Below are 55526 nucleotides of genomic sequence, written 5' to 3' on the forward strand. Positions count from 1 at the left end.
CTCGGCATGGACGAGATCGGCCGACGCACCCTCGCCCTCGGCGCCCGCCTGCGCGAGCAGTTGGACGCCGTGCCCGGCATCACCACCTACGACCTCGGCCGTCAGCGGTGCGCCATCGTGACCTGCAAGGTCGACACCATGGCGACGGCCGACACCGCGGCCGCCCTCGCCGCGCACGGCATCAACGTCAGCACCACCGACCCCGCGCAGACGCAGTTCGACACCGAGGCCCGGGGCGTCCACCCGCTGCTGCGGCTCTCGCCGCACTACTACAACACCGAGGCCGAGATCGACCGCGCCGTCGAGGTCCTCGCCGACCTCGCAGCCGCCCACCGGCCGCGCCCTCAAAACGGCGCGCCTGAAAGGGTGTAGCTGCCCGCACGCCCCCTCGGAAGGGACTTCTCGGCATGGCCGTCATCCACCACACCACCCTCAAGCCGACCAAGCTGGAACTGCTCACCCCCTGGCTGCCCTCCCGCCCCTGGTACCGCGGTGGCGCGGCCGAACCGGTGCTGGCCAAGGCCGGCGGTTTCCGGCTGGACGATCCGCAGGGCGAGGTCGGGATCGAGTTCATGGTGGTCACCGACACCTCCGCGTCCATGGACTGCTCCGGCTCCCACCCGGCCGCCTACCTGGTGCCGCTGACCTACCGCGGTGCCCCGCTCGACGGCGCGGAACACGCCCTCGTCGGCACCATGGAGCACGGCGTGCTGGGGCAGCGCTGGGCCTACGACGGCTGCCACGACCCCGTGCTGGCGGCCCAGTTGGCGGCGCTGTTCGAGGGGCGGACGCAGGCCCAGGACCAGAACACAAGCGATGCCCTCAACCGGGAGGTCATCGTCTCCTTCACCGGTGACGGCCCCGTCTTCTCCGGCGCGGACTCGGCCCTGTCCGGCACCGACGACCGGGAAGGCACCGAACTGACCACGTCTCACGGTCCGATCCTCCGCCTGCAGCGGGTCCTGCGGCCGGCGCCGGACGACCGGCCTCTCCCGCCGCAGGGAGCGATCGGCCATGTCACCGGTCCCTGGCAGCTGCCGGACGGCACGCGTGCCCGGGGATTGTTCGCCGTCCTGCAACCCGGGCCCCGCGCATAGCCTCGCCGCCTCCGGGGCGCGGCGGCCGACAGTGATGCCCTGCGCCGACGGCCTCCTCCAGGGCCGTCGGCACGGTCCCCGCAGCGCCTTGCGCACGGACCACACCACGGCCACCGGCCGTACGGCCATCACCGCGGGAGACCGTCCGCCGATCGCACCGGACGATCCATGGGCTGGTGTGCCGGACGGCCCATGGGCTGGTGTGCCGGACGGCCCATGGGCTGATTACCGCCCGACGACCCATCGGCTGGTCACGCGGTCGCGTCCAGCTCCAGGTCCTCCAGGACCGTCACCAGCCGGCGCCGGGCGTCGGCGGGCAGGCCGCGCAGGGGCAGCGGCAGGTTCGGTTCGGCGGCGAGGCCCAGCTGCGCGGCGGCCGCCGACACCACCCGCAGGCCCCCGTGCGCGCGGAAGAGCTCCCACAGGGGCTCCAGCCGCGTCGAGCGGGCCAGGGCCCCTTCGGCGTCCCCGCTCCGGGCGGCACGGGTGAGGGCGAGCGCCGTGCGGGGGAACAGGCCCCCGATGACCGAATACCACGTGTCGCAGCCGGCGTTCAGCCCGGGGGCCGCCGACCAGTCGCCGCTCACGCCGACGGCGACGGTCTCCGGGAGCAGCGCCCGCAACGCCGCGACGCGCTGCCGGGCAGCCGCCCGGTCGCCGGGCACCGGCGGGATCTTCACGGCGGCGACGTTCGGCAACCCGGCGATGCGGCCGTGCAGTTCGTCAGTGAAGTCGACGTGCGTGGTGCGGGGGTTGTCGTACACGCACAGCGGCACCGACAGCTCCCGGGTGACGTCCTCGTACAGGCCGAACACCTCGTCCTCGGTGAGCGGCTGGTACGTCATCGGGGCGAGCAGCACCGCGGACGCGCCGGCCTTCTGCGCCTCCTCGGCATGGGCCAGGACCTGCGCGGTCCGCAGCGCCCCGATGCCGGCCATGACCGGCACCCCGTCGGCGGCCTCCACCGCGAGCGCCGTCACGCCCGCTCGTCGATGCCGTCCTCGGTCGTGGGTGTGAGGCGGAAGGCGCTGAGACGGCGGAACATGCAAGGACTCCTCGGGACGACTGCGGTACGGGTCGGCAGGCAGGCTGTCACAGATCCGGGCTCCGCCTTGTCTTTCCGGTGAATCAGCAACCAGCGACGGGAGACAGTGATGAAGATCGTGGTCGTCGGCGGAACGGGGCTCATCGGCTCACAGGTGGTCGCGCGCCTGCGCGACCGTGGTCACACGGCCGTGGCCGCCGCCCCCTCCACGGGCGTCGACACACTCACCGGCGAGGGCCTGGACGCGGCCCTCAAGGGCGCGGAGGTGGTCGTGGACGTCTCGAACTCGCCGTCCTTCGACACCGAGCCGGCCCTGGACTTCTTCACCCGCTCGGCCCGCAACCTGTTCGCCGCGGAGAAGGAGGCCGGCGTCCACCACCACGTCGTGCTGTCCATCGTCGGCGTCGACCGGGTGCCCGGCTACGGCTACTACGAGGCGAAGGTCGCCCAGGAGGACGCCGCGCGCGGCAGCGGGATGCCGTACAGCATCGTCCGCGCCACCCAGTTCTTCGAGTTCATAGCGCCGGTGATGAACATGTCCACGGAGGGCACCGAGGTGCGGCTGCCGTCCACGCGGCTGCGTCCCATCGCCTCCGCCGACGTGGCCGCGGCCGTCGCCGAGGCGGCGCAGGGCGAGCCGTCGAACGGCATCCGCGACATCGCGGGGCCGGAGGTGTACGGGCTGGACCGGCTCGGCGAGATCACCCTGGCGGTCCAGCCGGACGGCCGCACCGTCGTCACCGACGAGACCGCCGGCCTGTTCGCGGGCATGCCCGACGTGCTCACCGGCGACGGGATCGCGCACCTCGCCGCCACCCGCTATGAGGAGTGGCTGAAGCAGAACTGACCCCCGGCTACGGACGGTCGGCGCCCCTGCGCGCCGACCGCTCGTACGCCCGCAGCTTGTCCGGCGCCAGCACCCAGTAGAGCCCGTCGATGCCGTCCGGCCCCGCCGTGGCGCTCACCAGGGCGACGGCGGCCCCGTCCCGGACGAGCAGCAGGCAGGGCTGCCCGTTGGCCTCGACGATGCCGTACTCGGCGCCGGGGAAGAACTTCTGCGCGAAGGCGGTGACCCTGGCCACGCGCTCGGCCCCCACGATCTCCAGCCGGGCCACGCCGCGCAGGCCGTTGCCGTCCGCGTAGGCGACCACGTCGGCCGACAGCACGCTCTCCAGCGCGGCGACGTCGCCGCGCCGAGCGGCGGCGACGAAGGCCTCCAGCAGGCGCCGGTGCTGTGCCGTGTCGACCGGTTCACGGCGCTCGGAGGCCAGGCGTTTGCGGGCCCGGGAGACGATCTGCCGTGTGTTGGCCTGGCTCAGCCGGAGCATGTCCGCGATCTCGTCGTAGGCGTAGTCGAAGGCCTCCCGCAGCACGTACGCCGCCCGCTCCACGGGGTTCAGCCGCTCCAGGACCAGCAGCACGGCCAGCTCCAGCGCCTCGCCGCGCTCCGCGCCGACCTGCGGATCGACGCCGGTGTCCACGGGCTCCGGCAGCCAGGGCCCCACGTAGGCCTCGCGGCGGACCCGCGCCGACCGGGCCACGTTGATCGCCAGCCGGGTGGTGGTCTTCGCCAGGAACGCCCCCGGGTCGAGGATCGCCTCCCGGTCGGCGCCCTGCCAGCGCACCCACACCTCCTGCACCACGTCCTCGGCCTCGGACACGCTGCCCAGGACGCGGTAGGCGATCCCGAACAGCCGCGGCCGCAGCCGCTCGAAGGTGTCCGCGGCCGCGTCCAGCGCGTCGTCGGTGAGGGGCTGGTGCTGGTCCATGCTGCCGATGCCTCCGCGGGTCGACCGTCCTGCCCCCCAGACAGTACGACCCCGCGGGCACCGGCGGCGCTCAGTCCGCGTAGCGGGGCGTCCACTGCGCCTGTGCGACCGCCTCGCGCAGCTCCTCCTCGGTGGCCTGCGGGGCCACGCCGTCCTCCACGGCGGCCAGGGCCGCCGCGAGGGCGATCTCGCGTGCGGACTCCCGCATGCCGGCCAGCGGCGGCAGCAGCGGAACGGGCCCGTCGTCGCCGTCCGCCGCCCGCACCGCGCACCGCGCGACGGCCCGGGCGGCGGCCACCAGCATGCGGTCGGTGACGCGCGTGGCGCGGCTCGCGGTCACCGCGAGGCCCATGGCCGGGAAGACGTACACGTTGTTGGACTGCGCCACCGGCACCTCGCGCCCGTCCACCGTCAGCGGAGGGAAGGGCGAACCGGTGGCGATCAGCGCCCGTCCGTCGGTCCAGCGGGTGAGGTCGGCGGGCTCCGCCTCGGAGTGGGAGGTGGGGTTGGAGAGCGGGAAGACGACGGGCCGTTCGCAGGTCGAGGCCATCTGCCGGACGATCTCCTCGGTGAACGCGCCATGAGCCGTCGACAGGCCGATGAGCGCCGTCGGCTCCACGCGACGCACCACCTCGGCCAGACCGGTCCCTTCCCAGCCGGACACCTCGCCGTCGTCGCGCGCGAACCTCCGCTGCTGCGGTGTCAGTTCGGAGCGCGAGGACACCAGCAGGCCGTCCACGTCGAGGATCCAGAACCGCCGCGTGGCCTCGTCCTCCGACAGTCCCTCGTCGATCATCGCCGTACGGATCATGTCGGCGACGCCGATGGCGGCCGACCCCGCGCCCAGGATCACCAGGCGCTGGTCGGGCAGCGGGGTGCCCGCCACGTCCGCCGCGGTCGACAGGGCGCCGAGCGTGACGGCCGCCGTGCCCTGGATGTCGTCGTTGAAGGTGAGCAGCCGGTCGCGGTAGCGGGCGAGGATCGGATGGGCGTGGGCGGTCGCGAAGTCCTCCCACTGCAGCAGTGTCCCGGGAAGCTCCGCCTCGACGGCCGAGACGAACGCCTCGATCATCTCGTCGTACTCGGCGCCGGTCAGCCTGCGGGCGCGGCGGCCCAGGTAGCGCGGGTTGTCGAGCAGGTCCTCGTTGTCCGTGCCGACGTCCAGCAGGATCGGCAGGGTGCGGGCGGGGTGGATGCCGCCGATCGCCGTGTAGAGGCTGAGCTTGCCGATGGGGATGCCCATGCCGCCGACGCCCTGGTCGCCCAGGCCGAGGATGCGCTGCCCGTCGGTGACGACGATGACGTCCACGTCCTGGTCCGGGTGCGGGCGGTTGCGCAGGATGTCCCGGAAGCGGTGCCGGTCCTCCCAGGTCAGGAACAGCCCCCGGGGCCGTCGGTAGATCTCGCTGAACCGCTGACATGCCTCACCCACCGTCGGGGTGTAGACGACGGGCAGCAGCTCCTCCAGGTGCTCGGTGACCAGACGATGGAAGAGCACCTCGTTGGTGTCCTGGAGCTGCCGCAAATAGATGTGCCGGTTCAGGGGCTTGTCGTAGCTGCGGAACGCCTCATAAGCCCGGGCGACCTGCTCGTCCAGGGTCTCGACGGCGGGTGGCAGGAGGCCGTCGAGACCGAGTGCCTCGCGTTCGCCGCGGCTGAAGGCGGTGCCCTTGTTGACCAGCGGGTCGGCCAGGGTCGTGACGGCGGGGCTCGTGGTGGGGCGGGGGAGGTTCATCGGCTGGTCCATGGGGTGACGTGTTCCCGAGACGCGCCGGAACGTGCGGGTGAGCTGTGCCATCCGGACGAACCGTGTCCCCTCGAGAACGTCCTCCGCCACCGATGAGTTCCACCGCGCCGCCCGGTCTACCCCTCCGTAAGGCATACCGAGCCCCAACATCCCGCAGGAGACAGTGACATGAGTGTGACGACGCCTCAGACCCGGGCCGCACGCGCCGAAGGCCTTCTCTCCGCCCGCCCCGTCTGGCTGGTCGGTGTCCTGGCGACCCTCGCCGGTGCCGTCGTGACGGAGGTGTTCGCGCTCGCCGCACGGGCGGCGGGCGTCCCCATGGAGGCGGCGAGCCCGGGGGCCACTCAGGCCGCGGAGATCCCGGTCGGCGGCTTCTTCGGCGGGGTGGTCTTCTGGTCGGTCGCCGGCGTCGTCCTCGCCGTGGCGCTCGCCCGCTGGGCCCGGCGGCCCGCCCGCACCTTCACGGTGACCACCGTCGCCCTCACCGCGCTGTCCCTCGCCGGGCCGGCCGTCGCCCCACACACCGCCACCTCCACGCAGGTCGTCCTGGCCGTGTCGCACGCAGTGGCCGCCGCGGTGATCATCCCCGTGCTGGCCCGCCGGCTCTCCCACGGGCAGCGGTGACGCCCCCGCCTCTCCGGACCCGGACACCGGCCCGTCGCGCCCCGCCGCCGACGGGCCGTCGTCCTGTGCCCCCCGCCGCGCCCTGACACCCGAAAGGCCCAGTCCCACTCCGCCGGAGGAGGCGACGGTGGGCGAGGACCTTGGCCGTGTCCATGCCGTGCGCCTCCGGAGGAGCGGCTGCCGCGGAACCGCCGGGCGGCTCCGGCTCGATCAGCGACAGCGTGCCCGGCGCGTGGCCCCGGACGGCCGCGTCGACCAGGACGGCCGTGTCGTAGCCGTCGAGCAGTTCGTACGCCAGGTCCATGCCGCGGATGCCGAAGTCCCGCACCCGCACCCCCGGCGGCAGCGGACGGTGGTCCAGGGCGCGGATCACCTCGGGGCCGAAGGCGTCGTCCGCGAGGAAGATGTTGCCGACCCCCGCCACCAGCAGCCGGGCGCTCACCTCGCGCCGTCCCGGGCCGGCGGACGGGCGGAGCCGTGCGGGAGCTTGCGGACGAACGCGGAACGCAGCGCGTGGTACGGAGCCTCGGGGTCGAAGAAGTCGGCGCGCATGCGGGCGAGTTCGGTCCGCCGGTACTCCGCGAGGGGCCGCTGGAGCTCGTCCGCGTGCCGTGCCGTGGCCTTGGTGGTGATCCGACGGGCGAGGTCCGGGTCGCCGGCCACGTCGGCGGCCAGGCGCTCGACCTCCGCGGCGAACTCCGCGCCCGGAACCGGCACCAGACGGTCCACCAGCCCGATCCGCTCGGCGGTCGCCGCGCTCACCGGCAGCGCCTCGCTCGTCAGCCGCTCCGCCGCCTCCGCGCCCACGCGGCGCGGCAGCGAGTACGTCCAGTACTCCGAGCCGTACAGGCCCATGGTCCGGTAGTGCGGGTTGAGGACGCTGCCCGTGCGGCACCACACCTCGTCGGCGGCCAGGGCGAGCATCACGCCGCCGGCCGCCGCGTTGCCCCCGAGGGCCGCCACCACCACCCTGTCGGTGGTGCGCAGCACGGCCTCGACCAGGTCGTTCATGGCGACGAGGTTGGACCAGGACTCGCCCGCCGGGTCGCTCGACGCCTCGATGACGTTGAGGTGGATGCCGTTGGAGAAGAAGTCGCGGGCACCGCCGAGCACCAGCACCGAGGTGCGGCGGGTGAGCGCGTACCGGTAGGCGGCGAGCAGCCTGCGGCAGTGGACGGTGCTCATCGCCCCGCCCGGGAACGAGAAGGAGAGGAAGCCGACGTCCCCCCGCTGCCGGTAGCGGATGTCGGTCCAGGTGGTGCGCTCCGGGGGTAGTTCCAGCGGGACGGCGATCTCGGGCAGCCAGTACGGACGGTCGTACGCACCCGGCATGCCCGGGCCGCTGCCGGGCGGCGCCGGGAAGCCGGCGAGCACCGAGGCGGCCGGGCGGCGGAACGGCGCGGGGTCGCCGGAGCTCTTGCGGGGGCGCAGCTCCGGAATCCACACCGCCCCGTCCCGGGTGGCCCGGCAGACCGCGCCCGCCCGGGTCGCGAGCAGCTCCCCGGGCCGCCCGCGCAGCCGGTCCTCGGGGTGCCCGCCGTGCAGGAACACCTCCCGGCCGCACAGCTCGTCCAGGACGCCCGGCTGCGAATCGGCCCCGCGCAGCTTGCGCAGCACCGTCGCGGTGTCGTCCTGCTCCCAGTCGATCCGCCGCTGCTCCTGGCGGAAGTAGTCCCGCCACACCACGCGGACCTCGGGGTCGCTCTGCGGGCGCGGCTTGAAGGACCCGTCCGCGAACCGCCGCACGGCGAGCAGGACGGCGGCCGTGGCGGCGTCGGACACCTCATTGCGGTACAGGTCGCTCTTGCCGGCCGGCGGCACCGGGAACGTCCCGTCCGCCCAGATGTCGCCCGCGTCCATCGCCGCCTCGGCCTGGAGCACCGTCACGCCCCACTCGGACGCCTCCTCGGCGATCGCCCAGTCCAGGGCGGACGGGCCGCGGTCGCCGGGCGGCCCCGGGTGCACGATCAGGCAGGTGTGCTCCTGCCACACGTCCTCCGGCAGGGCCGACTTCAGCATCGGGGCGACGACCAGCTCCGGGCGCACCTCGCGCACGGCGGCCCGGACCGCGTCGGCGCCGTGCGAGGCGAGGACGACGTCCACCCGGTGCCCCTGGTCCGACAGTTCCGCGTACACGCGCTGGGACAGGCTGTTGAACGCGCTGGCGACGAGCAAGATGTCCATGACATGGCATGGTCGCCCGTGACAGGAGGGCCGCGAAGGACCACCGCGGCGTTTCGCGGCCCTCGTCCGCTTCCGGCGTACTCTCCCGACGGCGCGGTCAGCGGGACGCCCGTGGCCACCGGAGTGCGATGATGGCGCCCAGGCGCGGCCTCAAGGGCGGCGAGCGGTTCCTCGGCGGCACCGTCAGCCTGGCCGGTGACCAGCTGACCGGAGCCCAGTACGCGGGCCCGTGACCCGAACCGGCTGCGGGAGATCAACGTGACGGCCCGGGCGGTTGATGTGACAACCAGCTCTGGGCCGTCGGCGGGCCGTCGGGGAAGTCACCGACATCGCTCACCGGTCCCCCTTGCCCGCGCCGTGCGCCTGCCGCACGCTGGTCGTATGGGTGCGCGAGACGGCCCTACGCTCATCACCTCCGTCCAGCGGGCCATGCGGCTGCTGGAGGCGGTGAGCGCGCACGAGAACGGCGCGCCGGCGAAACAGCTGGCGCGGGAGACGGGCCTGCCCCTGGCCACCGCCTACCACCTGCTGCGGACCCTGACCCACGACGGGTACGTGCGGAAGCTGGACGACGGCGGGTTCATCCTCGGCGACAAGCTGCAGACGCTGCAGACCACGGGCCGCGCGCAGGCACTGCTCAGCCGCGTCCGGCCCACGCTCGCCGCCCTGCGGGACGAACTCGCGACGGCCGCCTACCTCACCTTCTACGAGGACGGCGAGATCCGGGTCGCCGAGATCGTCGACGGCCCCGGAACGCCCCGCGTCGACCTCTGGGTCGGTTTCGAGGACGCGGGGCACGCCACCGCACTGGGCAAGTCCGTGCTGCGCGAGCTGGACGAGGAGGCCCGCAAGGACTACCTCTCCCGCCATCACCTCGCCGACCTCACCCCGCGGACGATCACCAGCCTGCCCGAACTGCTCCGACGGCTGGAGACCCCGCCCCTCGCCCCGGCCGTCACCGACCTGGAGGAGTACACCCTGGGCACGGTCTGCGTCGCCGTCCCGGTCTACAGCGGTGACACGCTCGGCTCCCTCGGTGTCTCCCTCCCGGCGAACCGGCTCTCCCGGCTGCCGGAGATCCGGGAGCGGCTGCTCCCGACCGCGAGCCGCGTGACCCGGAGCCTCTCGCTCACTATCTGAAAAACCTCTCCTTGCCCGTGTCCGACCTCACCCCGTTTTCTGGATGAAACAGGCATTTCAGTAATGTGCCCGGCGCACAGGTGAGGACTGCGGAAGCGAACATGAGCCAAGCCCGAGACCGTGGTGGCGACCCCCGGCCTGGAGGGCCGTTCGGCAATCGAGTGTCCGGTACGAGGGCTTCGGCCCGCAGGCGGGCCGCCGCGCAGCTGGCGGTGGGCGCACCCGGCCTGCCCGTCCTGGTCGTCTCCGTCGTGGTGCTCGCCGATCTCGCGGACGGAGCGGGGATGATCTGGCTGCCCCTGCTCGCGGCCGGTCCCGCCCTGGCGGCCACGACCAACGGGCCGCGCGGAGTCCTCTGGATCGGCTGTCTCGCCGTGGCGCTCGGCGCGACCCTCGGCGTCCGCGACGGTGTGCCGGGCCGTGAACTGGCCGCCCTGCTGTCGGCGTTCGTGGCCGTCACCCTCGCCAGCGGGCTGGCCGGCGTCCTGCGCGGGCGCCGCGAACGGGTGCTCGCCGCCGTCCGCTCGGTCGCCGAGACCGCCCAGCACGCACTGCTCAGGCCCGTGCCGTCGACCGTCGGACCGTTCCAGGCGGCCGTCCGCTACAGCGCCGCGGCGGCCGAGGCCCGGATCGGCGGCGACCTCTACGCCCTGATACCCACCCCGCACGGAGTGCGGCTGATCGTCGGCGACGTGCGCGGCAAGGGGCTGCCCGCCGTGGGGACCGCCGCGCTGGTGCTGGGCGTCTTCCGCGAGGCGGCCCACGACGAGCCGGATCTGCTGGCCGTGGTCGACCGGATCGAGCGGAGCCTGGCCCGGAACCTCGGCCACGACGACTTCGTCACCGCCGTCGTCGCCGGATACCCGGGGGCGGGACAGCTGGAGGTGGTGAACTGCGGGCACACGCCCCCGCTGCTCGTGGACGCCTCCGGGCGCGTGACGGCGGTGGAGCCCGCGCACCCCGGCCCGCCCCTCGGACTGCGCGCCCTCACCGGGCACACACCGCGCCTCCAGGCGCTGCCCTTCGCCGACGGCGACCAGCTGCTGCTCTACACCGACGGGGTCACCGAGGCCCGCGACGGCGGCCGGGCCTTCTACCCGCTCGCCGAAGGGCTGGAGCGGCACGTCTCCCACGAGCCGGGCCGCACCCTCGACGCCCTGCACGACGAACTGCTGGCCCACGTCGGCGGCCGGCTGCACGACGACGCGGCCCTGCTCCTGATCCGCAAGCCGGCCGCCGACGAAGCGGACCGTCCCCGAGCGGCCGCTCCCGGCCCCCTCGCCGCCGCGTCGGAGGCGAGGTGCTGCTCGTGAGAGCCGGGTGGCGTGCACCGGCTACGACGAGAAGCGCCCGGCGCGTTCACCGCGGCCGTGCGCGAGCGGTCACTCGCGCAGGTCCTTGACCCGGCGGAGCTTGCCCAGTGAGCGCTCCAGGGTCTCCGGTTCGACGATCGATACGTCGGCGGTGATGCCGATGCCGTCCTTGACGGCCTGGGCGATCGCCGCGGCAGCGGCCGCGCGCCGGCCGGGGTCCGTGCCGGGGCGGGTCTCGACGCGGACCGTCATGTGGTCCAGACGGCCGCGCCGGGACAGCTCGATCTGGAAGTGCGGGGCGACGTCCGGGGCGCGCAGCACGATCTCCTCGATCTGGCTCGGGAAGACGTTCACCCCGCGCAGAATGATCATGTCGTCGCAGCGGCCGGTGATCTTCTGGATGCGACGGAACGCGGGCCGGGCCGTGCCGGGCAGCAGCCGGGTCAGGTCGCGGGTGCGGTAGCGGACGACCGGCAGGGCCTCCTTGGTCAGGGACGTGAAGACCAGCTCGCCCTCCTCGCCCTCGGGCAGCACCTCACCCGTGACCGGGTCGACGACCTCGGGGTAGAAGTGGTCCTCCCACACGTGCAGCCCGTCCTTGGTCTCCACGCACTCCTGCGCGACGCCCGGGCCGATCACCTCGGACAGTCCGTATATGTCGACGGCGTGGAGGTCCATCCGCTCCTCGATCTCGCGGCGCATCTCCTCCGTCCACGGCTCGGCCCCGAAGATGCCCACCCGCAGGCTGCTCGTCCGCGGGTCGACGCCCTGGCGCTCGAACTCGTCGAGCAGGGTGAGCATGTAGGTCGGGGTGACCATGATGATCTCGGGCCGGAAGTCCTGGATGATCTGCACCTGCCGGGCCGTCATGCCGCCCGAGGCGGGGATCACGGTGCACCCGGCCCGCTCGGCGCCGTAGTGCGCGCCGAGGCCGCCGGTGAACAGCCCGTACCCGTAGGAGATGTGCACCTTGTGCCCCGGGCGGCCGCCGGCGGCCCGGATCGAGCGGGCGACCAGGTCGGCCCACATCGACAGGTCGTTCTCCGTGTAGCCGACGACCGTGGGCCGACCGGTGGTTCCGCTGGAGGCGTGGACCCGGCGCACCTGGTCCATGGGGACGGCGAACATGCCGAAGGGGTAGGTGTCCCTGAGGTCGGCCTTCGTCGTGAAGGGGAAGCGGGCCAGGTCCTCCAGCGAGCGGCAGTCCTCGGGCGTCACCCCGGCCTCGTCGAACTTCTTCCGGTACGCCTCCACGTTCCGGTACGCGTGGCGCAGGCTCGCGCGGAGGCGGTCGAGCTGGAGCTCGCGCAGCCGCTCGCGCGTCAGGCGCTCGCCGTCGTCCAGCAGCTCCTGCGGGAGGGGCTCGCCCCGCCGCCCGGTCGCGCCCGTGGCCCCGGGGGCCGTCGTCTCGCTCGTCATCCCGACTCCTCCGACCTCGTGCTCCTGATGCTGCGGCTGCGGCTCCGGACCTCCCCGACGGTCACCGGGCCGTGGCTGTCGCAGGCACACGCGAAGGCGCTGTCGGCGAGCAGGAAGACGTAGCCGCCGTGGGCGATCCCGAGCCCGCGGGAGGCCTGGCCCGCGGCGAACATCGCCCGGGCGGCCGTCGCGCCGGCGGCATGGCTCACTTCTCGCACCACCTTGTAACCCGACCGAACATTCGGTTAGCTTCGGCGTCGCCAAGTAACCAAGTCGCCAGGCTGCCTGTCAAGGGCCGGGGACTTACCAAGGCGCGCCGGGTTGTCATACCATGGACCGAACGAATGGTCGGTTGGGAAGTGGGACGGATGGACACGACACACTCCAGCCCCCCGGGGGCGGACGGCACCGAGCCGGTTCTCCAGCAGCACTTCGACGCGACGATCGCGCGGGACCAGCGGATAGAGCCGCGCGACTGGATGCCGGAGGGCTACCGGAAGACACTGATCCGTCAGATCGCGCAGCACGCGCACTCGGAGATCATCGGCATGCAGCCGGAAGGCGAGTGGATCACCCGCGCGCCGTCGCTGCGCCGCAAGGCCATTCTGTTCGCGAAGGTCCAGGACGAGGCGGGGCACGGGCTGTACCTGTACTCGGCGGCGGAGACGCTCGGCGCCGACCGCGCCGACCTCACCGAGCGGCTGATCGAGGGCCGCCAGAAATACTCCTCGATCTTCAACTACCCGACGCTGAGCTTCGCCGACGTCGGGGTGATCGGCTGGTTCGTCGACGGGGCCGCGATCTGCAACCAGGTGCCGCTGTGCCGGTCCTCCTACGGGCCGTACGCGCGCGCCATGGTGCGGATCTGCAAGGAGGAGTCGTTCCACCAGCGGCAGGGCTACGAGCTGCTGATGACGATGATGCGCGGCACCCCGGCGCAGCGCGAGATGGTCCAGGACGCCGTGAACCGCTGGTGGTGGCCCTCGCTGATGATGTTCGGCCCGCCCGACGACTCCTCGCCCAACTCCGCGCAGTCCATGGCCTGGAAGATCAAGCGGCACAGCAACGACGAACTGCGGCAGCGTTTCGTCGACATGACCGTCCCGCAGGCCGAGAAGCTCGGCGTGACGCTTCCCGACCCGGAGCTGCGCTGGAACGAGGAGCGGGGCCACCACGACTTCGGCACGCCCGACTGGGACGAGCTGATGCGGGTCATCAAGGGCGACGGCCCGTGCAACGCCCAGCGGATGGAGCGGCGCCGCAGCGCCCACGAGGAGGGCGCCTGGGTGCGCGAGGCGGCCACCGCCCACGCCGCCAAGCAGGCGGCCCGCGAGCGGAAGGGAGCGGTGGCATGACCGCCGACCAGCAGAACTGGCCGCTGTACGAGGTGTTCGTACGCGGCAAGCGCGGCCTGAACCACGTCCACGTGGGCTCGCTGCACGCCGCCGACGACCGCATGGCGCTCACCCACGCCCGCGACCTGTACACGCGACGCAATGAGGGCGTGAGCATCTGGGTGGTCCGCTCCGAGCACATCGCCGCCTCCACCCGCGACGAGAAGGACCCCTTCTTCGCGCCCAGCGCCGACAAGGTCTACCGCCACCCGACCTTCTACGACATCCCCGACGACGTCCCGCACATCTGAAGGAGAGGGCATGAGCGACGACCACGTCTACCTGACCCTCGCCGAGGGGCACGAGGACGACACCCGCTGGGCCTACGGCACCGGCTTCGAGGACCCCCTGCACGGCGTCGACACCACCGTGCCGGACGGGGTCGACGCCTGTGAACTGGCCGACCTCTGCGTCTCGTTGGCCGACGACGCCCTCGTCTCGGCCCAGCGGCTCGCCGAGTGGACCACCCGTGCCCCCGAGCTGGAGGAGGAGGTGGCGCTGGCCAACATCGGACTCGACCTGCTCGGCCAGGCCCGCCTGCTGTACTCCCGTGCGGGCCAGGTCGACGGCACCGGCCGCGGCGAGGACGCCTTCGCCTACTTCCGCGACGCGGGCGACTTTCGCAACGTACGCCTGGCCGAACTGCCCAACGGGGACTTCGCGTTCTCGATCGTCCGGCTGCTGGTGCTCTCCACCTGGCGCCTCGCGCACTTCGAGCGGCTCACCGTGCACCGCGATCCGGTCCTCGCGGCGATCGCCGCCAAGGGCGTGAAGGAGCTGGCCTACCACCGCCAGTACGCGGCCGAGTGGGCCGTGCGCCTGGGCGACGGCACCGACGAGTCCCACCGCCGGATGCGCAGGGCGCAGGAGCAGGTGGCGCCCTACCTGGGCGAGCTGTTCACGGCGTACGACGTACGGGACGAGGTCGTCGCCGTCCTGCGGCAGGTCACCGAGGCCGCCGGACTGCCCATGCCCGTCTTCCGCCCGCTGCCCGGCTCGGGCCGCACCGGGGAGCACACCGAGCATCTCGCCCCGCTGCTGGCCGAGTTGCAGGGCGTGGCCCGCGCCCACCCGGAGGCGGCATGGTGACGACACTCCTGGACGCGCGGCGGGCCCGGCGGATCGCCGAGCAGGTACCGGACCCCGAGCTGCCCATGCTCACGCTGGCCGACCTGGGCGTCCTGCGGGACGTCGAGACGCGCGAGGACGGCACGGTCGTCGCGAGCCTGACACCGACCTACTCGGGCTGCCCGGCCATGGCGGAGATGCGTGCCGGCGTGGCCGCCCGGCTGCGCGAGGCCGGGTACGCGCGCGTGGAGATCCGCACCGTCCTCGACCCGCCCTGGACCAGCGACTGGATCACCGCGGAGGGCCGCCGCAAGCTCGCCGAGCACGGCATCGCCCCGCCCGGTGCCGCGCCCGCGCGCGCCGCCGGACCGGTGCCGCTCGTGCTGTCGCCGACCCGCCGCTCGGTGCCCTGCCCCCGCTGCGGCAGCGCGGACACCGAGGAGACCTCCCGCTTCGCCGCCACCTCCTGCAAGGCCCTGTGGCGCTGCCTCGCCTGCCGCGAGCCCTTCGAGTACGTCAAGGAGATCTGATGGAGGACCTGATGGAGCCGGCCCCCGCCCCGGCGGCACGCGCGCGTGCCCGCCGCCGTCCGGTCTTCCACCCCCTGCGGGTCGCCGCCGTGCAGCCGCTGTGCGAGGACGCGGCCGCCGTCAGCTTCGACATCCCCACCGAACTCGCCGAGGAGTTCGCCTTCGCGCCCGGCCAGTCGCTCACCCTGCGGCGCGAGGTCGACGGCCGCGACGAGCGCCGTTCCTACTCGATCTGCTCGCCCGTCGGCACGGCACCGCGCATCGGCGTGCGCGTGGTGCCCGGTGGCCTCTTCTCCTCCTGGCTGGTGCACGACGTACGCCCCGGCGACACCGTCGAGGTGATGGCCCCCACCGGCGCCTTCACCCCCGACCTCACCACCCCCGGCCGCCACGTCCTCATCGCGGCCGGCTCCGGCATCACGCCCATGGTCTCCATCGCCGAGTCGGTCCTCGCCGCCGACCCCCGCTCGACGGTCACCCTCCTCTACGGCAACCGCCGCACCGGCACGGTGATGTTCGCCGACGAGCTCGCCGACCTGAAGGACCTGTACCCGACGCGCTTCCAGCTCGCCCACGTCCTCTCCCGCGAGCCCCGCGAGGCCGAGGTGCTCTCCGGCCGCCTCGACGCCGAGCGGCTGTCCGCACTCGTCGACGCGCTGGTCGACGTGGAGTCCGCCGACCACTGGTGGCTGTGCGGCCCGCACGGCATGGTCCGCGCCGCCCAGCAGGTTCTGGCCGGCCTCGGCGTTCCCGCCGACCGCGTCCACCAGGAGCTGTTCTACGCGGACGACGAGCCCGTCCGTGAGCTCCGGCACGCCGAGACCGGCCCCACCGGCCCGGTCAGCCAGGTCACCGTCACCCTCGACGGCCGCTCCACCACCTCCGCCCTGCCCCGGGAGCGGACCATCCTCGAAGGCGCCCAGCAGACCCGCCCGGACCTGCCGTTCGCCTGCAAGGGCGGGGTCTGCGGCACCTGCCGCGCCCTGGTCACCGACGGCAAGGCCGACATGCGCCGCAACTTCGCCCTCGAACCGGCCGAGGTCGACGCGGGCTACGTCCTCACCTGCCAGTCGTTCCCGGTGTCGGAGGCGCTGACGGTGGACTTCGACACCTGAGTTCCGCGGGGCAGGAGCCGCCTGTCAGTCGGCCCGCAGGACGCGCAACGCCGTCAGAGCCACGTGGAGTTCGGTGCGGCGCTCGCCGGATTCCAGGTCGGTGTCGAGGAGGCGCTCGATGGCGCGCAGGCGCTGGTACATGGTCTCCCTGGACAGGCCGCCGCGGCGGGCGGCGGTGGTCTTGTTGCCGGCGGCGTCGAGGTAGTGGCCCAGGGTCGTCAGCAGGTCGGTGCCGTGCCGGGTGTCGTGGTCGATGAGTCGGCCCAGCCGGCGCTCGGTGTAGTCCTGGACACGGGTGTCCTCGCGCAGGGCGTACAGCAGGCGGCGCAGGTCGATGTCCGGCGGCTCGTGGAAGGAGCGGTCCGCGGGGAGAGGCTGGCCGGGCGGCGTGGCCTCCAGGACCCGCGCCGCCTCGCGGAAGGAGCGGGCGGTGTCGGCGAGGTCGGCCACCTCGGAGCCGGCGCCGACGGTCGCCGCCGGGACCAGGCCCAGCACGGTGCGGCCGAGGCGCTCGGCCACGGGACGCCAGGGCCGGTCGGGCCGCAGGGCCAGCAGGACGCCGAGGCGGCCGGGGGAGAGCACGCCGACGAGCGCCGGGACCCCCGCCGATCCCAGCTCCCGGTGCAGACGCGTCTCCGGCTCGGCGCCGTCCCCGCCGGGGCCCAGATCCACCAGGACCGCCAGGAACACACCGCCCTCCGTCGGCAGGCCCAGGGCGGCGCAGCGGGCCCGGGCGTCCTCGGGGGAGTGGTGGCGCTGTTCCACGAGGTCCCGCAGGGCGTTGCGGTGGGCCGTGCGTTCCCACGGCGTGGCGTGGATGAGGCGGGCGACGGTCAGCGCCATCGCCGTTCTCTCCAGGACGGTGCGGTGCTCCGGTTCGAAGGCCGTCCCGTCGGCGGGCAGCATCGCCAGCCGGCCCCAGCGTTCGCCCTGGTAGGACACGGGTGCGGTGAGCCAGCCCTCCGGTCCGCCCACCTCGGTGCGGTCGCCGGGCTCGGTGGCCCGGGAGCGCCGTTCCCAGCCGGTGAGCGCCTCCCGCACGGTGCTGCCCGACGGCTCGCAGATCAGCGCCTGGTGCACCAGGTTCTCCAGGACGACCGTACGGCCGCTCATCTCCGCCGCCGCGCGCACCACGTCCTCCGGTCCCGCGCCGCGCAGGGTCAGGGCGGTGAACGCCTCGTGGATGCGCTGGGTCCGGCGCATCGCGTCGGCCTGGTTGCCGAGGATGAGTGCGTGGACGACCTGGGTGACCTCCAGGAAGTTGACGTCCCGGGCGAGGGTCACCAGGGGGAGGCCCCGGGCGCGGCACGCCCGGACGAGGGCGTCGGGCGGGCGGTGGTAGCGCCGCACCAGCTCGATGACCAGGGCGGCCGCCCCCACCTCGGTCAGCTCGTCGACGTACCGGCGCACCCCCGCGGCGTCGTCGGGCAGGGGCATGCCCGTGGTCAGGACCAGCTCGCCGCCCTTGAGGAAGGAGGCCGGGTCGGTCAGCTCGGTGATGTGCACCCACCGCACCGGCCGGTCCAGCCGCGTCAGTCCGGTGACGACCTGGGGCTGCCCGGCGGCGAGGACGGGCAGCGCCAGGACGTCGGCGACGGTGGGCGCGCGACCCGCCGGGGCGGCCGTTGAGGCGTGTTCGTTCACGGTGTCTCCATGGGGGGTGCCCGGTCACTCTGACAAGTGGCACTGACCTGCGCAAGAGCTGTCCACGGCAGGCCCGGACGGTACCGCACGGGGTCGGAATGAAGATATGAATCAGTCTTCATGTGTTCCTGTATGGTGGGGAGCCCGTGCATCCCCGTCCGAAGGACCCCTGATGACCTCCACCCTCACGCCGCAGCCGGTCGGCCGGGCGACACCGGCCCGCACCGGAACCGCTCCCCGGCGGCGTACCCGTGTGCTCGCGCTCCCCGAGGCGCGCTGGGCCGCGGCGGCCACCGCCTTCTTCCTGCTCGCGCTGCCCCTCCAGCTGACCGGCGCCCCCGCCTGGACGTGGGGCCCGCTGTACGCGCTGTCCTACGCCACGGGCGGCTGGGAGCCGGGCTGGGAAGGCCTGAAGGCGCTGAAGGAACGCACCCTCGACGTCGACCTGCTGATGGTCGTCGCCGCCCTGGGCGCCGCCTCCATCGGGCAGGTGATGGACGGTGCCCTGCTCATCGTCATCTTCGCCACCTCCGGTGCGCTGGAGGCACTGGCCACGGCCCGCACCGCCGATTCCGTCCGCGGCCTGCTCGACCTGGCCCCCGCCACCGCCACCCGGCTGGCCCCGGACGGCGGCGAACAGACCGTGCCGGTCGAGGAACTGGCCGTCGGCGACACCGTCCTCGTCCGCCCCGGTGAACGCGTCGGCGCCGACGGCCGGGTGCTGGACGGGTCGAGCGAGGTGGACCAGGCGACCATCACAGGCGAGCCGCTCCCCGTGGCCAAGGAGCGGGGCGACGAGGTCTTCGCGGGCACCCTCAACGGCACCGGCGCCCTGCGGATCCGGGTCGAGCGCGACGCCTCCGACTCGGTGATCGCCCGCATCGTCCGCATGGTGGAGGAGGCGTCCGAGACCAAGGCGCCCACGCAGCTGTTCATCGAGAAGGTCGAACAGCGCTACTCGCTGGGCATGGTGGCCGCGACTCTGGCCGTCTTCCTGGTGCCGCTCGCCTTCGGCGAACAGCTCACCGACGCGCTGCTGCGCGCCATGACGTTCATGATCGTGGCCTCCCCGTGCGCGGTCGTCCTGGCCACCATGCCGCCGCTGCTGTCGGCCATCGCCAACGCCGGCCGGCACGGCGTGCTGGTGAAGTCCGCCGTGGTGATGGAGCGGCTCGGCCAGGTGGACGCGGTCGCGCTGGACAAGACCGGCACGCTGACCGAGGGCAGCCCGCGCGTCAGCGACGTACGGCCACTGCCCGGATCCCCCCTGTCGGAGCGGGAGTTGCTGGCTCTGGCGGCGGCGGCGGAGCGGCCCAGCGAGCACCCGCTGGCCCGGGCGGTCGTGGACGCCGCCCGCACACGCGGCCTCGACCTGCCGGACGCGCGGGACTTCGCCTCCGCGCCCGGAGTGGGGGTCACCGCCGTGGTGAGCGGTCGTGAGGTCGCGGTCGGCGCACCGGCCCGGCTGTCGGCCGACGCCGACGCGGACGGCGCGGTCGCGCGGTCGGCGGCCGATCTGGAGGAGTCCGGCCGTACCGCCGTCCTGGTCGTCGTCGACGGCGCCCCCGCCGGACTGCTCGGCATCGCCGACCGGCTGCGCCCGGACGCCGCCGCCACCGTTGCCGCGCTCACCACGCTCACCGGCGAGGCACCGGTGCTCCTCACCGGCGACAACCCGCGGGCCGCCGCGCACCTCGCCGCCGAGGCCGGCATCACCGACGTCCGCGCCGGGCTGCTGCCGCAGGACAAGATGGCCGCCGTGCAGGAGCTGGAGAGCGCGGGCCGCAGGGTGCTGGTCGTCGGGGACGGCGTCAACGACGCCCCCGCCCTGGCCGCCGCCCACACCGGGGTCGCCATGGGCCGCGCGGGCTCCGACCTCGCCCTGGAGACCGCCGACGCCGTGATCGTGCGCGACGAACTCGCGGCGGTCCCCACCACCGTGGCCCTGTCCCGCCGTGCCCGCAGGCTGGTCGTCCAGAACCTCGTCATCGCCGGGGTGTTCATCACCGGCCTCGTCGTCTGGGACCTGGCCGGGCACCTGCCGCTGCCGCTGGGCGTCGCGGGTCACGAGGGCTCCACGGTCCTCGTCGGCCTCAACGGCCTGCGGCTGCTGAGGGAGTCGGCCTGGCGGCACGCCGCCGCCGAGGGGACCGGCTGAGTCCTGTCAGCGCGCCGGCGCGGGACCGCTGCTGGCGCGCACCACGAGGTCCACGGGGACGAGCGTGTCGACGCGGGGCCGCTCACCGGGACCGTCGATGCGGTCCAGGAGCAGACGCAGGGAACGCGTGCCGATCTCCGCGAAGTCGGTACGGACGGTGGTCAGCGGGGGCAGGAAGTGCGCGGCCTCGGGGATGTCGTCGTAGCCGACGACGCTGACGTCCCCGGGGACGGACCGCCCGGACTCGTGGAGGGCGTGCAGCAGGCCCAGGGCCATCTGGTCGTTGGAGGCGAAGACCGCCGTCACCTCCGGGCGCCGGGCCAGCCGGCGGCCCAGCTCGTAGCCGGAGTCGGCGCTCCAGTCCCCGACGAGAGGCGCCGGGACGTCGGCACCGGCCGCCCGGAGCGTCGCCTGCCAGGCCCCCAGCCGGTGGTCGGCGGAGGTCCAGCCGGTCGGGCCCGCGATGTGCCAGACGGTGGGGTGCCCGAGACCGAGGAGGTGCTCGGTGGCCTTCCGGGCGCCGGTGCGGGAGTCGCCGGTGACCAGGGGCGTGCTGTCGTCGAGGGAGTTCTCCAGCACCACCAGGGGAGTGCCCAGATCGGTCGTCTCCGCCAGGGCCCGGCCCACCCACAGTTGCGGGGCGATCGCGATGACGCCGTCGGCGCCCTCGGCGGACAGCCGGTTCACGGCCTCGACGACGGTGTCGTGGTCGGCCGTGTCGAGCGCGATGGAGCTCACCAGGTAACCGGCTTCCTGGGCCGCGGTGTTGATCGCGGTCAGGATGGATGCGGGTCCGTACCGGGCGGCGTCGAAGGAGATCACCCCGAGCATCCGGGTCCGGCCGCTGGCCAGGGACCGCGCGCTGCGGCTGGGCCGGTAGCCGAGGGTGCGCATGGCGTCCAGGACCGCCTCGCGGGTCTCGGGGCGGACGGCCGGGTGGTCGTTGAGCACCCGGGAGACGGTCTGCTTGGAGACGCCGGCCAGCCGGGCCACGTCGGCCATCACCGGCCGCGTCCCCGCGAAGTTGCGCCTGCTGCGGCCCTTGGGGACGGGGCCGTCGGTGACGCTCGGTGTCATGGCGGGTGAGTCCTCGGTGTCGGTACGGCGGTGCTGACCCGCCCGGCAGGAGCACAGCATAGGCGCGGGGTGCGTGGAGGCCCTCGAAAGCCGCCGGGCCTCAGTCCGCCCGCACCGGCCAGGAGCGCGTGACCACCCACTCGGCGCCCTGCACCCCCGCCGCCCGCCAGGCGTCCCCCACCTGCCCCGGCACATGCACCGGCGCGTCCGCGGCCAGCGGCAGCACCGTCAGCCGCAGCCCCCGCGCCCGCAGCTCCCCGGCCGGCAGCCGGTCCAGGCCGATGTCCCAGACCCGGCCCGAGTAGAACTGGTCGGCGACCAGGACGTCCCCCACGTGGGCCCGGGCCAGGTCACCCGTCCAGCGCAGCCGCAGCAGCACACCGGCGGGGGCCCGCAGCAGCTCCTCCGGCACGTCGACGCGGTACTCGGCGGCCAGAGCCTCCACCTGTTTCTCCGCGGGCACGCTCGCCCGGCCCTGCACGCCCGTCACGGGCTCGGGCGCCGGACCGGCCGGCCTGACGGGCGTGACGGTCGCGGCGGTGTGCGCGACGGGCCCGGCCTCGACCCCGTAGCGGCGGAACACGCCGTCCGGTGCCTCCCGTATCCGTGCCCCCTCCACCACCAGGGGCGAGTCCGGTGCGGGCAGCACCGCGAACGAGGGCTCGGCGGCCGGGCTGTGCAGCCGTACCTCGTCCCGGTCGAAGACGACGCCGTCCCCGCACAGCACCAGCCGCTCGGCTCCCCAGGCCGGTCCCCCGTAGACGGTCCGGGCCGTCGCCGCGTCCAGGACGAGCAGGCCGACGCGTGAACCGTCGGCCGCGTCCACCTCGACCAGCGCGTCGGTGCCCGGCCGCACTCCGCTGACCAGGACCCGGCCGTCGACCGGAGTGACCTCCCCGGACGGTGTGGCGACGGACGCCACCGTGTCGGCGTCCAGGGCGAGTTCGGGTGTGATGCCGTCGGTCGCGGCCAGCACCAGGACCGTGAGCCCGCCCACCTCGACGGTGCACACCGGCTGCGCGGTGGCCCACTCCAGCCGCACACCGGCCACGTCCAGCCGTAGCGGCCGGCAGAAGGAGGCACCGGCGGGCACGGTGACCGGAGTGCTCGGCAGCGTCAGCGAGGGCGCCGCCGGGAAGTCCACGGTGAACGCCGTGTCCGGGTGGTCCGGCAGCGGCTCGTGCGGCTGGTGGTTGGTCACGAAGAGGAAGCCCGCGGTGCCGTCGCTGCGGACCGCCCAGCGCAGGGTGTCCCGGTCGTGCTGCCCCGTGGGCCGCCGCTCCGGCAGCACGGACTCCATGGGGGCGATCAGCTGCCCGAACTCGGCCAGCAGCAGGTGCTGCAGGCGCAGTTCGTGGTAGGAGGGCCGCACCTGGCCGTACTCGCCGAGCGGGGCCTGGAAGTCGTACGTCAGGACCGGCAGGTCGTTGGGGTAGCCGGTGGCGTGCGACTCCTGGAGGGTCGTCGACTCGCCCGTCGGGTTCGTACCCCCGTGGAACATGTAGTAGCCCTGCCACACCGAACCGCAGCCGATCTTCGTGAGCCCGAGCGCGGCGATGTCGGCGGCCTCCACCCGGGGCCGCCGGTGGTACGCCACGGCCATCCCGCCGCCCAGCTCGCAGGTGGCCCACGGGAAGCGGTCCGTCGGCGCCGGATCGGCGCCGCGCACGGTCGTGGGCCGCAGGTCGGCGCCGATGCCCTCGTCGTCGCGCTCGTGGGTGAAGAAGAAGTGCTTGCGGCAGGTGTCGGGCCAGCCGCCGTCCGCCTCGGTCCAGAACGCCTCGGGATAGCCGCCGTAGAGCGGAAGCAGCTCGTCGCCCGGGAGCTGGACCCCGCCCCAGGCGGTCGACGTCCACAGGGGTGCGCTCAGCCCCGCCTCCTGTGCCAGACGTTTCAGCGTGCGCAGATGGCCCGGCTGGTCGTACAGCTCGTTCTCGATCTGGATCGCGACGATCGGGCCGCCGCTCGCCCGGTCGAGTCCGCGCAGCTGTCCCGCGATCGCCGTGAACCAGGCGCGGACGGGCTCCAGGTAGGCCGGGTCGTCGGTCCGGGGTGTGCGGGAGCGGGCCAACACCCAGTCGGGCAGTCCGCCGTTGCGCACCTCCGCGTGGGACCAGGGGCCGATGCGCGGAATGAAGTCCAGGCCGTGGCGGGCGCACAGCTCGGCGAAGCACCTGAGGTCCCGGTCACCGTCGAAGCGGACCCGGCCCTCGATCTCCTCGTGGTGGATCCAGATGACGTACGAGGCGACGGCGGTCACCCCGCCCGCCTTCATCTTCAGCAGCTCCTCCTCCCACTCCCGGGCCGGGTAGCGGGAGTAGTGGAACTCGCCGGAGACCGGGAACCAGGGGCGGCCGCCGCGGGTGAACCAGCGGCTGGTGATCCCGATCGGGTCGGGGACGCCGGGAGCGTCCGCGGAGGGCAGGTGGCCGGTCAGCGGGGGTTCGGCGGGCGCGGGAACGCGCAGGACGTGCATCACCAGGTGTTCTCCGGGCCGAGGTCGGGGGTGTCGGTGAGCTGGGCGCGGGCGGTGGTGGTGCCGTGCAGCTCCAGCAGGACCAGCTCGTTGGTGCCCGGGCGCAGCACGGGGCCCGGGAGGTACAGCGTGCGCTGCGGGCCCCGGTTCCAGTAGCGGCCGAGGTGGAAGCCGTTGACCCAGGCCTGGCCCTTCGTCCAGCCGGGCAGGGAGAGGAAGGCGTCGGCGGGGGCGCCGACCTCGAAGGTGCCGCGGTGGAGGGCCGGCACGGTCACGGCCGTCTCTCCGGCCGGGGCGAACGGCACCCCGTCCAGGTCGTCCAGCGGCATGGGGTGGCAGTCCCAGCCCGGCAGGGCGGTGCCGTTGAAGGAGACGGGGCCGAGCAGGCCCTTGGGTGCGCCGATGCGAGGCCCGTAGTTGACGCCGCCCATGTTCTCGACCAGGACCTCCAGCGTCGCGCCGGGGCGCGGCACGCGCACGGGCAGCGTCTCGTCGTGCCGTTCGCGCTCCAGCACACCGGCGGGGGCGCCGTCGAGGAGGACCAGGGCGCGGTCGCCGACACCACCGGCGAAGTGCAGCAGGCCGTCGCCCTCGACCGGGACGGTGGTGCGGTAGCGGGCGTACCCGGTGCGCTGTCCCAGGGCGTCCATGGTGAGCGGGACGTCGGCGCGCACGGGCGCCCCGGCGAGCGGCAGTAGAGCTGCCCGGCCGCTCAACTCGACCTCCATGGGCGGGAGTTTGGGCCCGGGCGGCGGGACGGGTTCGTCCGGAACGGCGGCATGGCGGGCGATGACCTCGCGGAAGGCGTGGTACTTCGGGCCGGGGTCGCCGCACTCGGTGAGCGCGGCGTCGTAGTCGTACGACGTGATCGTGGGCGTGTAGGCGTGCTTGTGGTTGGCGCCGTTGGTGAAGCCGAAGTTGGTGCCGCCGTGGAACATGTAGAGGTTGACGGACGCCCCGGCCGACAGCAGCCGGTCCAGGTCGGCGGCGGCGTCGGCCGCGTCCCGGACGTGGTGCGGCCCGCCCCAGTGGTCGAACCAGCCGATCCAGAACTCGGCGCAGAACAGGGGCCCTTCCTTCTGGTGCTCGCGCAGGCGCCCGAGGCTCCGCTCGACCCGGCTGCCGAAGGTACTGGCGGTGAGCACGCCGGGCAGGCTGCCCGCGGCCAGGTGTTCGGGGTCGGCCTGGTCGCAGGTGAACAGCAGTTCCTCGACGCCCCGGGAGCGGAACGCGTCGGCCAGGTGCTTCAGGTAGGCCGGGTCGTCGCCGTAGGCCCCGTACTCGTTCTCGACCTGCACCGCGATGACCGGGCCGCCCGCCGCCGCCAGATGCGGTCGCAGCGCGGGCAGCAGCAGGTCGAGGTAGCGGTCGACGGCCCCGGTGAAGCGGGGGTCGCTGCTGCGCAGCCGGATGTCCGGGTCGCCGGTCAGCCAGTCGGGCAGGCCGCCGCCGTCCCACTCGGCGCAGATGAACGGCCCGGGGCGCAGCAGCACGTGCAGTCCCTCGTCCCGGGCGAGCCGGAGGAACCGCGGCAGGTCGAGGAAGCCGTCGAGGTCGAGGGGGCCGTCCGGGTCCGGCTGGTGGTGGTTCCACGGGATGTACGTCTCCACCGTGTTGAGGCCCATCAGCCGCGCCTTGCGCAACCGGTCGGACCACAGGCCGGGGTGGACACGGAAGTAGTGCAGCGCGCCGGAGATGATCCGGAACGGCTCGCCGTGCAGCAGGAATCCGTCGGACGTCGTCGTCAGAGCGGGCATGCGGAGGCTTCCCTTCGGGAGACGGGGGAGGGGGTCAGCGGGAACGGGTGCCGCGGATCAGCCAGAGCGTGGCGGCCAGGCAGAGCGCCGAGACCCCGCACAGCAGCAGCGGCACCGCGCGGATCCCGGACCACTCGATGGCCTTGCCGAGCGCCGGCCCGGCCGCGACACCGCCGATCATGGAGGCCGCGATGACCAGGGCACCGGCCCGGCGGGCCCGTGGGGCGGCCCGGTGCAGCCAGGGCAGTCCGGTGGGGAAGATCGGCGCGATGAACAGGCCGACACCGGCGTACGCGTACGGCGCCAGCGCAGGCACGGTCGCGGCCAGCAGACACACCGTCATGCCGGCGCACGAGACGGTGATGATGGCCTGGGCGGAGAAGCGCAGCGCGAGCGGGGCGACCAGGAAGCGGCCGACGGTCAGCATCAGCCAGTACACCGAGGTGGCGGTGGCCGCGACGCCCGCGCCGTAGCCGACGGTCTCCAGGTGCGTGGGCTCCCAGCCGCCGACACCGGCCTCGATGCCGACGTGCAGCACGTAGAGCGCGACGAAGACGGCGAGCACCGAGCCGAGGCTCCGGCCGAGGACCGAGCCGCCGCCGGTCTCCGTGCCGTCCGGGAGCGGCGGGTCGTTCCGCACGCCCCGCAGGCACAGCAGCAACGGCAGGTTGGCGAGGGCGAAACCGAGGAAGACGGCCGGGTAGTGCTCGGAACCGACCACGCCGATCAGGGCGGGCGCGAGGACGGCGCCGATGCCGAAGTGGGCGTGGAGGATGTTCAGCATCGCGGTCGAACGATGGCCGAAGCCCACGGCGAACAGCTGGTTGAGCCCGTAGTCGATGCCGCCGAAGCCGATCCCGGCGAGCAGGGCCGCCGCCAGCGCGGCGGGCCAGTGCGGCGCGAGCGCGAAGCCCGCGGCGCCCAGGGCCATCAGCAGGTAGGAGCAGCCCAGGACGGTCCGGTTGCCGACCCGGCCGTAGAGCCGGTCGAACAGCAGCACCCCGGCCACGCCGCCCACGAAGTGGGCACTGAGCGCGAGCCCCGCGGCGGAGGGGGAGAGCCCGAACTCCGCCCGGAAGGCGGGCACGGCGGGCCCGTACAGGGCCTGCAGCACACCGATGAGCACGAAGCCCACGCAGGAGGCGACCACGGCCGCCCCGCTGAAGACCGGGGCTGCGGCGTCCGGGGAGGGCGGGGCAGCACGCCGCGCGGTCTGCTCTTCGGTCACACGGACTCCGGGGGACGGCCCGCCGGGGGCGGGCGGGGGACAGGCGCGAACGGCTGGAGCACCAGTGATGTTACCGGTAACATACGGGTCGTCAACATGTTTGTGACGGGCCGGACGAGAGGCTGCGGCCGCTCCTGCCGGGCGGCGGGGGCGACGCTGGGAACGGTCGGGCCGCGCTTAATCGATTGCGGTCGAACGCGCGGGCCTGGCACCGTACTCCGCACAGCATCCGCCGTCCGGGGAGGCAACGCCGTGGCCGTCGCACACCCCAAGCGTCTCGCCCTCCTCGGGGGCGGCTTCTCCACCGACGACGACGGACTGCTGGACGACTGGGTGCTGTCCCGGGCGCGCGTGCCGCGGCCCGCGGTCTGCTTCGTGCCGACGGCGAGTGGAGACGCGCGGCGTACGTCGACCGCTTTCGCACGGTGTTCGCGGCGCGCCCCGACTGCGACCCGTCCGTCCTGCACCTGTTCCGCCGCGAGCTGGACGACGACGCCCTGCGCTCCTTCCTGCTCGCCCAGGACGTCGTCTACGTGGGCGGCGGCAACACGGCCAACCTCCTCGCCGTGTGGCGCGCCCACGGCGTGGACCGGCTGCTGCGTGAGGCCTACGGCTGCGGCACGCTGCTGTGCGGGATCAGTGCCGGCGCCAACTGCTGGGCCGAGGGCTCGCACACCGACTCCTTCGGGCCGCTGACGTACCTGTCCGACGGCCTCGGGCTGCTCCCGGGCTCCGTCTGCCCGCACTGGGACGGCGAACCGGGCCGCCGGCCCTCCTACCGTGCCGCCGTGGCGACGGGGCAGTTGCCGGCCGGCTGGGCCGTGGAGGACGGGTCCGGAGCGCTCTTCACCGACGGTGCGCCGACGGAAGCCGTCACCCGTGTGAGAGGAGCCGGCGTGTACCGCGTGGCACCGGACGGGGCCGGGGGAGTGACGGAGGACGCCCTGCCCTGCCGCTTCCTCGGGGATGCCCCGGCCCTGCCCGGGTAGGCGCTGCCAGGGCGCCCCGGCACCCTCCCGAGGCCTTGGCCATGGACTCACGAAACCAGGGCATCCACCAGGATTGCGCCGGGCTCGATCGGGTACGCGAGCAGGACCGCGTCCGGGGCGGATCTTGCCCCGGGCAGGCCGCACGACCGCCGCTACCAGGGAATCTGCCATGGAGACACCCGCAAACGACCCCACGCCCACGCCCGCCCAGCGGGCTCTGGACGTCCTCGCCGAGAACACGGAGGACGCGGCGGCTCTGGACGCGCTCGCCAACAGCGACGTGCTCATCCCCGTGCCCGACGACGCGAACGACGCCGACGCCGCCAACCCCTCGGCGGTCGCCCTGCCGGTGCTGGAGCAGCCGGGCGGCGACCCGGTGGTGCCCGTGTTCACCTCCGAGGTGGAGATGGCCGGGCTGCTGCCGTTCGTGTCCCGCTACCGTCTGGTCCCGCTCGGCGCCCTCGCCGCGCAGTGGCCGGCCGACGACCTGTCGCTCACCATCGACGGCAGCTCGGAGCACCGTCTGACGCTCACCTCGGAGGGAGTACGCACCCTGCTGGCACGCCCGTAGGGCGACCTGCCCCGTCCGGGCCCGGGCGGTCTACTCGCCCAGGGTCCGGGCCAGTGCGGCCCGCTGCAGCGGCAGCACCTCGGCGTGCAGGTCACGGCCCTTGGGCGTCAGGGTCACCCACACCCCGCGCCGGTCCTCCATGCACACCGAGCGCGTCACCAGCCCGTCCTTCTCCAGCCGGGCGATCAACCGCGACAGCGCGCTCTGGCTGAGATGCACCCGCCCCACCAGGTTCTGCACCCGGCACTGCTCGCCCTCCTCGGGCGCCGCGGTCGCGAGCATGTCCAGGACCTCGAAATCGGACGCGCCGAGGCCGTGCGGATGCAGCACCCGGTCGATCTCGCACATCGTGCGCGCGTGCGCCGACAGGATGTCCCGCCACCGTTCCTCGAGCCGCGCACCGGCCGTTTTCGCTGCCATATGTGCACGGTAACACCGGTTGGGGGATTCCATGAGTGTGCATGAAGCGCCCGTGGAGGCAGGCCCGCCCGGATCCGCCGTGCTCAGCCGTCCCGCCCCCACGGCCGCAGCTTCTCCGGATTGCGGACCACCCAGATCCGGGTGACGCGTCCGTCCACGACGTCGAACGAGGCCACCGTCAGGACGACGCCGCCCCTCCGGGCCACCAGCCCCGGCGCACCGTTGACCGATCGTTCCAGGAGTTCGAGCCCGGGCGCCTTGTCGGCGATCGCGACCATGTACTGGGCGATGCGCGCGCCGCCTTCGACCGGGTGCAGGACGGCACCGGCCATGCCGCCGCCGTCGGCGGTCATCACGGCGGCCGGGTCGAGGACGTCGACGAGGGCCGCGATGTCCTTCGTCTCCCACGCCTGTCTGACCCGCCGCACCGCGTCCGCCTGCCCGTCCGCCGTCACCGGGGCGCGCCCGGCACCCACCCGCCGTCGGGCCGATGCCGCCAGCTGCTTGCAGGCCGCGGGGGTGCGGCCGAGGACGCCGGCGATCTCGGCGAAGGGGTAACGGAAGACGTCGTGCAGGACGAACGCCACCCGCTCGGCCGGCGTCATCGACTCCAGGACGACGAGGAAGGCCATGGTCACCGACTCGTCCAGGATCATCTGGTCGGCGGGGTCGGCCCCCTGGCCGTGGTCCCACTCGGCGCGGTCCGGCAGCGGCTCCGGCAGCCAGGCGCCGACATAGCGTTCCCGCCGGGCCCGTGCCGAGCCGAGCACGTCGAGGCAGATGCGGCCGGTCACCGTCGTCAGCCAGGCGCCCGGGGACACGATCTGCTCCCGTCGGCCGCGCGGCAGCGCGTACCAGCGTGCGTACGCCTCCTGCACGGCGTCCTCGGCCTCGGCCAGTGAACCGAGCAACCGGTAGGCGACATTGATCAGTTGGCGCCGCTCACCGGCTGTCTCATCAGTGCTCGTCCCGGCCATCCCCGCTCCCGATCGCCTCGTCGCCTTACCTTTCGCAGGCCCGCGTCGTCGGGCAGGTGAGACCTTATCGATCTACTGCCCCGGGCGGGCGGAACAGGGGGACCGTGACATGGCCACGCAGGCGACGGCACCGCGCAGAATCTCGTTCCTGCAGACCGCGATCACGCTGCAGACCTTGACCATCTTCCTCCAAGCGGTCTCCGCCGGACTGCTGCTGACCTCGTCCTACGGGGAGCTGCTGCACAGCGTCGGAGCCCGCGTGATGTACGGCGCGTCGATGCTGTACCTGCTCGCGGCGGTGCTGGCGTGGAAGCCGGGCGGCGGCTCGCTCCGGCCCGTCTGGCACGCGTCCGGCTTTCTGGTCCTCGCCTCGGTCCAGGTCGTGGTCGGCATCGCGCACGTCCCGTCGGTCCATCTCCCGCTCGGCGTCCTGATGTTCGGGCTGAGCGTGCTGGCGCTGGCGCGGCGCTGACGTCCGAACCGGGAGTGCACCGGGACCGGGAGTGCACCGGGACCGGGAGTGCACCGGGACCGGGAGTGCACCGGGACCGGGCGGCGGGTCCGCGACCGCGGTGGTCCCGCCATCGTGGCAGGACCCGCCTGCCCTACGTCGACTCCCGCTTCACCAACTCCGTCGGCAGGATCACCGCCGCCGGGTCCTCGCCCCCGATCTGCGCCAGCAGCACCCGCACCATCTCGGCACTGATGCGGTCCCAGGGCTGCCGGATGGTCGTCAGCTCGGGGCGGGAGGCGAGTGCGGCCGGAGAGTCGTCGAAGCCGCCGACCGCGACGTCCTCCGGCACGCGCCGCCCCGCCCGCTGGAGCGCCGCCAGCACCCCCTGCGCCATCAGGTCCGAGGCCACGAACACCGCGTCCACGTCCGCGGCCTGCGCCAGCAGGCGCTCGGCGCCCGCCTCGCCGCTGGTCCGGCTGTAGTCGCCGGAGACCACGAGCCGCTCGTCGAAGTCCAGGCCCGCCTCCGCGAGCACCTCCTTGTAGCCGGCGAGCCGCTCGACACCGCCGGGTGTGTCCAGCGGACCGGTCACCATGCCCACCCGGCGCCGCCCGAGCGACAGCAGGTGGCGCACCATGTCCCGGGCGCCGTCGCGGTCGTCGGCGGCCACGTAACTCACCTTGGAGCCCAGCCCGATCGGCTTGCCGCAGGCCACCAACGGCACGCCCGCCCCGCGCAGTTGCTCGGCGACGGGGTCGCCCGAGTGGCTGGAGACCAGCAGCACCCCGTCGACGTGCCCGGCGGTGATGTACCGCGTGATGCGCCGCCGTTCGTCCTCCGTGCCCGCCAGCATCAGCAGCAGCGGGATGTCGTGCGCGGCCAGCGCCTGGGTGCAGCCGCGCAGCAGGACGTTGAAGTTGGGGTCCTCGAAGAACCGCTCCTGCGGCTCGGTGAGCAGGAAGCCGATCGAGTCGGACCGCCCGGTGATCAGGGAGCGGGCGTGCCGGTTGACGACATAGCCCGTCCTGCGGATCGCCGCGTTGACCGCCTCCTGGGCGGCCGGGCTGACGTAGTGGCCGCCGTTGAGCACGCGCGAGACGGTGCCGCGCGAGACACCCGCCTCGCGCGCCACGTCGTGGATCGTGGGCGGCCTGCGCCTGCCCCCCGCAGCGTTCATGGTCATGACTTTACGGCTCCGGAGAGCAGATCCAGACTCCAGAACCGCTGGATGACCAGGAACAGGGCGATCAGCGGGAACACCGCGAGGAACGCGCCCGTGATCACCAGGGTGTACAGCGCCGGGGTGTTGGCGCCCTGCTCCAGCAACGTGAACAGCCCGAGGGTGATCGGGAACTTCTCGTCGTCGCTGAGCATGATGTACGGCAGCAGGAAGTTGTTCCAGATCGCCACGAACTGGAAGAGGAACACCGTCACCAAGCCGGGGATCATCATCGGCAGCGCGATCCGCGTGAAGATCCGCCACTCGTTGGCCCCGTCCATGCGCCCGGCCTCGATCACGTCGGCGGGCACCGCGGCGGCGGCGTAGATCCGCGCGAGGTAGACCCCGTACGGGAAGAGGATCTGCGGCAGCAGCACCGACAGGTAGGAGTCGGTGAGGTCGGCCTTCGCCAGCAGCAGGTACTGCGGGATGGCCAGGATCACCGGCGGCATCAGCACACCCGCGAGCAGCACGTTGAAGATCGTCTCGCGGCCGCGGAAGCGGTAGGTCGCCAGCGCGTACCCGCTGATCGCCGAGACGCACGTCGACAGCAGCGCGCCCAGCCCGGCGTACAGGGCGGAGTTGGCCATCCACTCCCAGTAGACGCCGTCGCGGTAGGCGCTCAGGTCCTGGACGTTGTCGACGAAGCCCGTGCCGGGCAGGAAGGTGAAGGTGGAGAACAGCTCACTGCCGGACTTGGTGGCCGCGATGACGACCCAGGCCACCGGCAGCAGGCAGTAGGCGGCGCCCAGCAGCAGCGTGACGGTCGGGATCAGGGAGATCCGGCGGCGCAGCGGCGGGCGGTCCTGGGCGGTGCCGGGGGTGCTGCCCGCCACCGGCTCGGCCTGGGGGACGGCGAGGGAACTCATCGGGCTGCCTCCTGCTTCTGACGACGGTTCGCGGCTCGCAGGAAGCCGAAGGACAGCAGGAGCGTGGCGAAGGCGATGATCACGGCCTGCGCCGCGGCCCCGTGGATGTCACCCTCGCCGAAGGCGTCCCGGTACACCTTCATCAGGGGACTCCAGGTGGTGGACACGGAGTTGGTGAGCGGTTTGAGGGTGGTGGGCTCGTTGAACACCTGGATCGTGGCGATGATCGAGAAGAAGAACGTCAGCACCAGCGACGAGGCCACCATCGGGATCTTGATCCGCAGGGCGATCTTCAGCGGGGTGGCTCCGTCCAGCTTCGCCGCCTCGTACACCTCCGCGGGGATCGCCTGGAGCGAGGTGTAGATGACGATCATGTTGAAGCCGGTGCCGCCCCACACGGCGATGTTCGACAGGGCCAGGTACAGCGGCCCGCCGTCCAGCAGGTCCGGCTGCGGCAGACCGAGCTTGTCGAGCACGAAGTAGAAGGGGCTGACGTCCGGCAGGTACAGGAAGCCCCACAGCAGGGCCGCCACGACGCCGGGGATGGCGTACGGCAGGAAGATCGCGAGCCGGGTGAAGGGCGCGAGCCGCACCTTCTCCGAGTCGAGCATCAGCGCGAACAGCAGGGCCAGGCCCAGCATCACGGGGACGACGATGCAGCCGTAGCCGAGGACGCGCAGGGTCCCGGAGACCAACTCGCTGTCGGTGAGGGCGTCCGTGTAGTTCTCCAGGCCGGCCCAGACCTCCTTGCGGGCGCCGGAGCCCAGGCCGAGGCCCGAGACCTTCACCTTGCGGAGGCTCAGCCAGACCGCGTAGCCGATGGGCAGCGCGAAGAACAGTGCGAAGAGGATTCCCGCTGGGAGGAGGAAGGCGTACGGGGCGCCCTTGACCCCGTACGACCGCCGGCGTGCCGTGCTTTTCACTCCGCGACCTCGAAGCCCTGCTTCTTCATGTCGGCGACCGTGTCGGCCTGCATCTTCTTCAGCGCGGCGCCGAAGTCCGACTTGTTCTTCGCGGCGGCGCCGAAGGCGTCCTTGAAGGTGGTGTAGGCGACGTTCACGTTCGGGCCCCAGGCGGACGGGGCGGTGGTCTCCGCGATGTCGGCGGCCTTGCTGTAGAAGTCGGCCTGGTTGGCGAAGTACGCCGGCGGCTTGAGGAAGGCGCCGCTGGTCTGGGCGTTCGTGGCGGCCGGGTAGATGCCGCTCTCCTTCGCCAGCGCGTTGAGGGCCTTGCTGTCGGTGTTCAGCCAGGCGGCGAACTTCGCCGCGGCCTCCTGGTGCTTGGAGTCCGTGGTGACGGCGGTGGAGGAGCCGCCCCAGCTGCCGGTGCGGTTCTCGCTCGCGGACCACTGGGGGAGCGGGGCCATGGCCCACTTGCCCTTGGTGGCGGGAGCCGCCGTGGTCAGGGTGCCCGGGGCCCACACGGCGCTGACCCAGGCGATCTGCTTGCCGGTGTTGAGCGCCTTGTTCCAGGCCGGGGTGTACATCGGCTGGTTGTCGATGGCGCCCTCCTCGACCAGGCCGCCCCAGAAGTCGGCGACCTTCTGCGTGGCCGCGTCGTCGATGGCGACCTTCCACTGGTCGCCGGAGGTCGTCCACCACTTCGCGCCGGCCTGCTGGGCCAGGCCCGCGAAGAGGCCGGAGTCGTTGGCGGAGAAGGTGGTGAGGTCCTTGTCGGGGGCCGCCTTCTTGAGCTCGCGGGCGGTCTCGGCGAACTCGTCCCAGGTCGTCGGCACCGTCAGGCCGTACTCCTTGAACAGGTCCTCGCGGTAGTAGAACATCAGCGGCCCGATGTCCTGCGGGACCGCGTAGACCGCGTCGGTGCCCAGCGTCGTCTGCTGCCAGACCCCGTCGGCGAAGCTGTCCTTCGCCTCGCCCACGTTCTTCGCTATGTCCGCCAGGGCGTCGTTGCTGACCAGCGTGGGCAGCGCCTGGTACTCGGCCTGCACCAGGTCGGGGGCCTTGCCCGCCTTGTGCGCGGTGAGGATCTTGGTGACCAGGGTGTCACCGGAGGCCTGCTTCTTCACCGTGACGGTGATCTGGTCCTTCTTGCCCGGCCCCTTGTTCCACAGGTCCACGACCTTGTCCATGCCGGGCGTCCAGGTCCAGTACGTCAGCGAGACCGGGCCCGACTCGGTCTCGCTGTCCCCGGAGTCCGACCCGCAGGCGGCGAGGGTGGTGGCGCCGAGCGTGAGGGCGACGGCGGATGTCACGAGGCGGCGGCGCTTCGCGTACGGCATGGATCTCTCCCCTGACCTGAGGTCCCCGCCTGCTGCGAGGACCTGCCATGCTTCTGTGAGCGTTCACAGTAGAGAAACATCCCGGACACTTGTCAATGGTTGTTGCTGTGCGGTTATGTTGGGCTCCGCACTGCGTCGCTGTGTGTGCACGTTCCCAATTGATCGATCGACCGGGAGACCATCCATGCCGGAGACCACCCCCACGGGCCTCACCAGGCTCGCCTTCGGTGGGGACTACAACCCCGAGCAGTGGCCGGAAAGCGTCTGGCAGGAGGACGTCCGGCTGATGCGGGAGGCCGGCGTCACCCTGGTGAGTGTCGGAATCTTCTCCTGGGCGCTGCTGGAGCCCTCACCCGGGGTGTACGACTTCGGCTGGCTCGACCGGCTGCTCGACCTGCTGCACGAGAACGGCGTGCGCGTCGACCTCGGCACGCCCACGGTGTGCCCGCCGGTGTGGTTCTACCGCGCCCACCCCGAGGCGCTGCCCGTGACGGCCGACGGCGTGCGCCTCGAGTTCGGCTCCCGCGCGGCGATCTGCCACAGCAACGCCGACTACCGCACGGCCGCGGCCGGCATCACCACGAAGCTCGCCGAACGCTACGGCGACCACCCGGCCCTGGCTCTGTGGCACGTGCACAACGAGTACGGCGTCCCCGTCTCGGCCTGCTACTGCGACACGTGCGCCGGGCACTTCCGCCGCTGGCTGGCGACCACGTACGGCACGGTCGACGCCGTCAACGAGGCCTGGGGCACCGCCTTCTGGGGTCAGCGCTACACGGACCTCGACCAGATCAACCCGCCGCGCCGCACCCCGACGGCCGTCAACCCGAGCCAGGCCCTGGACTACAAGCGGTTCGCCGACGCCACCATGCGCGAGAACTTCCGCATGGAGCGGGACATCCTGCACCGCCTCGCGCCGGGCGTCCCCGTCACCACCAACTTCATGACGGCGCTGAGCCAGTGCGACTCCGTCGACTACTGGGCCTGGGGTCGCGAGGTCGACCTCGTCACCAACGACCACTACCTGATCACCGACGGCCGCCGCACCCACGTCAACCTCGCCATGGCCGCCGACCTCACCCGCTCCGTCGCGGGCGGCGCCCCCTGGCTGCTGCTGGAGCACTCCACCTCCGGCGTCAACTGGCAGCCCCGCAACCCCGCCAAGGCCCCCGGCCAGATGGCCCGCAACTCCCTCACGCACGTGGCCCGCGGCTCCGAGGGCGCCCTGTTCTTCCAGTGGCGCCAGTCCCGGCGCGGTGCCGAGAAGTTCCACTCGGCGATGCTCCCGCACGGCGGCACCGACACCCGCGTGTGGCGCGAGGTCGTCGAACTCGGCGCGTCCCTCGACGCCTTGGGCGAGATCCGCGGCACCCGCACCGAGGCCGACGTGGCCGTGCTCTGGGACTGGCAGTCCTGGTGGGCGCAGAACCTCGAGTGGCGGCCCAGCGAGGACCACGACGCCCGCGAGCGCGCCGACGCCTTCTACGAGGCCCTCTACGACCGTCACCTCACCGTCGACTTCGCCCACCCGGAAGCCGACTTGTCGAGGTATCCCCTTGTCGTCGTACCGGCGCTGTACCTCATGACCGAAGCGGCCGGGCGCAATCTGAAGGCGTACGTCGAGAACGGCGGCACGCTGGTCGTCTCGTACTTCTCCGGCATCGTCGACGAGCACGACGCCGTCCACGAGGGCGCCTACCCGGGCCCCCTGCGGGACGTCCTCGGCCTCACCGTCGAGGAGTTCTCCCCGCTGTTGCCCGGCGAGCGGGTGCGGGTCACCGGCCCCGAGGGCTCCGAGCTGGACGCCGACGTGTGGACCGAGTTCGTCGTGCCCCGCGGCGCCGACACCATCCTGACGTACGCCGACGGCATGACCGCCGGACGGCCCGCCGTCACCCGGCACCGCCTCGGCGAGGGCACCGCCTGGTACGTCTCCACCCGGCTCGGCGCCGACGGCCTCGACGCGCTGCTCGGCATGGCGGGCGAGGACGCCCGGCTCGCCCCGCGCGCCGACCTGCCCAGGGATGTCGAAGTGGTGCGCCGCACCGGCGAGTCGGGCAGCTACCTCTTCGCCGTCAACCACACCGGCTCGGACGCCAAGGTGCCGCTGGAGGTCCCCGGCACGGAGCTGCTGACCGGCGAACGCGCCGCCGGCCACCTGGCGGTCCCGGCCGGAGCCGTCCGGGTCGTCCGGCTCGACGGCTGAACCGACTCCCTCCGCCCGCGCGAGCCACGAGCCGCGGGCGGAGGGGTTCCCCCTCTCACCCGCCTTCCGGTGAGGGGCATCCCCAACCCCACGTCGAAGGGACGACGGACGACGATGTTCCATCCCAGACGCACCCTCAGGGCCCTGCTGCTGCCGCTCGCCGCGGGGCTCGCCCTCACCGCCCTGCCCGCCACCACCGCCCACGCCGCGAGCACGCTGACCAACGGCGGCTTCGAGGCCGACGGCACCGGCGCGGCCGTGCCGGGCGGCTGGTCCGAGTACGGCGACACCGGCGCCTCGTACGCCGAAGCCGGCGGCCACGGCGGCAGCTACCGCCTGAGCCACTGGGCCTCCACCGCCTACAAGGTCGAGACGTACCAGTACCTCTCCGGCCTCACCAACGGGAACTACAGGCTCACCGCCTGGGTGCGCTCCGGCGGGGGGCAGAAGTCCGCCTACATAGCGCTGAAGAACTGCGGCGGCGCCGAGCAGCGCACCGACCTGCCGGTCTCGGCCAGTGGGTGGATCCGGATCGTCGTGCCGGTCAATGTGACCAACAACCAGTGCACGATCAGCATCAACAGTGACGCGAACGCGGGCAACTGGATCAACGTCGACGACCTGACCTTCGCCTCCGGCACGTCCGGTACGTCGATCAAGGGCGCCGACGTCTCGTCCCTGGCCAAGAGCGAGGCCAAGGGCGGCGTCTACCGGAACAGCTCCGGAACGGCCGGCGACGCCCTGGCCGTCCTCAAGTCGTCCGGCATGAACTACGCCCGCCTCAAGGTGTGGGTGAACCCGGTCGACGGCTACAACAACAAGGCCCGCGTCCTGGCCACCGCCAAGCGCGTCAAGGCACAGGGCATGAAGCTCCTGGTCGACTTCCACTACTCGGACTTCTGGGCCGACCCCGGCCGCCAGGACAAGCCCGCCGCCTGGGCCGGACACTCGTACAGCCAGCTCAAGACGGACGTGTACAACCACACGTACGACGTGTTGAACGCCTTGAAGGCGCAGGGCACCACCGCCGACATGGTCCAGGTCGGCAACGAGATCAACGGCGGCATGCTGTGGAACGAGGGATCCACCTCCAACTGGACGCAGCTGGCCGGCCTGCTCAACTCCGGCTACGACGCGGTCAAGGCGGTCAACTCGTCCACCACCGTCGCCCTGCACCTCGCCGAGGGCGGTGACCTCGACGGCACCCGCTGGTGGTTCGACAGCGCCCGCTCCAACGGCGTGAAGTTCGACGCGATCGGCCTGTCCTTCTACGGCTACTGGCACGGCACCCTGGCCGACTTCCAGACGACCCTCGACGACGCGGCGTCCCGCTACGGCAAGCCGGTCTTCGTCGCCGAGACCGCCTATCCGTTCCGCCTCGACAGCGAGGACTCCCACGAGAACATCATCAACACCGGTGACGAGCTGGTCCCCGGCTACCCGGCCAGCGTGTCCGGCCAGACCCGGTGGATGAACGACATGATGAGCATCGTGGAGGCCGTCCCGAACGGCCGCGGCCTCGGCGCCTTCTACTGGGAAGCGACCTGGACCGCGGTGAACGGCAACGGCTGGGACCCGACCGACGCGTCCTCCGGCAACGCCTGGGAGAACCAGGCGCTGTTCGGCTACGACGACCGGGCCCTGTCGTCGATGTCCTGGTTCCGCCACCGCTGAGCTCACGGGGGAGGGGGCACGGCTCGCCGCGCCCCCTCCCGCCGCCTGCCACCTGGCTCGAACTCTCCAACGCGGCACGGCAGTTTGGTATCGGTCAACGACACCGAGTGCCGGACACGGTGGCTTCGACTGCGAGACAGTGGGAAGACGCGGTGAGAGGACGCAGCCGCGAGGCAGGGGCACGACATGCTGAGGACTCCCACGGACGAGACGCGCCTGCGCATCCTGGCCTGGCTGAAGGAACCAGGACCCGCCGCCGACGGGGTCACCGCGGACGCCGTCGCCGAGCGGTTCTCGCTGCCGCGCCCCGTCGCCGTCACCCACCTCCGCCTCCTCGAGGCCACCGGCATGGTGCGCACCAGCCGGTCCGCGGGCCGCGTGCGCTACCACCGCGACGAGATGCGGATCGCCGAGGTCGCCCGGATGTTTGAGAAGGGCTGGTAGGCGACCCGGTACGGCGGAATCTCCCCCGATGGTGAAGGACACGCGCGCGATGGACCGTCCCACGGCACTCGTCCCACGCCATTACGTCGCGGTGGGCCACGGCCCCGAGGACGTGGTCGCCGATGCGCATGGACGCGTGCTGACCGGCCTCGCTGACGGCCGCATCCTGCGTCTGGACGGCCTGGCGGATCCGGTCAGCGTCCGTGCCGAGCCGATCGCCGAGACCGGCGGCAGGCCGCTCGGCCTCGAACTCCTCCCGGACGGCGACCTGCTGGTCTGCGACGCAGAACGCGGACTGCTGCGCGTCGACACCGGCGACGGCACCGTCCGCCTCCTCGCCGACTCGGTGGCGGGGGAGCGGCTGCGGTTCTGCAGCAACGCGGTCTCCCTCTCCGACGGCAGCGTCTACTTCACCGTCTCCAGTCGCCACCATCCCCTGGAGCACTGGATCGGCGACATCGTCGAACACACCGGGACGGGACGGCTGCTGCGCCTGGCCCCCGGCGCCGACACCCCCGAGGTGGTGCTGGACGGCCTGCAGTTCGCCAACGGCCTCGCCGCCGGCGCCGACGAGTCCTTCCTCGTCGTCGCCGAGACCGGCGCCCGACGGCTCATCCGCCACCGGCTCACCGGACCCGGGGCCGGGCGCAGCGAGCCCTTCGCCGAGAACCTGCCCGGCATGCCCGACAACCTCTGGCGCGGCGGCCCCGACGGACCGGTCTGGGTCGCGCTGGCCGGGCCCCGCGTCCCGCCCCTCGACCTGCTCCACCGCGGCACGCCGGCGGTCCGCCGCGCCGCCGCCCGCGTGGCCGTACGCGCCCCGTTCCGCCCCACCGGCACGATCGCCGTCATGGCCTTCGACGACGACGGCCGCGTCGTCCACCACCTCGCCCGCCGCCACTCCGGCTACCGCATGGTGACCAGCGTCTGTGAGGCCGGCGGCCACCTCGTCCTGGGCAGTCTGTGGGAGCCCGGCGTGGCGGTCTGCGAGCCGCCCTCCCCGACATGACCCCGGTCCGCCCCGGGGGTTAACCTGAATCCTGGCCGCGACCCTGCTCGCGGCGCGGCGGTGGGGCCCGCCGTACCCGAACCGCGGCAACGACGCCGCCAACGGTCCCTACTTGCGACGGCACGCGCCCGCACGATCCCGGGCGCCGGCGAGTAGGAGACGCACCACCATGACCACCCCCGAGAGTCTCCGCGTCCCGGACATCCCTCCGCGTCCCCCCTTCTGGCACGCCCAGGGGCCCGTCGTCACGGTCGTGGCGCTCGGCGGGGGAGTGGGGGCCGCGGCCCGCTACGCGGCGTCCCTGTGGTGGCCCTCGCACGCGGGCGGCTTCCCCTGGACGACCTTCTGGGTCAACGTCGCCGGCTGCGCCGTGATCGGCGTCCTCATGGTGGTCATCACCGAGTTCAGGGCCGCGCACCGCCTGGTCCGCCCGTTCTTCGGCACCGGCGTCCTCGGGGGGTTCACGACCTTCTCGACCTACGCCGTCGACATCCAGAAGCTGGCCGACCACGGCCACGTCCGCACCGGCCTGACCTACCTCGCCGCGACTCCGGTCGCGGCGCTCGCGGCGGTGTGGCTCGCGGTCTGGTCGACCCGCCGTGTCCTGAAGTGGAGGCAGCCATGACCCGGCTGACCGGCAGGGCCCTGCGCCTGACCGTCTTCGTCGGCGAGAACGACACCTGGCACCACAAGCCGCTCTCCTCGGAGATCGTCCACCGGGCCCACGCGGCGGGCCTCGCGGGCGCCAGCGTCTTCCGGGGCGTCGAGGGCTTCGGCGCCTCCTCCCTGATCCACACCTCGCGGCTGCTGTCGCTGAGCGAGGACCTGCCGGTCGCCGTCGTGATCGTCGACACCGAGGCGCGTGTCCGGGCGTTCCTCCCGCAGCTCGACGAGCTGGTCACCGAAGGGCTGGTGACCCTCGACGAGTGCGAGGTCATCCGGTACACCGGCCGGGAGGGCAATCCCGGCGAAACGGGCAGGAAGGGTAAGAAGTCGTTGTGAACTGGCTGCTGGTCATCGGCGGCGCGATGGTCGGCGCCCCGCTCCGCTACCTCACCGACCGGGCGGTCCAGTCCCGGCACGACTCGGTCTTCCCCTGGGGCACCTTCACGGTGAACGTCACCGGCTGTCTGGCCCTCGGCCTGCTCACCGGCGCCGCCACCCAGATCCAGCTACTGCTCGGCACCGGCCTGTGCGGGGCCCTGACGACGTACTCGACGTTCTCCTACGAGACGCTGCGGCTGACGGAGACGGGGGCCCGCCTCCACGCCGTCGTCAACGTGGCGGCGAGTGTGGCCGCCGGTCTGGCGGCGGCGTTCGCGGGGGCCGCGCTCGCGCGTCTGTGAGCGGCGCCGCGGGGCGTGTACGTGAGAGCCGTCCTCGCCCGGGTGTAGTAAGACTGACGCCTCCGCGCCCACCCCCCTTGAGCAGAACTGGATCCCATGAGCGTCATCAGCGTCGGTCAGGCCGTCGTCCTCGGAGCCGTCGAGGGGGTGACCGAGTTCCTGCCCGTCTCCTCCACCGGCCATCTGAAGATCGCCGAGGGGCTCATGGGCATCCCGGTCGACGACAAGGCCGTGGTCGGGTTCTCGGCCGTCATCCAGGTCGGCGCGATCGCCGCGGTGCTCGTGTACTTCCTCAAGGACATCGTGCGGATCGTCTCGGCCTGGGGGCGCGGCCTGCGCCGCCGCGAGGAGCGGTACCACCACGACTACAGGTTCGCCTGGTGGGTCATCTGCGCGACCATCCCGATCGTCGCCGTGGGACTCGCCGCGAAGCCGCTCATCGAGGGCCCGCTCGCCTCGCTGTGGGTGGTGGCCGGCTCGCTGATCGTCGGCAGCGGCGTGATGTGGGCGGCGGACCAGATGGGCCGGCACAAGCGCGGCGAGGACGACACCTCCTTCAAGGACGCGATGCTCGTCGGCAGCTCCCAGATCCTCGCCCTGCTCTTCCCCGGCTTCTCCCGCTCCGGCGCCACCATGTCCACGGCGCTCATCCTCGACCTGGACCGCGTCGCAGCGACCCGGCTCTCCTTCTTCCTCGGCATCCCCGCGCTCACCGGTGCCGGCTTGTACGAGCTCAAGGACGCCCTGGGTGCCGGGGTGGGCGCGGCGCCACTCGCCGTCGGCACGGTCGTCTCCTTCGTCGTGGCGTACGCCTCCATCGCGTGGCTGTTGAAGTTCGTCGCCAAGCACTCGTTCAACGCGTTCGTCATCTACCGGGTCGTGGTGGGTGTGCTGCTGTTCGGGCTGCTCGGGGCGGGTGTGCTGCACAGCTGAGTGTCCTGCGGGGGAAGTGCCGTCGTCTGTCTGCGGCGCCGTCGTGGCTCGTCGCGCAGTTTCCCCGCGCCCCTCCGGGGCGCCCCTTGACAGCTTGAGCCGTCGGCCGGAGTATCTCTCCCGTGAACCTGTCAGACAGCCGGACAGCCGGACAGCCCGTGCGACGCGTCAGTGCCATGGAGGCCGTACTGGCGTACCTCCGCGGTGCCATCGAGCGCGGCGAGTACGCCATCGGCGACAAGCTTCCCTCCGAGGCGGAGCTCTGCCGCACCCTGGAGGTCTCCCGGCCCGTGCTGCGCGAGGCGCTGCGCGCGCTGCAGACCATGGGGCTGACCGTGTCCCGGACCGGCAAGGGCACCTTCGTCGTCGCCAGCACCGTCGAGGACCCCACCTTCGGCGACTACGCGGCCAGCGACCTACTGGAGGTGCGCCGCCACGTCGAGATCCCGGTGGCCGGGTACGCGGCCCGGCGCCGCACCCCGGAGAACCTCGACCACCTGGCCCACCTGCTGGACCGGATGGAACGGGAGACGGACACCACCGCGTGGGTCGCGATGGACACGCTGTTCCACCTCGCCGTGGCCGAGGCCGCCCAGAACCCGGTCTTCCGCCGCGTCATCGAGGAGATCCGGGACGCGCTGGCGCGTCAGTCGGCCTTCCTGAACGAGCTGGGCGGCCGCCGCGAGCAGTCCAACCGCGAGCACCGGGCGATCGTCGAGGCGCTGATCGACGGTTCCGAGAACGACGCGGTGGAGGCCATGGCCCACCACCTGGACCGCGTCGAGACGACCCTCACCGACATCGTGCGCTCCCCGCGCACGGAGACCCCCACGGAAAACCCCACGGAAACCCCCATGGAAGGCGGAACCGAGGCGTGAGCGAGCAGTCCCTGCACGACGATGTGCAGAAACGTTCCACCCATGTCGACGCCGGAGACGCGGGCTACAGCAAGTCCCTGAAGTCCCGGCACGTCAACATGATCGCCATCGGCGGCGCCATCGGCACCGGCCTCTTCCTCGGCGCCGGCGGCCGCCTCGCCGACGCCGGCCCCTCCCTCTTCATCGCCTACGCGGTCTGCGGCCTCTTCGCCTTCCTCGTCGTGCGCGCCCTCGGCGAACTCGTGCTGTACCGGCCCTCCTCCGGCGCCTTCGTGTCGTACGCCCGCGAGTTCATGGGGGAGAAGGGCGCCTACACCGCCGGCTGGATGTACTTCCTCAACTGGGCGACCACCGGCATCGCCGACATCACCGCCGTCGCCACCTACACCCACTACTGGGGCATGTTCTCCGACATCCCGCAGTGGGTCATCGCGCTGATCGCGCTGGCGGTCGTCCTCACCGTCAACCTCATCTCGGTGAAGATCTTCGGCGAGCTGGAGTTCTGGTTCGCGATCATCAAGGTCGGCGCGCTGGTCGTCTTCATGTGCATCGGCATCTTCCTGCTGGTCACCCAGCATCCCGTAGACGGGCACAGCCCCGGCCCGTCCCTGATCGGCGACAACGGCGGCGTCTTCCCGCACGGCCTGCTGCCCATGCTGCTGATCATCCAGGGCGTCGTCTTCGCCTACGCCTCCGTCGAACTGGTCGGCGTCGCCGCCGGCGAGACCGAGAACCCCGAGAAGATCATGCCGAAGGCGATCAACTCGATCATGTGGCGCGTCGGCCTGTTCTACGTCGGCTCCGTGCTCCTGCTGTCGATGCTGCTGCCCTGGAACAAGTACACGGCGGGGGAGAGCCCCTTCGTCACGGTGCTGTCCAACATCGGCGTCCCGGCCGCCGGCGGCGTGATGAACCTCGTCGTCCTCACCGCCGCGATGTCCTCCCTCAACTCCGGCCTCTACTCCACCGGCCGCATCCTGCGCTCCATGGCCATGGCCGGATCCGCGCCCAAGTTCACCTCCGTCATGAGCCGCAGCCAGGTCCCCTACGGCGGCATCCTGCTCACCAGCGGCATCTGTGTCCTGGGCGTCGGCCTCAACTTCGTCGTGCCCGCCGAGGCGTTCGAGATCGTGCTGAACTTCGCCGCGATCGGCATCCTCGCCACCTGGGGCATGATCATGATCTGTCACCTGCTCTTCTGGCAGAAGACCCAGAAGGGCGAACTCACCCGGCCCGGCTACCGGCTGCCGGGCTCTCCCTGGACCGAGATCGTGACGCTGGCGTTCCTCGCCTCCGTCCTGGTCCTCATGTACGCCGACGGCGGCGCGGGACGCACCACCGTGCTCTGCCTGCCGCTGATCGTCGGGGCCCTGGTCGCCGGATGGTTCGGCATCCGCGGCCGTATCGCGCGCAAGTCCACGACCGGAGCCGACGCGTGACCGACGCGCCGCTCCAGAAGCAGGCAGTGATGTACAGCAGTTCCCTCGCGGACGCACCCCTGGTCCGTGAACCCGTCCACGCCCCCGTCGCCCACCTCATACGCGGCGGAATGGTCGAAGGCATCCACTACGGCTCCGTCGTCGTCCTCGGCGCCGACGGAGAGGTCCAGCTCCAGATCGGAGACATCGAGGCCGCCTTCTACCCCCGCTCCGCCCTGAAGCCCGTCCAGGCCGTGGCCATGGCCCGGGCCGGGCTCCCGCTCCACGGCGAGCTGCTGTCGCTGACCGCGGCCAGCCACTCCGGCGAGGAACGCCACCTCGCCGGCACCCGGCGCATCCTCGAACTCGCCGGGCTCACCGAGGACCACCTGCGCAACGTCCCGGACCTGCCGTTCGACCCGGTCGTCCGGGACGCCTGGGTGCGCGAGGGCCGGCTGCCCTCCCGGCTCGCCCAGAACTGCTCCGGCAAGCACGCGGCCATGCTCTACACCTGCACCCTCAACGGCTGGCCGCTGGAGAACTACCTGGACCCGGACCACCCGCTCCAGCAGGCCATCGCCGAGATCGTCGAGGACCTGACCGGGCAGCGCATCGCCAGGGTCACCGTCGACGGCTGCGGCGCGCCCCTGTTCTCCGTCTCCCTGCACGGCCTCGCTCGCGCCGCCGCCCGGATCACCACCGCCGCGCCGGGCACGCCCGAGGCCCGGGTCGCCGACGCGATGCGGGAGCACGCCGAGATGGCCTCCGGCTCCGGCCGGGACGTGGCCGCGCTGATGCGGGCCGTGCCGGGGCTGTTGGCCAAGGACGGCTTCGAGGGCGTGCAGGTCGCTGCGCTGGCCGATGGGCGGGCCGTTGCGGTGAAGATCGCGGATGGTGCCAACCGGGCCCGTGTGCCGGTGACCGCTGCGGCGTTGGCCCGGGCGGGCGTCGACCCCGAGTTGCTCACCGAGTTCCAGGGCGAGCCGCTGCTGGGCGGTGGCCGGGAGGTAGGGCGGGTGCGGCCCGTTCGCTCGCTGGAGCCGCTTGCCGGTGCGGCCCGCGCCTGACCGACGTGGCGGACCTCTCCGTCGGCGACTGCGGGCAGTCTGTGGCGGGTCCCGCAGTTCCCCGCGCCCCTTCAGGTCACCTATCCAACCCTCATTTCTCAGAAAAGGGATCCCTCACCCTCATGACCGCCGTCACCCGCTCCGAACACGATCTCCTCGGTGACCGTGACGTTCCCGCCGACGCCTACTGGGGTGTGCACACCCTGCGGGCCACGGAGAACTTCCCGATCACGGGCATGCCCATCTCCGCCTATCCGCACCTGATCGACGCCCTGGCGGCCGTCAAGGAGGCCGCCGCCCTCGCCAACGAGGAACTCGGGCTGCTGGACCCGAAGAAGGCCGCCGCCATCGTCGCCGCCTGCCGGGAGATCCGCGACGGCGAGCTGCACGACCAGTTCGTCGTCGACGTCGTCCAGGGCGGGGCGGGCACGTCCACCAACATGAACGCCAACGAGGTCGTGGCGAACCGGGCGCTGGAGCTGCTGGGCCACGCCAAGGGCGAGTACCGGTACCTGCATCCCAACGAGGACGTCAACCTCGGCCAGTCCACCAACGACGTCTACCCGACCGCCGTCAAGATCGCGACGGTGTTCGCGGTCCGCGGGTTGCTCACCGCGATGTCCGTGCTCCAGGACGCGTTCGCCCGGAAGGCCGTCGAGTTCCGTGACGTGCTCAAGATGGGCCGTACACAGTTGCAGGACGCGGTACCGATGACGCTGGGTCAGGAGTTCTCCGCGTACGCGGTCATGATGGAGGAGGACCGGTCCCGTCTTGCCGAGGCCGTCGAGTTGATCCATGAGATCAACCTGGGCGCCACGGCCATCGGCACGGGCCTCAACGCACCCGTCGGCTACGCCGAGGCGGCTCGCCGCCACCTGTCGGAGATCACCGGCCTGCCGCTGGTGACGGCGGCGAACCTGGTCGAGGCGACCCAGGACTGCGGCGCGTTCGTGCAGATGTCGGGGGTGCTCAAGCGCATCGCGGTCAAGCTGTCCAAGAGCTGCAACGACTTGCGGCTGCTGTCCTCCGGTCCGCGCGCCGGCCTCGGCGAGATCAACCTGCCGCCCGTACAGGCCGGTTCGTCGATCATGCCGGGCAAGGTCAACCCGGTGATCCCGGAGGTCGTCAACCAGGTCGCCTTCGAGGTGATCGGCAACGACGTCACCATCACCATGGCCGCCGAGGCCGGACAGCTCCAGCTCAACGCGTTCGAGCCGATCATCCTGCACTCCCTGTCGGAGTCGATCACGCACCTGCGCGCCGCCTGCCTCACGCTCGCCGAGCGCTGCGTGGACGGCATCACCGCCAACACCGAGGCGCTGCGGGCGACGGTCGAGAACTCCATCGGCCTGGTCACCGCCCTCAACCCGCACATCGGCTACACGGCCGCCACCGACATCGCCAAGGAGGCCCTGGCCACGGGCCGGGGCGTGGCCGAACTCGTCCTGGAGAAGGGCCTGCTCCCCGCCGAGACCCTCGCCGGGCTCCTGCGCCCCGAGGCCCTGGCGGGCAGCGGCCCGGCTCCGGCGGCCTGACGTACGCGCGCCCGGGACCGGCACGGAGGGACAATCGGGATCATGACGTCGTCGACGACCTTCCAGCCGGTCCTGGAGCGCATCGCGGAGGAGATCGAGCGGACGCCCGGCCGCGGCCGGCCCGCCGACTACATCCCGGCGCTCGCGGCCTGCGACCCGCGCAGCTTCGGCATGGCCGTCGCCGAACTCGACGGCACCGTGTACGGCGTGGGGGACTGGCGGCAGCCCTTCTCCACCCAGTCCATCACCAAGGTCTTCACCCTCGCCCTCGACCTCGCCCGCGAGGGCGACGCCCTGTGGGAACACGTGGGCCGCGAGCCCTCCGGCAACCCCTTCAACTCCCTCGTCCAGCTGGAGTACGAGAACGGCATCCCGCGCAACCCGTTCATCAACGCGGGCGCGCTCGTCGTCACCGACCGGCTGCACACCCGTACCGGCGACGCGTCGGGGGAACTGCTGGGCTTCCTGCGCGCGGAGAGCGGCAATCCGGAACTGACCTTCGACAAGGAGGTCGCCGCCTCGGAGACCGCCCACGGCGACAGGAACGCCGCGCTCGGCCACTTCATGGCGTCCTACGGCAACATCGACAACCCGGTACCGGTCCTGCTCGACCAGTACTTCCGCCAGTGCTCCGTCACGGCGTCCTGCGCCGACCTCGCCCTCGCCACGACCTTCCTGGCCCGGCACGGCATCCGCGCCGACGGCACCCGCCTCCTCACCCGCAGCCAGGCCAAGCAGATCAACGCGATCATGCTGACCTGCGGCACGTACGACGCCGCGGGCGACTTCGCCTACCGCGTGGGCCTGCCCGGCAAGAGCGGAGTGGGCGGCGGCATCATCGCGGTCGTCCCGGGCCGCTGCACGCTCTGCGTGTGGAGCCCGGGTCTGGACGAGCGGGGCAACTCGGTGGCGGGAGTGGCGGCGCTCGACCGATTCACGACGCTGACGGGCCTGTCGGTGTTCTGACAGAGGTCCCGGCAGAGGCCGGGGGCAATGCCCCTGAAGGGGCGCGGGGAACTGCGCGACAAGCCCCCGCCCGCCCGCCCCCCCCGCGAACCACCGCACACGGCAGACGCTCCCCGGCGACCGGACACCCCTGGCGACCGGACACCCCTGGCGACCGGACACCCCGTACCTGATCACCGGCCGGTCACACCTCGGCCTCCCCCCGGAGGGCACCGCGTCAACTCCCCGCCACCCCACGTTGACACGCTGCCCGAGTGTTGGCCATGGCTTTCCCCGACGATCTCCGCCGCTGCCAGATACTCGGTCTGGCCGGCACCGCCTGCCTCGCCCTGGGCGGTGAGACGGCCGGAGCACTCCCCGTGCGGGACCTCCTCCACCCGGCCTCCGCACGCGCCGCCCTCGGCCTGGTCGGCGTCTACTTCGGCGTCGTCCTGCTGATCGCGGCCTGGGCGCTGCTCGGCCGGCTGGTGCGCGGCCCCAGGCCACCCGCTCCCCGCGCCCTGCTGCTCGTCCTCGCCGTCTGGGCCGCGCCGCTGCTGCTGGCCCCGCCGCTGTTCAGCCGGGACGTCTACAGCTACCTCGCCCAAGGGGCGATGGTCGAGGCACACATGGACGTGTACGCGCACGGGCCGTCCCGGCTCGGCGGCCCGCTCGCCGACGAGGTCGCCCCGCTCTGGCGGCACACCGGAGCCCCTTACGGCCCGGTGTTCCTCGCCGTCGCGGCGGCCCTGTCCGGACTGACCCGCGGCGAACTGCCCGCGGGGCTCCTCGGGATGCGGCTCGTCGCGCTCGCCGGCGTCGGCCTGATGGCGGTCGCGCTGCCCCGCCTGGCCCGGCACAGTGGCGCCGACCCGTCCGCCGCGCTGTGGCTGGGCGCCCTCAACCCGCTCGTCCTGCTGCACCTGGTCGCGGGCGCCCACAACGACGCCGTCATGCTGGGCCTGCTGGGCGCCGGCCTGGTGGCGGCGCTCGGCCGGTGGCCGGTCCTCGGTGCCGTCCTCGTCACGCTGGCCGCCCTGGTCAAGGCACCCGCCGTGCTCGGGCTGGCCGCCGTCGTCGTCCTCCAGGTCCGCGTGGGCCGCAGCCCGGCGAAGGCCCTCCTGACCACCACCGTCGCGGCCGCCGGGACGACCGTCGCCGCCACGGCCGCGGCCGGCACCGGATACGGCTGGATAGGCGCCCTCAACACCCCCGTGTCACCCCAGAACTGGGCCCTGACCACCCTGCTCGGCCGCGCCACCCGCGCCCTGCTGGAACACCTCGGCAGCGACCTCGCGCCGCTCGCGGTCCCCGCCTGGCACGCGCTGGGCATCGTCGCGGCCGTCGTCGCGATCGCGCTGATCTGGCTGCGGCTGCGCCCACGGCCGGTGTACGCCCTGGGCCTGAGCCTCGCCGCGGTGGCCGCGCTCGGCCCGGCGATCCGCCCCTGGTACGCCCTGTGGGGCCTGTTCCTCATCGCCGCCGCCGCGCCCAGCACCTCCGTACGGCACCGCATGGCGGCCGTGACCGGCGTGCTCGCGCTGTGCGTCCTGCCCAGCGGCGGGCCGGCGGACACCGGCCAACTCGTGCTGGCCGTCTCCGGCGGGGCGCTCGCGGTCGTCGTGCTGTGGCAGGCCCACCAGGCCGAACTCGCCCCGGCCCTGGGACGCGCCGCATGACCCCGGCCCTGCCGCGCACCGACCGGGGGCGGCTGCTGCTGGTGCTCGGCCTCGCCACGGCGGTGACCGTCTTCACCGCGACCGTGCCGCTGCTGCGCGACTGGTTCGACCTGCGCGTCTACCACGGCAGCATCGACACCTGGGTCCACCACGACGGCCGGATCTACGACTACCGCGTGCCGGGCACGACGTACGGCTTCACCTACCCGCCGTTCGCCGCGGTCGCCATGCTGCCGATGGCCCTGCTGGACCTGCGGACCGCGATCGCCGCCGCCCTGCTGCTCAACCTCGCGGCCCTGGCCGTGATCCTGCGCCTGCTCGCCGGGCCGGACCGGCGGCGCCTCGGCCGGTACGGCTGGGCCCTGACCGCCTGCCTGCTCGCCCTGTTCGAGCCGCTCCGCGACACCTTCAGCTTCGGCCAGGTGAACCTGCTGCTCCTGGCCCTCGTCCTCACCGACGCGGCGCTGCTCGCCGCCGGACGCGGACGCCTGGCCGGCGTCGGCATCGGGCTCGCTGCCGCGATCAAGCTCACTCCGGCGCTCTTCATCGGACTGCTGCTGGTGGCCGGACGCCGCCGCGCGGCGGCGGTCGCCACGGCCGTCGCCCTCGGGGCCACGACCCTCGCCGCCTGGGTGGACCCGGACGCCTCGCGCTACTACTGGACCCAGGCGCTGTGGGACACCGACCGCGTGGGACGCCTCGGCTATGTCTCGAACCAGTCGGTCCAGGGCATCCTGGCCCGGCTGGGCGAACCGGACCGGGCGGTGTGGGCGGCGGCGGTCCTGCTGATCCTCGGCGTGTGGGCCGTGCGGACCCGCCGGGCGGCCCTGGCGGGGGACTGGACGGCCGCGTTCGCCCTGACCGGGCTCGCCGCCTGCCTCGTCAGCCCGATCACCTGGGTGCACCATCTCGTGTGGCTGCTGCCGTCCTTCGCCGTCCTGATCCGCACGGGCCACCTCCGGATCGCGGGGGCCCTGTACGCCGTGCTGTGCACCAGCGTGGTGTGGCTGTGGTTCGACGACGCGTCCGGCGTCGACGGGTTCCTGGGCAGCAACACGTACGCCTGGATCACCCTGGGCCTGCTGCTGTGGCTGCCGGCCGGTCAGCTCCGCCCGGGCCTGCGCACCGGAAGCCGCAGCACCAGCACCACGACCGCCGCGCCCAGCCCGGCCGCACCCGCGATCAGCCCCGCGTCCGTCCAGACGGACCCGGGCTCCTCGGGGACGGCCGCGGCGACCGCGGGCGGCGTCGTCGTCTCCGGCCGCTCGGGAGCGCGCGCCGCCGCGAGCGAGCCCACCGCGTCGACCCGTCCGGCCGATCCGAACCCCCAGTCGAGCAGCGAGCGGGCCTCCTCGTACACGGCCGAGCCGCCGCCCTCCTGAGGGTTCATCACCGTCACGACGAGGGTGCGCCCGTCCCGGCGCGCCGCCGCGACGAGCGTGCTGCCCGCCTTGCTGGTGTAGCCGTTCTTGATGCCGATCAGCCCTGGATACGGCTTCACGCCCCGGGTGCCGCTCAGCAGCCGGTTGGTGTTGCGGATCGGGTACGACCAACCGCCGCCGCCCGGGAACCTCGCCTCGACCGTGGCGCAGTACCGGGCGAAGTCGGGGTTGCGCAGCCCCACCGCGCCGAAGACGGCCAGGTCGAAGGCCGACGACACCTGGCCCGGGGCGTCGTACCCGTCCGGGGACACGACCCGGGTGTCGAGGGCGCCCAGCGACCGGGCCCTGGCCTGCATCCGCTCGGCGGTGACCCGCCAGCCGCCGTTGAGCCCGGCCAGGACGCGCACGGCGTCGTTGCCCGAGTTGAGGAAGACCCCGCGCCACAGGTCGGCGACCCGGTACGTACGGCCCTCGGCGACCCCGACCAGGCTGCTGCCCGCGCCGACGCCCCGCAGTTCCTCCGCGCGGACCGTGTGCCGGATGCCCGCCGGCAGCGACGGCAGCACCGTGAGCGCGAACAGGGTCTTCAGGGTGCTGGCCGGGGGCAGCCTGCGGTGTGCGTTGCGGGCGGCGAGCACCTCGCCGGTGCGGGCGTCGGCGACCAGCCAGGACAGGGCGGAGACCGCCGGGACGCGGGGCACCCCGGCGCGCGGGCGGACCTGGACGCCGGGGCGGTGCAGCAGCGACGGGTGCGGGGCCGCCGCCCTGGGCCCGGCCGGGGCACTGGGCTCCGCCCCGCCGGGGCCGGCCGCGGCGGCGGGCACCAGGGCCAGGAGCCCCGCCGCGCAGAGCGCACCGGCTGACACGACCGCCCGGGAAGAGAATCCGATGATCATACGATCAACGTAGAAACGGTTGTCCTCGGTGCGGCGACGACCGGGCCGGAGACGACACGCGAGCACCCGGATGCCGCACGGTGTGCGCCCCGACGGCCCGCACGCCGCCCCGCGTGCGATGTCCGTCAGTCCGACGGCAGGGTCGGCTGGATGCGCCGCAGGAACGTCGCGTTGTCCGGTGTCTCGCGCATCCGTTCCAGGAGGGTCTCCAGGCCGCCCTGCCCGTCCCGGCTCTGCAGCACGCGCCGCAGGCCGTGCACGGCGGTCAACTCGGGCCGTGTCAGCAGGAGTTCCTCGCGGCGGGTGCCGGAGGAGGTGATGTCGACGGCGGGGAACAGGCGGCGGGAGGCCGGTTCGCGGCTCAGGCGGAGTTCCATGTTGCCGGTGCTCTTCAGCTCCTCGAAGTAGAAGTCGTCGGCCCGGGAGCCGGTCTCGACCAGGGCGGTGGCGAGGATGGTGAGGGAACCGCCCTCCTCGGCCGACCGGGCGGCGCCGAAGAACCGCTTGGGGCCGGTCAGCGCGGACGCGTCGACGCCTCCGGTGAGGATGCGGCCACCGGAGGCGGCCGCGTTGTTGTGCGCCCGGCACAGCCGGGTCAGCGAGTCGAGGAGCAGGACGACGTCCTCGCCGGCCTCGACGAGCCGTTTGGCCCGCTCGATCACGAGCTCGGCGAGCGCGACGTGCTGCTTGGCGCTGCGGTCGAACGTCGAGGCGTACACCTCGCCCCGCACGCAGCGCAGCATGTCGGTGACCTCCTCGGGCCGCTCGTCGAGCAGCAGCATCAGCAGCCGGCACTCGGGGTGGTTGCCGGTGACGGCCGCCGCGAGCTGCTGGAGGAGGACGGTCTTGCCGGTCTTGGGCGGGGCCACGAGGAGCCCGCGCTGGCCCTTGCCGACCGGCGCGATCAGGTCGACGACCCGCCCGGCGAGTCCGGCGGCCGGGTGTTCCAGGCGCAGCCGCTCGTGCGGATGCAGCGGTGTCAGGTCCCGGAAGTGGCGGCGGTCGCGCAGGTCCGCGGGCGCACGGCCGTCGACCCGTGCGACGTCGGTGAGGCCGCGCCGGTCGCCGAGGAGGCCCTCGACGAGGTCGCCCTTGCGCAGGCCGTGACGGCGGATCAGGGAGGGGGAGACGGCCGGGTCGGCGGGCGAGGGCAGACCGTTCTCGGCGCGCAGGTGCCCCTTCCCGCCCGGGTCGATGTCGAGGACGCCGAGGGCGGTCCGGGGCTCGATGTGCCGCTGGACGGGTGGGGTGTCGAGTGTGGTGGTCATGGTGGTGTGTCCTTTCACGGACGGCAGGCGTGAGACATGCGAAGGGAAGGGGAGAGAGCCGCGAGGGGAGGGGCCTGGGGCACGCCTCCGGCGGCGGGGAACAGCACCACGGCCACGACAGGGCACGTCAGGGTGCTGGAAAGGAGAGAACGAAATGCAGAATCGCACCGGCGCCCACAGACAGGGGCGTGCACGAGTGCTGTGTGCAGGCTATCACCCGACGAGGTGCCGGGCGAGGGGAACGAGGTTCAGCGCGTGGCCAGGAGCCCGTACAGCAGGGGGATCCGCGGCTCGGGCAGCCGCCACCAGCCGGACTCCGTGCGGACCATCCGGGGCCAGCGCGGCCAGGGAAGTTCGTCGGTCTCGCGCAGTCGCCGCACGGTCAGTCCCGCTCCGGTCAACGCGTTGACGACCTCTCCTGTTCCGTGCATCCACTCGTAACTGTCCGTGGCGCCCTCGACGGCCGGGCCGTCCGTGTACGTGTGCGTCGCGTCCCGGTGCACGGGACCGCCCCCGCCCAGGTAGTCGTGCCGCAGCAGCAGTTCGGGACCCTCGCCCGGAGCGGGTTTCGGGCCCAGGGAGTTGAGCAGCGGGTGGAACTCGACGACGTACAGCCGGCCGCCCGGCCGCAGGAGCCGCCCGACGGTCTCCGCCCACCGGTCCAGGTCGGGCAGGTAGCACAGCGCGCCCTTGCCGGTGTACACGACGTCGAACAGCCGCCCGTCCAGGGCCTCCACGGCGTCGTACACGTTCGCCCGGACGTACGTCACGTCGGCGCCGGCCCGCGCCGCGACGTCCTTCGCGGCCGCCACGGACGCCGCGGAGAAGTCGAGGCCGACGGCCCGGGCGCCGCGCCGTGCGAAGGCGATCGTCTCCGTGCCGAGATGGCACTGCAGGTGCAGCACGTCACGGCCGGCCAGCTCGCCGAGGTCCTCCCACTCGAAGGGCGCGAACCAGCGCTCGGGATCGAGGCCCTGCTCGAGGCCGTAGAACCGGCTGGCGAGGTGGACGGGCGTACGGGCGTCCCAGTTGGCCTGGTTGGCCCGCATCAGCCGGTCGTGCTCGGCGGACGTCATGGGGGACATCCAACCGTGAACGGGCCGGGCGCGGCGGGGGAACGCGGGAAACGACCCACCTCGTTTCCCCTAGGCTGAGCCGATGTTCAGCCCCGAAGGCCCCAGTCTGCGCGAGCTCGCCGTCCAGGCGCTGTCGTCCGTCGAACGCGGCTACGACCTCCTCGCGCCGAAGTTCGACCACACGCCCTTCCGGACGCCCGACGCCGTGCTCGACGCCGTCGGGTCGGCACTGCGGCGGATGGGGCCCTTCGACGCCGGGCTCGACCTGTGCTGCGGCACCGGTGCGGGCGTCGGCGTGCTGGGCCGGGTGTGCCGGGAGCGGGTGACCGGCGTCGACTTCAGCGCGGGGATGCTCGACGTCGCCCGGCAGCGGGTCCGGCCGGCGGGGCCGCCGGTCTCCTTCGTCCGCGCCGACGCCCGCGCCCTGCCCTTCGCACCCGCCTTCGACCTGGTGGTCAGCTTCGGGGCCTTCGGGCACTTCCTGCCGCGCGAGGTGCCCGGGCTGTTCGCGCAGGTCCGCTCCGTCCTGCGGCCGGGCGGCTGCTTCGCCTTCCCGCTGGTCGCCCCGCCCCGCCCGGGCTCCCTCGGCTCCTGGATGCTGCTCGGCTTCGACACGGCCATGCGGGTGCGCAACGCCCTGTGGCGGCCGCCGTTCGTCATGTACTACCGGGCCGTCCGCTTCGGGGACGTGCTGCGCGCGCTCGCGGAGGCGGGTTTCCGGGTGGAGCTGTACCCGCTGCCGGAGTTCGGGCGGCGACGGGACGGCAGCCCGCGGGTGCGTCTCGTCGCCGCCAGGCTCCCCGGGTAGTCCTGCACGGGAGGCCCGGCTCCCCGGGAAGTCCCGCGCGCAAGGTCAGGCTCCCCGGCTGGTCCCGCGCGGAACGCCGGGCTCCCGGGGCGGTCAGCCGCGCAGGAAGTTCAGCAGGTCGTCGTTGAACGCCTTCTCGAAGTCGCCCACCAGCCCGTGCGGCGCGCCCGGATACACCTTCAGCGTCGCGTCCTTCACCAGCTGGGCGGTCCGGTGGGCCGAGGCGCCGATCGGCACGATCTGGTCGTCGTCGCCGTGCGCCACCAGCGTCGGCACGTCGATCCGCCCCAGGTCCTCGGTGAAGTCGGTCTCCGAGAACTGGGCGACGCAGTCGTAGGCGCCCTTCAGCCCGGCCTGCATGCTCCACATCCAGAACGCGCGCCGCACGCCTTCCGACACCGCGGCCCCGGGCCGGTCGAAGCCGTAGAAGCTCTCGCTC

The 55526-nt window shown here is 72.9% G+C and carries 50 protein-coding genes and 3 pseudogenes (2 of these 53 running past the window's edge); 31 read left to right on the forward strand and 22 right to left on the reverse strand.

What is annotated here, in order from left to right:
- On the forward strand, window positions 1-372 hold the 3' end of the coding sequence (locus tag ACSUPV_RS38020) for an aminotransferase class V-fold PLP-dependent enzyme (protein WP_436949563.1). It extends 723 nt beyond the left edge of the window; the window shows 372 of its 1095 coding nt (coding positions 724-1095); its start codon lies beyond the left edge, outside the window; the stop codon is at window positions 370-372.
- Between the two features lie 35 nt (window positions 373-407).
- Window positions 408-1097, forward strand: coding sequence for a maltokinase N-terminal cap-like domain-containing protein (locus ACSUPV_RS38025; protein ID WP_436949564.1), 690 nt, complete (start codon window positions 408-410; stop codon window positions 1095-1097).
- A gap of 251 nt (window positions 1098-1348) precedes the next feature.
- Here ACSUPV_RS38025 and ACSUPV_RS38030 read toward each other — a convergent pair whose 3' ends face one another.
- Window positions 1349-2077, reverse strand: a complete 729-nt coding sequence (locus ACSUPV_RS38030; RefSeq protein WP_436949565.1) for a dihydrodipicolinate synthase family protein — start codon at window positions 2075-2077, stop codon at window positions 1349-1351.
- Between the two features lie 174 nt (window positions 2078-2251).
- Between ACSUPV_RS38030 and ACSUPV_RS38035 the strand changes: the two genes are divergently transcribed.
- On the forward strand, window positions 2252-2989 hold the full coding sequence (locus tag ACSUPV_RS38035; RefSeq protein WP_436949566.1) for an SDR family oxidoreductase: 738 nt from the start codon (window positions 2252-2254) through the stop codon (window positions 2987-2989).
- Window positions 2990-2996: 7 nt separating this feature from the next.
- Here the strand turns inward: ACSUPV_RS38035 and ACSUPV_RS38040 are convergent, their stop codons facing one another.
- Window positions 2997-3911, reverse strand: a complete 915-nt coding sequence (locus ACSUPV_RS38040; protein ID WP_436949567.1) for an RNA polymerase sigma-70 factor — start codon at window positions 3909-3911, stop codon at window positions 2997-2999.
- A gap of 70 nt (window positions 3912-3981) precedes the next feature.
- Window positions 3982-5658, reverse strand: coding sequence for an NAD-dependent malic enzyme (locus ACSUPV_RS38045; RefSeq protein ID WP_078650619.1), 1677 nt, complete (start codon window positions 5656-5658; stop codon window positions 3982-3984).
- A gap of 168 nt (window positions 5659-5826) precedes the next feature.
- Between ACSUPV_RS38045 and ACSUPV_RS38050 the strand changes: the two genes are divergently transcribed.
- Entirely contained in the window at window positions 5827-6282 is a 456-nt protein-coding gene (locus tag ACSUPV_RS38050) for a DUF6069 family protein (protein ID WP_382611614.1), read from the forward strand.
- Here the strand turns inward: ACSUPV_RS38050 and ACSUPV_RS38055 are convergent.
- Window positions 6239-6724, reverse strand: a complete 486-nt coding sequence (locus ACSUPV_RS38055; RefSeq protein ID WP_078650620.1) for a hydrogenase maturation protease — start codon at window positions 6722-6724, stop codon at window positions 6239-6241. The two genes, ACSUPV_RS38050 and ACSUPV_RS38055, sit on opposite strands and share 44 nt — an antisense overlap.
- On the reverse strand, window positions 6721-8466 hold the full coding sequence (locus ACSUPV_RS38060; RefSeq protein ID WP_436949568.1) for a hydrogenase maturation protein: 1746 nt from the start codon (window positions 8464-8466) through the stop codon (window positions 6721-6723). The genes ACSUPV_RS38055 and ACSUPV_RS38060 overlap by 4 nt, the downstream gene beginning before the upstream one ends.
- Before the next feature lie 381 nt (window positions 8467-8847).
- Between ACSUPV_RS38060 and ACSUPV_RS38065 the strand changes: the two genes are divergently transcribed.
- Together ACSUPV_RS38065 and ACSUPV_RS38070 are read left to right on the forward strand one after the other, a co-directional pair.
- Complete coding sequence (locus ACSUPV_RS38065; RefSeq protein ID WP_031119324.1) at window positions 8848-9606, forward strand: IclR family transcriptional regulator; 759 nt, start codon at window positions 8848-8850, stop codon at window positions 9604-9606.
- Window positions 9607-9707: 101 nt separating this feature from the next.
- Window positions 9708-10919: a PP2C family protein-serine/threonine phosphatase gene (locus ACSUPV_RS38070; protein WP_359785095.1), complete on the forward strand. Its 1212-nt coding sequence runs from the start codon at window positions 9708-9710 to the stop codon at window positions 10917-10919.
- Between the two features lie 69 nt (window positions 10920-10988).
- Here the strand turns inward: ACSUPV_RS38070 and paaK are convergent, their stop codons facing one another.
- Together paaK and ACSUPV_RS38080 are read right to left on the reverse strand one after the other, a co-directional pair.
- Window positions 10989-12338, reverse strand: coding sequence for a phenylacetate--CoA ligase PaaK (gene paaK / locus ACSUPV_RS38075; RefSeq protein ID WP_436949569.1), 1350 nt, complete (start codon window positions 12336-12338; stop codon window positions 10989-10991).
- Window positions 12339-12394: 56 nt separating this feature from the next.
- Window positions 12395-12511: pseudogene (locus ACSUPV_RS38080) on the reverse strand (phenylacetic acid degradation protein PaaD); the annotation flags it as partial.
- Window positions 12512-12706: 195 nt separating this feature from the next.
- Between ACSUPV_RS38080 and paaA the strand changes: the two are divergent.
- The 5 genes from paaA to paaE are packed head-to-tail and all read left to right on the forward strand — an operon-like array spanning window position 12707 to window position 16445.
- Window positions 12707-13693, forward strand: a complete 987-nt coding sequence (gene paaA / locus ACSUPV_RS38085) for a 1,2-phenylacetyl-CoA epoxidase subunit PaaA (protein WP_031119328.1) — start codon at window positions 12707-12709, stop codon at window positions 13691-13693.
- Window positions 13690-13983: a 1,2-phenylacetyl-CoA epoxidase subunit PaaB gene (gene paaB, locus ACSUPV_RS38090; protein WP_031119329.1), complete on the forward strand. Its 294-nt coding sequence runs from the start codon at window positions 13690-13692 to the stop codon at window positions 13981-13983. The genes paaA and paaB overlap by 4 nt, the downstream gene beginning before the upstream one ends.
- A 10-nt stretch (window positions 13984-13993) precedes the next feature.
- Window positions 13994-14821, forward strand: coding sequence for a 1,2-phenylacetyl-CoA epoxidase subunit PaaC (paaC, locus tag ACSUPV_RS38095; protein WP_037758014.1), 828 nt, complete (start codon window positions 13994-13996; stop codon window positions 14819-14821).
- Window positions 14815-15330, forward strand: coding sequence for a 1,2-phenylacetyl-CoA epoxidase subunit PaaD (gene paaD, locus ACSUPV_RS38100; RefSeq protein ID WP_031119331.1), 516 nt, complete (start codon window positions 14815-14817; stop codon window positions 15328-15330). The genes paaC and paaD overlap by 7 nt, the downstream gene beginning before the upstream one ends.
- The gene (paaE, locus tag ACSUPV_RS38105; RefSeq protein ID WP_436949570.1) at window positions 15330-16445 is read left to right on the forward strand and encodes a 1,2-phenylacetyl-CoA epoxidase subunit PaaE; all 1116 of its coding nucleotides are present in this window, start codon (window positions 15330-15332) and stop codon (window positions 16443-16445) included. Before paaD ends, paaE begins: the two co-directional genes overlap by 1 nt.
- 24 nt (window positions 16446-16469) lie before the next feature.
- Here paaE and ACSUPV_RS38110 read toward each other — a convergent pair whose 3' ends face one another.
- Window positions 16470-18089 (reverse strand): PucR family transcriptional regulator, encoded by a 1620-nt coding sequence (locus ACSUPV_RS38110; RefSeq protein WP_436949571.1) that lies wholly within the window; start codon window positions 18087-18089, stop codon window positions 16470-16472.
- A gap of 172 nt (window positions 18090-18261) precedes the next feature.
- Here ACSUPV_RS38110 and ACSUPV_RS38115 point away from each other — a divergent pair, with 172 nt between their 5' ends.
- Window positions 18262-20247, forward strand: a complete 1986-nt coding sequence (locus ACSUPV_RS38115) for a heavy metal translocating P-type ATPase (RefSeq protein ID WP_436949572.1) — start codon at window positions 18262-18264, stop codon at window positions 20245-20247.
- Between the two features lie 6 nt (window positions 20248-20253).
- Here ACSUPV_RS38115 and ACSUPV_RS38120 read toward each other — a convergent pair whose 3' ends face one another.
- The 4 genes from ACSUPV_RS38120 to ACSUPV_RS38135 form a co-directional block, all read right to left on the reverse strand.
- The gene (locus ACSUPV_RS38120) at window positions 20254-21324 is read right to left on the reverse strand and encodes a LacI family DNA-binding transcriptional regulator (RefSeq protein ID WP_436949573.1); all 1071 of its coding nucleotides are present in this window, start codon (window positions 21322-21324) and stop codon (window positions 20254-20256) included.
- A 100-nt stretch (window positions 21325-21424) separates the two neighbouring features.
- On the reverse strand, window positions 21425-23800 hold the full coding sequence (locus ACSUPV_RS38125; protein ID WP_436949574.1) for a beta-galactosidase: 2376 nt from the start codon (window positions 23798-23800) through the stop codon (window positions 21425-21427).
- Window positions 23800-25557 (reverse strand): beta-galactosidase, encoded by a 1758-nt coding sequence (locus ACSUPV_RS38130; protein ID WP_436949575.1) that lies wholly within the window; start codon window positions 25555-25557, stop codon window positions 23800-23802. The genes ACSUPV_RS38125 and ACSUPV_RS38130 overlap by 1 nt, the downstream gene beginning before the upstream one ends.
- A 34-nt stretch (window positions 25558-25591) precedes the next feature.
- Window positions 25592-26785, reverse strand: a complete 1194-nt coding sequence (locus tag ACSUPV_RS38135) for an MFS transporter (RefSeq protein ID WP_436949576.1) — start codon at window positions 26783-26785, stop codon at window positions 25592-25594.
- 252 nt (window positions 26786-27037) lie between these two features.
- Between ACSUPV_RS38135 and ACSUPV_RS38140 the strand changes: the two are divergent.
- Together ACSUPV_RS38140 and ACSUPV_RS38145 are read left to right on the forward strand one after the other, a co-directional pair.
- Window positions 27038-27774, forward strand: a pseudogene (locus ACSUPV_RS38140) (Type 1 glutamine amidotransferase-like domain-containing protein).
- A gap of 169 nt (window positions 27775-27943) precedes the next feature.
- Window positions 27944-28345 carry an SseB family protein gene (locus tag ACSUPV_RS38145; RefSeq protein ID WP_031119341.1) on the forward strand — a complete coding sequence of 134 codons (402 nt, stop codon included), beginning with the start codon at window positions 27944-27946 and terminating at the stop codon, window positions 28343-28345.
- Window positions 28346-28375: 30 nt separating this feature from the next.
- On the opposite strand, the gene ACSUPV_RS38150 is transcribed toward ACSUPV_RS38145, so the two are convergent.
- Window positions 28376-28765 carry a MarR family winged helix-turn-helix transcriptional regulator gene (locus ACSUPV_RS38150; RefSeq protein ID WP_031119342.1) on the reverse strand — a complete coding sequence of 130 codons (390 nt, stop codon included), beginning with the start codon at window positions 28763-28765 and terminating at the stop codon, window positions 28376-28378.
- A gap of 83 nt (window positions 28766-28848) precedes the next feature.
- Complete coding sequence (gene sigJ / locus ACSUPV_RS38155; RefSeq protein ID WP_436949577.1) at window positions 28849-29742, reverse strand: RNA polymerase sigma factor SigJ; 894 nt, start codon at window positions 29740-29742, stop codon at window positions 28849-28851.
- Window positions 29743-29851: 109 nt separating this feature from the next.
- Here sigJ and ACSUPV_RS38160 point away from each other — a divergent pair, with 109 nt between their 5' ends.
- Complete coding sequence (locus ACSUPV_RS38160; protein WP_031119344.1) at window positions 29852-30214, forward strand: hypothetical protein; 363 nt, start codon at window positions 29852-29854, stop codon at window positions 30212-30214.
- Between the two features lie 133 nt (window positions 30215-30347).
- Here the strand turns inward: ACSUPV_RS38160 and ACSUPV_RS38165 are convergent, their stop codons facing one another.
- The 4 genes from ACSUPV_RS38165 to ACSUPV_RS38180 are packed head-to-tail and all read right to left on the reverse strand — an operon-like array spanning window position 30348 to window position 34523.
- Window positions 30348-31379, reverse strand: a complete 1032-nt coding sequence (locus ACSUPV_RS38165; RefSeq protein WP_436949578.1) for a LacI family DNA-binding transcriptional regulator — start codon at window positions 31377-31379, stop codon at window positions 30348-30350.
- Complete coding sequence (locus tag ACSUPV_RS38170; protein WP_031119346.1) at window positions 31376-32284, reverse strand: carbohydrate ABC transporter permease; 909 nt, start codon at window positions 32282-32284, stop codon at window positions 31376-31378. Before ACSUPV_RS38170 ends, ACSUPV_RS38165 begins: the two co-directional genes overlap by 4 nt.
- Window positions 32281-33207, reverse strand: a complete 927-nt coding sequence (locus ACSUPV_RS38175) for a carbohydrate ABC transporter permease (RefSeq protein ID WP_436949579.1) — start codon at window positions 33205-33207, stop codon at window positions 32281-32283. Before ACSUPV_RS38175 ends, ACSUPV_RS38170 begins: the two co-directional genes overlap by 4 nt.
- Complete coding sequence (locus tag ACSUPV_RS38180) at window positions 33204-34523, reverse strand: ABC transporter substrate-binding protein (RefSeq protein ID WP_031119348.1); 1320 nt, start codon at window positions 34521-34523, stop codon at window positions 33204-33206. The genes ACSUPV_RS38175 and ACSUPV_RS38180 overlap by 4 nt, the downstream gene beginning before the upstream one ends.
- Window positions 34524-34707: 184 nt before the next feature.
- Between ACSUPV_RS38180 and ACSUPV_RS38185 the strand changes: the two genes are divergently transcribed.
- The 15 genes from ACSUPV_RS38185 to ACSUPV_RS38255 all read left to right on the forward strand — a co-directional run bounded on the left by ACSUPV_RS38185 (window position 34708) and on the right by ACSUPV_RS38255 (window position 51039).
- Window positions 34708-36729, forward strand: coding sequence for a beta-galactosidase (locus ACSUPV_RS38185; RefSeq protein WP_436949580.1), 2022 nt, complete (start codon window positions 34708-34710; stop codon window positions 36727-36729).
- 114 nt (window positions 36730-36843) lie between these two features.
- Window positions 36844-38403 (forward strand): glycosyl hydrolase 53 family protein, encoded by a 1560-nt coding sequence (locus ACSUPV_RS38190; RefSeq protein ID WP_382611565.1) that lies wholly within the window; start codon window positions 36844-36846, stop codon window positions 38401-38403.
- Window positions 38404-38589: 186 nt separating this feature from the next.
- Entirely contained in the window at window positions 38590-38847 is a 258-nt protein-coding gene (locus tag ACSUPV_RS38195) for an ArsR/SmtB family transcription factor (protein WP_031119351.1), read from the forward strand.
- 49 nt (window positions 38848-38896) lie between these two features.
- Complete coding sequence (locus tag ACSUPV_RS38200; protein WP_359785056.1) at window positions 38897-39856, forward strand: SMP-30/gluconolactonase/LRE family protein; 960 nt, start codon at window positions 38897-38899, stop codon at window positions 39854-39856.
- 169 nt (window positions 39857-40025) lie between these two features.
- On the forward strand, window positions 40026-40481 hold the full coding sequence (gene crcB, locus ACSUPV_RS38205; protein ID WP_436949581.1) for a fluoride efflux transporter CrcB: 456 nt from the start codon (window positions 40026-40028) through the stop codon (window positions 40479-40481).
- Complete coding sequence (locus tag ACSUPV_RS38210) at window positions 40478-40858, forward strand: DUF190 domain-containing protein (protein ID WP_037758027.1); 381 nt, start codon at window positions 40478-40480, stop codon at window positions 40856-40858. The genes crcB (ACSUPV_RS38205) and ACSUPV_RS38210 overlap by 4 nt, the downstream gene beginning before the upstream one ends.
- Window positions 40855-41202, forward strand: coding sequence for a fluoride efflux transporter CrcB (gene crcB, locus ACSUPV_RS38215; RefSeq protein ID WP_037758028.1), 348 nt, complete (start codon window positions 40855-40857; stop codon window positions 41200-41202). Before ACSUPV_RS38210 ends, crcB (ACSUPV_RS38215) begins: the two co-directional genes overlap by 4 nt.
- A gap of 96 nt (window positions 41203-41298) precedes the next feature.
- The gene (locus ACSUPV_RS38220; protein WP_359785051.1) at window positions 41299-42135 is read left to right on the forward strand and encodes an undecaprenyl-diphosphate phosphatase; all 837 of its coding nucleotides are present in this window, start codon (window positions 41299-41301) and stop codon (window positions 42133-42135) included.
- A gap of 176 nt (window positions 42136-42311) precedes the next feature.
- On the forward strand, window positions 42312-43013 hold the full coding sequence (locus tag ACSUPV_RS38225; RefSeq protein WP_037758030.1) for a FadR/GntR family transcriptional regulator: 702 nt from the start codon (window positions 42312-42314) through the stop codon (window positions 43011-43013).
- Window positions 43010-44452 (forward strand): amino acid permease, encoded by a 1443-nt coding sequence (locus tag ACSUPV_RS38230; protein WP_359785049.1) that lies wholly within the window; start codon window positions 43010-43012, stop codon window positions 44450-44452. Before ACSUPV_RS38225 ends, ACSUPV_RS38230 begins: the two co-directional genes overlap by 4 nt.
- Window positions 44453-44481: 29 nt before the next feature.
- Entirely contained in the window at window positions 44482-45498 is a 1017-nt protein-coding gene (locus ACSUPV_RS38235) for an asparaginase (RefSeq protein ID WP_359785282.1), read from the forward strand.
- 122 nt (window positions 45499-45620) lie between these two features.
- A complete protein-coding gene (gene aspA / locus ACSUPV_RS38240; protein WP_436949582.1) occupies window positions 45621-47033 on the forward strand; it encodes an aspartate ammonia-lyase in 1413 nt (470 codons plus the stop codon).
- Between the two features lie 42 nt (window positions 47034-47075).
- On the forward strand, window positions 47076-47999 hold the full coding sequence (locus tag ACSUPV_RS38245; RefSeq protein ID WP_436949583.1) for a glutaminase: 924 nt from the start codon (window positions 47076-47078) through the stop codon (window positions 47997-47999).
- A gap of 263 nt (window positions 48000-48262) precedes the next feature.
- Window positions 48263-49657, forward strand: a complete 1395-nt coding sequence (mptB, locus tag ACSUPV_RS38250) for a polyprenol phosphomannose-dependent alpha 1,6 mannosyltransferase MptB (RefSeq protein WP_436949584.1) — start codon at window positions 48263-48265, stop codon at window positions 49655-49657.
- Complete coding sequence (locus tag ACSUPV_RS38255; RefSeq protein WP_037758035.1) at window positions 49654-51039, forward strand: glycosyltransferase 87 family protein; 1386 nt, start codon at window positions 49654-49656, stop codon at window positions 51037-51039. Before mptB ends, ACSUPV_RS38255 begins: the two co-directional genes overlap by 4 nt.
- Before the next feature lie 59 nt (window positions 51040-51098).
- On the opposite strand, the pseudogene ACSUPV_RS38260 reads toward ACSUPV_RS38255, so the two are convergent.
- The 3 genes and pseudogenes from ACSUPV_RS38260 to ACSUPV_RS38270 form a co-directional block, all read right to left on the reverse strand.
- Window positions 51099-51935, reverse strand: a pseudogene (locus ACSUPV_RS38260) (D-alanyl-D-alanine carboxypeptidase family protein); the annotation flags it as partial.
- Window positions 51936-52060: 125 nt separating this feature from the next.
- A complete protein-coding gene (gene rho, locus ACSUPV_RS38265) occupies window positions 52061-53203 on the reverse strand; it encodes a transcription termination factor Rho (protein WP_031119599.1) in 1143 nt (380 codons plus the stop codon).
- A gap of 248 nt (window positions 53204-53451) precedes the next feature.
- Window positions 53452-54279, reverse strand: a complete 828-nt coding sequence (locus tag ACSUPV_RS38270; RefSeq protein WP_436949585.1) for a class I SAM-dependent methyltransferase — start codon at window positions 54277-54279, stop codon at window positions 53452-53454.
- Between the two features lie 82 nt (window positions 54280-54361).
- On the opposite strand from ACSUPV_RS38270, the gene ACSUPV_RS38275 reads away from it, so the two are divergent.
- Entirely contained in the window at window positions 54362-55087 is a 726-nt protein-coding gene (locus ACSUPV_RS38275; protein ID WP_037758038.1) for a class I SAM-dependent methyltransferase, read from the forward strand.
- Between the two features lie 93 nt (window positions 55088-55180).
- Here the strand turns inward: ACSUPV_RS38275 and ACSUPV_RS38280 are convergent, their stop codons facing one another.
- A protein-coding gene (locus tag ACSUPV_RS38280; protein ID WP_037758039.1) for an alpha/beta fold hydrolase crosses the window boundary here: on the reverse strand, window positions 55181-55526 show its 3' end. 476 nt of this gene lie beyond the right edge of the window; only the last 346 of its 822 coding nucleotides appear in the window; its start codon lies off the right edge, out of view — the gene reads right to left on this strand; the stop codon is at window positions 55181-55183.

The sequence above is a fragment of the Streptomyces sp. SudanB52_2052 genome, from assembly GCF_964272415.1.
Classification (GTDB): domain Bacteria; phylum Actinomycetota; class Actinomycetes; order Streptomycetales; family Streptomycetaceae; genus Streptomyces; species Streptomyces olindensis.

Excerpts from the sequence above, each read along its gene's own strand:
- ACSUPV_RS38025 (WP_436949564.1), top strand. The coding sequence starts at position 408 with ATGGCCGTCATCCACCACACCACCCTCAAGCCGACCAAGCTGGAACTG.
- ACSUPV_RS38035 (WP_436949566.1), top strand. The coding sequence starts at position 2,252 with ATGAAGATCGTGGTCGTCGGCGGAACGGGGCTCATCGGCTCACAGGTG.
- ACSUPV_RS38040 (WP_436949567.1), bottom strand. The coding sequence starts at position 3,911 with ATGGACCAGCACCAGCCCCTCACCGACGACGCGCTGGACGCGGCCGCG.
- ACSUPV_RS38045 (WP_078650619.1), bottom strand. The coding sequence starts at position 5,658 with ATGGACCAGCCGATGAACCTCCCCCGCCCCACCACGAGCCCCGCCGTC.
- ACSUPV_RS38050 (WP_382611614.1), top strand. The coding sequence starts at position 5,827 with ATGAGTGTGACGACGCCTCAGACCCGGGCCGCACGCGCCGAAGGCCTT.
- ACSUPV_RS38060 (WP_436949568.1), bottom strand. The coding sequence starts at position 8,466 with ATGGACATCTTGCTCGTCGCCAGCGCGTTCAACAGCCTGTCCCAGCGC.
- ACSUPV_RS38065 (WP_031119324.1), top strand. The coding sequence starts at position 8,848 with ATGGGTGCGCGAGACGGCCCTACGCTCATCACCTCCGTCCAGCGGGCC.
- ACSUPV_RS38070 (WP_359785095.1), top strand. The coding sequence starts at position 9,708 with ATGAGCCAAGCCCGAGACCGTGGTGGCGACCCCCGGCCTGGAGGGCCG.
- paaK (WP_436949569.1), bottom strand. The coding sequence starts at position 12,338 with ATGACGAGCGAGACGACGGCCCCCGGGGCCACGGGCGCGACCGGGCGG.
- paaA (WP_031119328.1), top strand. The coding sequence starts at position 12,707 with ATGGACACGACACACTCCAGCCCCCCGGGGGCGGACGGCACCGAGCCG.
- paaB (WP_031119329.1), top strand. The coding sequence starts at position 13,690 with ATGACCGCCGACCAGCAGAACTGGCCGCTGTACGAGGTGTTCGTACGC.
- paaC (WP_037758014.1), top strand. The coding sequence starts at position 13,994 with ATGAGCGACGACCACGTCTACCTGACCCTCGCCGAGGGGCACGAGGAC.
- paaD (WP_031119331.1), top strand. The coding sequence starts at position 14,815 with ATGGTGACGACACTCCTGGACGCGCGGCGGGCCCGGCGGATCGCCGAG.
- paaE (WP_436949570.1), top strand. The coding sequence starts at position 15,330 with ATGGAGGACCTGATGGAGCCGGCCCCCGCCCCGGCGGCACGCGCGCGT.
- ACSUPV_RS38115 (WP_436949572.1), top strand. The coding sequence starts at position 18,262 with ATGACCTCCACCCTCACGCCGCAGCCGGTCGGCCGGGCGACACCGGCC.
- ACSUPV_RS38120 (WP_436949573.1), bottom strand. The coding sequence starts at position 21,324 with ATGACACCGAGCGTCACCGACGGCCCCGTCCCCAAGGGCCGCAGCAGG.
- ACSUPV_RS38125 (WP_436949574.1), bottom strand. The coding sequence starts at position 23,800 with ATGCACGTCCTGCGCGTTCCCGCGCCCGCCGAACCCCCGCTGACCGGC.
- ACSUPV_RS38130 (WP_436949575.1), bottom strand. The coding sequence starts at position 25,557 with ATGCCCGCTCTGACGACGACGTCCGACGGATTCCTGCTGCACGGCGAG.
- ACSUPV_RS38145 (WP_031119341.1), top strand. The coding sequence starts at position 27,944 with ATGGAGACACCCGCAAACGACCCCACGCCCACGCCCGCCCAGCGGGCT.
- ACSUPV_RS38150 (WP_031119342.1), bottom strand. The coding sequence starts at position 28,765 with ATGGCAGCGAAAACGGCCGGTGCGCGGCTCGAGGAACGGTGGCGGGAC.
- sigJ (WP_436949577.1), bottom strand. The coding sequence starts at position 29,742 with ATGGCCGGGACGAGCACTGATGAGACAGCCGGTGAGCGGCGCCAACTG.
- ACSUPV_RS38160 (WP_031119344.1), top strand. The coding sequence starts at position 29,852 with ATGGCCACGCAGGCGACGGCACCGCGCAGAATCTCGTTCCTGCAGACC.
- ACSUPV_RS38165 (WP_436949578.1), bottom strand. The coding sequence starts at position 31,379 with ATGACCATGAACGCTGCGGGGGGCAGGCGCAGGCCGCCCACGATCCAC.
- ACSUPV_RS38170 (WP_031119346.1), bottom strand. The coding sequence starts at position 32,284 with ATGAGTTCCCTCGCCGTCCCCCAGGCCGAGCCGGTGGCGGGCAGCACC.
- ACSUPV_RS38180 (WP_031119348.1), bottom strand. The coding sequence starts at position 34,523 with ATGCCGTACGCGAAGCGCCGCCGCCTCGTGACATCCGCCGTCGCCCTC.
- ACSUPV_RS38185 (WP_436949580.1), top strand. The coding sequence starts at position 34,708 with ATGCCGGAGACCACCCCCACGGGCCTCACCAGGCTCGCCTTCGGTGGG.
- ACSUPV_RS38190 (WP_382611565.1), top strand. The coding sequence starts at position 36,844 with ATGTTCCATCCCAGACGCACCCTCAGGGCCCTGCTGCTGCCGCTCGCC.
- ACSUPV_RS38195 (WP_031119351.1), top strand. The coding sequence starts at position 38,590 with ATGCTGAGGACTCCCACGGACGAGACGCGCCTGCGCATCCTGGCCTGG.
- ACSUPV_RS38200 (WP_359785056.1), top strand. The coding sequence starts at position 38,897 with ATGGACCGTCCCACGGCACTCGTCCCACGCCATTACGTCGCGGTGGGC.
- crcB (WP_436949581.1), top strand. The coding sequence starts at position 40,026 with ATGACCACCCCCGAGAGTCTCCGCGTCCCGGACATCCCTCCGCGTCCC.
- ACSUPV_RS38210 (WP_037758027.1), top strand. The coding sequence starts at position 40,478 with ATGACCCGGCTGACCGGCAGGGCCCTGCGCCTGACCGTCTTCGTCGGC.
- ACSUPV_RS38220 (WP_359785051.1), top strand. The coding sequence starts at position 41,299 with ATGAGCGTCATCAGCGTCGGTCAGGCCGTCGTCCTCGGAGCCGTCGAG.
- ACSUPV_RS38225 (WP_037758030.1), top strand. The coding sequence starts at position 42,312 with ATGGAGGCCGTACTGGCGTACCTCCGCGGTGCCATCGAGCGCGGCGAG.
- ACSUPV_RS38235 (WP_359785282.1), top strand. The coding sequence starts at position 44,482 with ATGTACAGCAGTTCCCTCGCGGACGCACCCCTGGTCCGTGAACCCGTC.
- aspA (WP_436949582.1), top strand. The coding sequence starts at position 45,621 with ATGACCGCCGTCACCCGCTCCGAACACGATCTCCTCGGTGACCGTGAC.
- ACSUPV_RS38245 (WP_436949583.1), top strand. The coding sequence starts at position 47,076 with ATGACGTCGTCGACGACCTTCCAGCCGGTCCTGGAGCGCATCGCGGAG.
- mptB (WP_436949584.1), top strand. The coding sequence starts at position 48,263 with ATGGCTTTCCCCGACGATCTCCGCCGCTGCCAGATACTCGGTCTGGCC.
- ACSUPV_RS38255 (WP_037758035.1), top strand. The coding sequence starts at position 49,654 with ATGACCCCGGCCCTGCCGCGCACCGACCGGGGGCGGCTGCTGCTGGTG.
- rho (WP_031119599.1), bottom strand. The coding sequence starts at position 53,203 with ATGACCACCACACTCGACACCCCACCCGTCCAGCGGCACATCGAGCCC.
- ACSUPV_RS38270 (WP_436949585.1), bottom strand. The coding sequence starts at position 54,279 with ATGACGTCCGCCGAGCACGACCGGCTGATGCGGGCCAACCAGGCCAAC.
- ACSUPV_RS38275 (WP_037758038.1), top strand. The coding sequence starts at position 54,362 with ATGTTCAGCCCCGAAGGCCCCAGTCTGCGCGAGCTCGCCGTCCAGGCG.